The organism is Anoxybacillus suryakundensis, from assembly GCF_001418025.1.
Lineage (GTDB): Bacteria > Bacillota > Bacilli > Bacillales > Anoxybacillaceae > Anoxybacillus > Anoxybacillus tengchongensis.
Genome location: NZ_LIOK01000009.1, coordinates 57,672 through 111,154 on the forward strand (window position 1 = coordinate 57,672; position 53,483 = coordinate 111,154).

Sequence of the window (53,483 nt, forward strand, 5' to 3'; positions counted from 1 at the left end):
CGGCTCGAGTGGACGGGGAAGCGTTGCGACGTTCTCTTATTCATTCCGCTGTCCACTTAGGGGCAACATATATAAAAGGAAGTGCCACCCTTTTGCACGAAAATGGGCAAGTCATTGGTGCCATGGTAGCAAACGATCGTTATGAGGCGGATGCAGTCATTGTTGCAGCAGGTGTTTGGGCAAAATCATTACTTTTGCCACTAGGTATTGATTTTCTCATCACACCACAGCGAGCGCAAATTGTCCACCTACAGCACCCTGAACAGCATACCGATCATTGGCCTGTCGTCATGCCACCAAACAATCAATATTTACTTGCCTTTCCAAACGGAAAAATAGTTGTTGGAGCTACACATGAAGACGGTGTTGGCATTGACTGTCGTGTGACTGCCGGTGGGTTATACGAAGTGTTACATAAAGCATTAACCATCGCTCCTCACTTAGCGGATTGGACTCATGCGGAAACACGCGTTGGCTTCCGTCCTCATGCCCCAAACTTTTTGCCTGTATTCGGGGCAGTACCACAGATCGAAGGTCTTTACGTAGCAAATGGTCTTGGTGCATCCGGCTTGACTGCCGGTCCATATGTTGGGGCGGAGCTTACGAAAATTATTCTTGGACAATCTACTTCATTACAACAAAACGACTACGATGTTGCCCAAGCCATTCAATTTCTTTCATAAATGCATATAATAACAACAAAAACGGAGGTTCACTAATGAACAAATGGGCTTTTGTTTCTGATTTTGACGGAACAATCTCGAATAAAGACTTTTACTGGATTGTCATCGAGAAATATTTTCCAGAAGGTGAGCAATTATTCCAACAATGGCGTGCCGGAAAAATAAAAGATATCGACTTTCTAAGCACCGTATTTACATCCATTCATCAAGATGAAGAAAAAATCATTGAAGATATTCACCATATTCCGATTGATGAAACGGTCTTACCTTTTATCAAACGTGTCCAACAAAGCGAAGGTGATTTTTATGTATTAAGCGCGGGAACCGATTATTATATTCGCCATCTTTTAAAAAAGTACGATATACGTGGCGTTGATATTTTTTCTAACGAAGGATATTATCATGACAAAAATATTCATATGCGCATTGATCCGAATCATATTCATTATTCGGAAAGATATGGCATTGATAAATCAAGCGTCATTCGTACATTAAAACAGACGTATGAAACGGTTTATTTTATCGGCGATAGTGAACCCGATGTTCACGCAGCAAAAGTAGCCGATATAACGTTTGCGAAAGGCACTTTACAATCATTGTTGCACGAACAACATATTCCTTTTGTTCCTGTGGACACGTTTGCAGATGTTGAACGTTATTTACGAGAAAAAGGAGTATTGAAATGAACATCCCAATTCCATCCATTCTTGAAATTGGCGAAGGTGTCATTTCACGTATAGACGAAATGATGCGAACGTATCGTTTTTCGAAAGCTGTTATATTATTTGATGATTTTACTTATCAAGTGTACGAGCAAGAAATGAAACAAACGATCTCGTCCATTTCCGTTCATACCGTCTGTTTACCTCCACAGCTTGATATCGTTGACATTATGAGAAAAGCGTTTGAACTTCCTCATTGTGACGTGATGATGGCGATGGGTGGTGGCGCGGTCATTGACTGCGGCAAATATATGGCATTTTTACGACAAGTGCCGTTTATTAGCATTCCGACGTCCGCATCGAATGATGGGTTTGCAAGCACGAACTGCTCATTACTTGTTCACGGTAAAAAAACAACCGTTCCCGCCAAAGTACCGTTCGGCATTTTAGCTGACTTAAACATCATTCAGCAAGCGCCTGGGCGATTTATTTTAGCGGGCGTGGGCGATTTAATGTCGAATATTACTGCGTTGTATGACTGGGAGTTCGAACAAAGCCACGGAGTTAGTCGCGTGAACGCTTTTGCTGCGATGATTAGCAAAAAAGCAGTCAATAGCTTTATTCGAACGCCAATGCAAAATATTAAGCATCCTATTTTTCTAAAGGAACTAATTAGCTCTTTAACGATGAGCGGCATTTCAACGGTTATTAGTGGGAATAGCGCGCCAATTAGTGGATCTGAGCATTTAATCTCCCATGCGCTTGATAAAATGAGCCCATCGCCACATATGCACGGCATTCAAGTTGGGATCGCTACGTATATCATGGCTCACGTCCAACAGCATCGAGCTGAACGCATCACAAAAGTGTTTACACGGACCGGATTTTTTGACTACGTCAAAACGTTGCGTTTAAATAAGGAAGAATACCGACAAGCGATCGATATAGCACCAACGATCAAACCGAACCGCTATACGTACATTCACGACGAACAATATCGAAAACGGGCCATCGAACTGCTTGATAAAGACTCTATTTTACAAGAGATTTTTGCATAGTGCACATATTTCATTTCGAAACCGCTCACCCTACTGTTTAAGGAGGTGGTGCGGTTGAATCAAACGTTAGCGTATTTACGCGAAGCATTAGCAAACTATGCTGACCGTCATCACGCGGTAGCCATTCATTTATATAAAAAGTTGAGAAGTAAACCGTACAAAAATGAAGAACAATTCGTCCGCGACTTATCACAAAAAGAAGCAGCATTTTTAGATCGCATGTTGCGCCAAGAAATGAAATATGCAAAAGAAGAACAAGACGATGTTCGCATACATCATTTAAATGAAATATACGAGCAACTCATTTAAACAAAAAGGTCTTGCGCCCGTTTAAGCGCTAGACCTTTTTATTTGTTTCATCCATAAAAAAACGAAACAAATAGTCCATGTCAAACAAGTCATCTGGATAGTCAATCCCGACATTTTCCCCTTCATAGACGAGCGTTTGAATTAAATCATGAAGCGCTTCGACATAAAATTCATATAAAAATTCATAACTAAAAGGTTCGTCAGGCATATATGATTCGGCACATACGTTGGGCGAACCGTAATTTAAATACGTACGACATGGTATGGGTCTTACTTCGTAAATCAGACATGTATTTGTTTCTTGATGTAAAAATATACATGGCAATTGTTCTTCCATGTACATTTTTTTAAAGCGATGATCTTCTGTAAAATCTAACACGTTCACTCGCTTTATTTTATCAGCATAATGTTTACCATAACATTGTATATGTTTATCAATCCGCTCCTGTTCCTGTTTAGGTAGCTCAGCAATTTTCATCATGATCCATTTTGCTTCTGCTCTCGTTGTAATGATTGGAAAGTAACAACAGTATGCACATCCTTTTGTACAAGTTGGACGAATATTTACTTTGCGCTCAATCGTATGAATGTGCTCATCAACAAGAAAGAGCAATTTTTTAAAGGCTAATAACATAAACTCCTTCCCGTTTTCTCCTTCGTACCGTTCCAACCACGTATCGACTGCATCAACGAACGCTTGTCCATTCGGCATATGCTTTTCATTAATTTGTTTACAAACCCGTACAATTTGTTCATATGTTAAAGGCATGTTGATCCCCCTTACTGTCTCGGTGCCCAAAGCATGACTGCCACACCGACTAAACATATAACGCCTCCAATCCAATCATACAAATCTGGCGTTTTTTTGTCGATCCCCCATCCCCACAACAAAGATAAAATAATAAAAACCCCTCCATATGCCGCATACACTCGCCCGAACGATGGAAACGATTGAAACGTCGCAATGACACCGTATAATGCTAAACATATTCCGCCAGCAATTCCGTACATGGCTTGCTTTCCTTCACGCAGCCAAAGCCATATAAGATACCCTCCACCGATTTCTGCAAGACCTGCCAATAAAAATAAAACAATTGCGCTCATCCACTTTCTCCTTTCCACTGTTCGTAATCGATGTTTGAATTTTATAACCCGTGGTGCTAGTTGAGCGCTAGCGCTCAACTAGCACCACGGGTATATTAATTCTTTTACGGTATTTAAAAGTAATAAGCGAAACTCGGTAGATGAGCGCAACGAAAAATATATAGTCATAAGCAATACGTTTGAAACAAAAAAGGCAACAAAACAAGCAACATAACCTACAAGATAGTGAATGGAAACTTCTCCAACAACACCTCCGAAAACTATATAAACATAATAGCTTACAGAAATCATTATTGTGTAAACAGCAAAATTAAATACATGGTTCCACCATGACGTTTTTCTTGGATACCAAAAATACATCACAAGACTACTTATTAGGAATATAATTAAAGAAAAGTGCAATCCGTAAGTAAAAAGTAAAGCTAAATAAACAGAAGACTCTAACGTGAAAGCATTACCATTCGGTGGTAAATATATCACATATCTACTGAGCAAAACCGCTGAACCAGCAAATAACAATAACAACAACCATTGTTGTTCTACATGCACATCCGAAAATGGCCATATATTAGAGAAATAATGCACATCCAATCAAAGAGATGAGCGTCACATATAGCGTAAATAATCGTTTCATGGAATATATTCACCTATCATGTACAGTTTTGACTCTATCATTCTATTGTAGATAAAGACAATAAGCAATAAAGGATTTTTCTTCGTTCCTCTATTCAACAAAATCAATCGTACGATATAATAAGGAAAGTGACAAAGGAGTGACAACGATGATAAAACTTCCTGAGAGTCGGTCAAAACAGTGGTATGGCGTCGCCGTTTTTTTATTTTTCCTCTTGTTTTGCGTGTTGATCGCATCTCGTTTATTGCTGAATGTGGGATTGGACGATAAGCAGTTCGTTGGTTTTGGGATTATTTCCTTTATTTTATCATGTATCATCGGAATAAGTGGTTTTTTCGGTAAAAAGACGTTTGTCGTCGTATGCTCTTCTTTCTTTACTATCGGAATCGTTTATGTTTTGTTTATTTCGTTTACCCTTATGCACGATGGGTGGAGTGATCTGACAAGCATCATTTCTTTTCTCGTTATTTCAGCGTTCGGTATCGTTGTTGGAATCATTGCCGAAATGATTCGTACCCTTTTTAAAAAGAAGCCGATGTAAAAGAGCCATCTGCGTCAAGATGGCTCTTATATATGGAACATTTGCTTTTTGATTTCTGCAACAAGCGGATGATCGGATGAAAGTTGAGCGTACTTTTCAAGCGCTCCTTCTATTCCGCTTTCTTTGATCGTTTGCTGGAGCTGTACCGCTTCTGGATCTCCTTCATAGTCAAATAATAACAACGCTGCGATTCCTTTTGCTAAAGATGTAGGAACTTCTCCAAAGCATTCATAATATTTCATCGCTGGTCGAATGAGTCGATCGTTTGGTCCGAGCTTACGAATCGGTGAACGAGCTACTCGTGTTACTTCATCTGTCATGGAAGGATTCATAAATCTTTGAACAATTTTATCAATATATGCTTGATGTTCAGCTTCATCCCAACCGTATTGATGAACAAGCACTCGTCCTGATTCACGCAAAGCATTTGTGACGTCCGCGAAAATATCACGATCTGCCATCGCCTGATGAATTGTTTCATATTTTTTACGATACCCTAAGTAAGAAACAATCGCATGCCCTGTGTTAACAGTAAACAATTTTCTTTCAATGTATGGCTGCAAGTCATCAACAAAATGGGCACCGATAATGTGCGGAACATGTCCAATCACTTGTTTCGTTTCAATGACCCATTCAAAAAACGGTTCAACAACAACCGTTAACGGATCATCATGGCTTTGGTTTGGAACAATGCGATCGACCGCACAATTTAAAAAGGCACATTTGTCTTTTAAGGACGCTTGTTCTTGTTCTGATAAGTGTTCCCATACATATTTCTTTAAATGTTCGCTGCCACCAATCATGTTTTCGCAAGCGATAATATGCACAGGATGATCTGTTAATCGCTTCTTTAATCCTTCCGCAATCGTCTGTGAAATAAGCGGTAATACGTTTGGACCAACAGCTGTTGTTACTAAATCAGCGCGCGCAATATGATCAATGATTTCACTTTGCTGATGGTGACTATGCAAAGCGGATACGTTGCTAACAATTTGTTTTTCTGTCGTCTCTCCTGCGATAATAACGTCATATGTCCCTCTTTGTTGAAGCGCCTGTACGACTTTTTCGTTTACATCAACAAATACAACGTCATATCCTGACTGTGACAACAAACTGCCGATAAATCCTCGCCCTATATTCCCTGCGCCAAAATGAACCGCTAACATATTATTTCACCTCATTTAATAATTGCAAAATTTCGTCTTCCGTCGTTGCTGCAATCATTTTTTGAATATTTTCTTCCTCTGAGCACACGATTGCCACTTTCGACAAAATTTCTAAATGCTCATTATCTTTCCCCGCAATACCGATTAAAATTTTCACGATATTTCCTGCTCCAAAATCAACCCCATTCGGCACTTGCACGATCGACAAACCTGCTTGTTTCACAAGTTTTTTTGCATCTTCTGTACCATGTGGAATGGCTACAAAATTCCCCATATATGTCGATGTTAACGCTTCTCGTTCAAACATTTTATCAATATAAAACTCCTCTACATATCCCTGTTCCACTAAAATACGTCCTGCTAATCGAATCGCTTCTTCTTTCGTTTTTACGTCTGCACCTAGTACGATATTTTCCTTCTTTAATACTGTCACTGTAATTCACTCCTTGTGCTGTTGAATTTGTTCGTAAAAAAATTTCTCTAATTGTGCACTGAAAAACGTATAAATTTGTTCTTTACTTCCTTTTGAAAACAATTGTATACTTTCTTCATCTTTAATGATGAGCGAGCTAACATGACTAAGCACTTGCAACATATCATCTTGTGCATTTTTTGGCGCTAACAACAACAAAAGACGATTCAACGTCATCGGCTGTTGATCCATCCCCATGATCGTTTGTGGGTGTACTAGTGTATACATCGTAAAAGATGGTTGTAAAACATCTTCGCTCCGCGTGTGATACAGCGCTAAAGTCGTATTCGGAATTCCTAATCCACCGACTTGCTCCCGTCTTAACAATTCTTCAACCACTCGCTCTTTGCTACAAATAACACTTTGTTGTTCAAGTTTTGTACATGCATCTATTAACGCTTCTTGAAGCGAGTGAGAGGATAAATCCCGCATGGAAAAGCCGTTTAATAACTGAACAATTGTTTCACTCACGACATGAATCGAACGAATTTTTTCAATCCCTTTTTTCGATGCATTCACCTTTTGAGAACGGATAGAAAACGCTTTTGTTTTTAAAAACTGTCGAATCGCAGCAACTTCTTCTTCTGGCAACATCGGATTTACGAGAAAATATGGTTGAGACGTATGAATCGGAACCGTTGATACAATAAGGTCATATTCGTTGACATCAATGTGTCGCACATCAAAAAATGACTTTTGTTCAATATGAGAAATATCTGGTATTTCCTTTTTCAGACGGGTAGCTAATATTTTTGCTGTCCCAATCCCACTTGAACAAATAACAAGCGCTCGCACTCCTTGTTTATCACGCAACAGCGCTGATGCAAAATGAAGCACCAAATAACCAATTTCTTCTTTCGGCACAACGATGTCTGAAAATACGTGACGCACACCTTGTTGAACAATATGAAATAACTCGCTATAATCTTGCATAATTTTATGAAGCAATGGATTCGTAATTCCCATATGATGTTGAATGCGGTATAAAGCTGGTTTTAAGTGAACGATTAAATCTTCATACAATGGATAATCATCTGTTAAATCAACACCTATTTCATCGCTCACAAAACGAATAAGCTCTTGCGCTTTCATCGCAATTTCTAAACTAGCTTCTTCGAGCATATATCCGCGACGCGCTCGTAGCTTTGCCCCCATTAAATGCATAGTAATGTAACCAATTTCTTCTTTTGGAATGACGATGTGGAAAACTTCTTCTAACCTTTTAGCGATTTTTTCCGCTGTTTCGTATTCTTTCGTCATGCCAATTGTTTGGAAATGTTGCGCATCAAAATGAATCGCTTCTCCTTGCATAATGCGTTCAATTGCTAGCGCAAGATGAATGACGAGCGCAATGTACGAGCTATCGGCAATTGTAAATGGGAGATCTTCTTTCATCGCTTCAATTTGTTGTTCAATCATAAACAACTTTTTCTTATCGACAAGCCCAAGCAGTTTCTCCGTTACCGTATTTACAAGATCTGTTGATTTTTTTTGAATCGATTCTTTCATGAATGAGAAAAACTGTGACTCATCAAAATGTTCAAATAACAGTTCGCTCATCATTTTACGCTTCGCGGCTTCAGAACCGTATATTTCTACTCCGTATCCTCTTTTACGAATAAGGGAAAGGCCATGTTTCTCCACTTTTTCTTCAATTTTGTCTAAATCGTTGCTGATGGTGGCGACAGTGACGTTTAAATCGTTCGCAAGAGAGACTAATTTCACCGGCTCTCCAGATTCTAATAAAGCAATTAAAATCATCGTTTGCCGCTCTTCAGGTGTATATTCCGTATGCGATAAACGAAATACAAACATTTGTAACTGGTGCTTTTTTTCTTCCTCACCGACAATTTGAATGCCGACACCTGCTTTTTTGATTAGTTGCAAATTATACGCTTCAACAACTTGCTCGACACCTTTTAAATCACGATGAACCGTCCGCTCACTGACATCTAATTGCTTTGCCACATCTGCTACAGTAATACCTTTCCGATGAGTTAATAAAAGATCTAATATTTTTCTTTCTCTCGCTGATATATACACATTCTCACCTCCCTTAGTCAGCAACGATTGTTGACAATTTTAAAAAACATGCTTACTTTCCAAGAAAAATTCTACCGCTACTTTCTTTATATCACAACAAATAGAAAGCGCTTTTTCGTCATTTCAAATGTTGACATTTTTTAAATATGAAACAAAAAGGTAAGCAGATCACTTACCTTTTTGTTTGTTCATTCATTATTCATTTTTTAACATCTCAATGAACTCGTCATATTTTGGGCTGTTTAAAAAGTTTTCAACAGATACATGATATGCATTTGGTAATTTTTCTTTTGCACGATCTGTTAAATTTTGATGCGTAATCACAACGTCTGCATCAGCTGGCAACTGATTAATTGCTGTGTTTGTTACCTCAATATCAAGACCCGCTTTTTGTACTTTGTTTCTCATGATAGAAGCACCCATGGCACTTGAACCCATTCCTGCATCACAAGCAAAAACAATTTTCTTTACTTGCTTTGGAGCTGCTGTGCTCAATGCAGAGGCAACACTGCTTTTCTTTCCTTTTAATTGTTGCATTTGCTCTGTTGCTTGTTCTAAATCGCTCTCTTCTTGCTTTGATGTTTTTAAGAAGAATGATGCCACTAAGAAAGAGACAACAGCTGCAACGATTACCCCAGCAAGCACGCCTAAGTAATGACCACGTGGTGTCATAGCAAGTAGTGCAAAAATACTTCCTGGCGATGGCACAGCAACAAGACCTGCATTAAATACTGTGAATGTAAATACTCCGCTCACACCGCCGGCAATTGCTGCCAAAATTAATACTGGACGCATTAAAATATATGGGAAGTAAATTTCGTGAATTCCTCCAAGGAAGTGGATGATCACAGCACCTGGAGCAGATTGTTTCGCCATTCCTTTACCAAATAACCAATAAGCAAGTAAAATACCAAGACCTGGACCTGGGTTTGTTTCAAGCAAGAATAAAATCGACTTTCCTGTTTTTGCTGCTTGTTCAACACCAAGTGGACTTAAAATACCGTGGTTAATCGCATTGTTTAAAAATAATACTTTGGCTGGCTCAATAAAGATGTTGGCTAAAGGTAATAATTTTGCATGAACGATTGCTTCTACACCTGCTGCCAATGTTTTGTTTAATCCTAAAACAACCGGTCCAATTCCTTTAAAGGCAACTAGTGTAAGCAATCCGCCAATAATACCTGCCGAAAAGTTGTTCACTAACATTTCAAAACCTTGTTTGACTTTTCCGTGGAATAGCTTGTCAAACTGTTTGATCGCATATCCGCCAAGCGGTCCCATAATCATTGCACCTAAAAACATTGGGATGTCTGAACCGACAATGACCCCCATCGTTGCTGTTGCACCGACAACACCACCGCGAACATCATAAATCATTTTTCCGCCTGTATAACCAATTAATAACGGTAATAAGTACGTAATCATCGGTCCAACTAATTTAGCAAATGTTTCATTTGGTAACCAACCTGTTGGAATAAATAGCGCAGTAATAATTCCCCACGCAATAAATGCTCCGATATTTGGCATAATCATTCCGCTTAAATAACTGCCAAAACGTTGCACCTTCACACGAAAACCTGTTTGATTTTCCATGTTTTTTCCTCCTTTTAATTTGTTCTTGCTATAGCTTTATATTAAAGCGCTTACAGATTGTATTCAATTTAAAGTAAATATCATTTTGTCTGTCACAATCTTGTCATTTTTAAAAAACAAAAAGAGGAAAAAACATTTCTCAACCATTCCCATCTTTAGTTTGCCACATCATCGTAAAAACTAATGGTGCATGACCATGAAATACGCCAAGGAGGGGTGCACAAATGATAACAAAACTAACGAAGTCTATTGCCGCTTTAAGCTTGCTTGCTGTTGTTGGTTGTAACAATGCAATGGATATGAACAATCGTTCCAACATTTCTGCTTTGCATACAACGCTATCAAGCGATCAATATCCGCATACAAAGGCTATATTGATCCAAGATGCTCGTTATAAATTTGTTCCAATCGATCCAAAGGATGCTGCAAATTTACGTACGCAAATTGAACGATCGTTAATGGAACAACAAAGAATGTATATGCAGCCAAGACCTTATACGCAAGCACCAAATGCATATCAACGTCCAAATCAAGCAACGCCGACACAACCGAACAGACAAACACAACAACCAATGCAGCAACAAACAAGACAAACAACGCCGACTACAAATATTAGTCAATATGCCCAACAAGTTATTGACTTAACAAATAAAGAACGGGCGCGGGCAGGACTGCCAGCTTTACGCGCTGACGCTCAACTTAGTTCTGTTGCCCAGAAAAAATCAGAAGACATGCGAAAAAATAATTATTTCTCGCACACAAGTCCAACATACGGATCTCCGTTTGATATGATGCGCGATTTTGGCGTTTCTTATCGAACAGCTGGGGAAAACATTGCGAAAGGGCAGCGAACACCGCAAGAAGTGGTCAATGCTTGGATGAATAGCCCGGGACACCGCGCGAACATTTTAAATCGAAACTTTACACATATCGGTGTCGGATTTGACGGAAATGGAAACTATTGGACACAAATGTTTATCGGGAAGTAAAGTTTTCTTTGCCTCTGTAAAAGGAAATGGAGTTCAACACTAACCATGACAGCACAAAAAACCACCGTCCCTATACAAGACGGCGGTGGTTTTTTATGCTTACTGTTCAGACACTTTTTCTAACAACGCATCTCCTGTTTTACTCACACGTACATACGCAAAACGAGCACTTTGTTGCATATCTCCTCCTGTTTTTTCAGGGACAAAATACGTTTCAATTCCATAAATGATTGTATTTCCGTATATATGTCCGTTTACTAAGACATCCCCTTCTCGATACATAGCCGAATGTCGTAGGTTGCCGTTTAATGAATAAACACCAACAAATCGATGAACTCCAGTTTCATCTTTCCGTAAAATGACTTGTGCTTTTCCCCACTCATTCATCCCCTCGATTGTTGAAATTTCGTATTGGAGACGTACATAATCCCCTTGAATGAGTGAACGTGGGTCAATTGGTTCTAGTTGCAACTTAATTTGTTGACCATATCGAATATGTTGCTCTTTATCGAGCGTCACATAAGTGATAAAAACGACTTGTAGCATGATGACGACGAGAAGCGGTAACCATTTTTGTCCATAGGAAGATAATGAAACGGATTTTCTTTTTTGTACGACCAAAGCAACGATAAACAAACATATTCCAACAATCGCCAATGTTATGGATTTGTGCAATAAATCCCATACCCATTCATAATACTTTAATATGAGAAACAAACACATATACACCCAAGCAATTGAGCGCTCATATTCATTTGTACGAAATAAAAGAACGAACGAGGCTGCACAAAGAAATGCAATATTCCATCCGACATACATCCAATCTATAGAAAAAATATCTGCACTTGTCAATAGAAGGAGTGAAGTAAACGAAAAAACGAGAAACACAAAACGCTCATACATATGTTTGGCGAACCAATAGATGACGCTATAAAAAACAAATACAGTCAATAATGTGAGACGGATGTCGCTCCATTCATCAAGCATCATCATAGCGACATAAATGGATGCAGCGATATTTGTCATCGTTCGTACACCTGCTGGCATACGCCATGAAATAAGAAACAAGACAGCGACATATATACTGATCACGATAAAGGAAACATCTGTTACACTAAACGCACCGAGCATATATCCAATCGCAAGCAACGTATAGCGAACAACATCATTCCATCTCTTCCATAACAATCCCGGAGCAACAAATAAGAAAATAGATATACTGAACAACCAATAAGGAGAAAATACATCAAACCAAAATGATAGTAACTGCATGATACTTCCAATCGCAATGACGGAAGCAACCCCTGTGACAATGATTTGAAAAGCGACAAGGAAAAATTTTTCTACTTTTCCGTTGCTTCGCCTTTTCATCCAGCGAAGTACATAAATGCCTATATAAACGATGGTAGCAGCTAATACAAGCCCAAATATATACCAATTTCCACCAAAATGCCGCTCAACAAAGCGAAAATATTGCACGATCCAAAACATACCTGTGAACAACACAGTACATATAAAATACGGTTGTTTTTTTACATACATTAAAAACACAACAAGAATAACAGCATATGCGTATGACCAAAAATGAAACTGATCAGTGGAAATTCCTTGTACAAATATAACGAATAACCAACCGTGCATGGCTATGTAAGCTAAATTAGAAACAATCGATGGGCGCCCAAGAAACGAAATGATTCCGTTAACTACGGCAAAAAGCAGCAAAAGAAAAAACGATGTCCATTCTCCTCGTTCAATTTGATAAGAAGACGGGAAGTAGTAAAACCAAAATGTAAGCTGCAACAACCCGAAGCTAAATATCGAAAGAAATCCATAGCGAGTAAACCATGCCAAAATGGCGGTAGGAATGAACCAAATGAAAAACAATAAAAAACTATCAGCATGTGAGTTATATACTTGCCCAATTAATGCCACACAAATTCCAAACGTAATCGCTCCAAAAATAAACAACCATTTACTTAAAAAATGTCGACGAAAAACAGTTGCGCTCATCGCATAAAACAGTACCATAAACCCAGCACCAACACCGACTTTCGTCAATCTTCCTAGTTCAGGCCAATTCGAAGCAAAAAAATAAACGAGCGCGGCAGCGAAAAACAAAAGTCCTAACAAGTATGTTGTTTTCACAACACGTTGTGCCATAAAGTGGCCTCCTTAAACATCCTTTTTAACATTATACTATGACTAGAGGCCAAACGTATACATCATTCATCGACATCCAAGCCGTTCAGAAATTTGCTTGCCGATTTTTTTCATTTGTACGTGAAGTTGTTCGAGCCGTTCATCTGTCATCCGAATCGTCGGGCCAGAAACGCTGACCGCTGCAACAACTTGTTTTGTATGATCAAAAATGGGCACCGCTATGCAACGGATGCCGTACTCGTTTTCCTCTAAATCGAGCGCATAACCGGCTTCACAAACACGCTCTAACTCGCGGAGAAACATACGTTGATCTGTAATTGTATAATCAGTATGTGGTGGTAATCCTTTTCTTTTTAAAATGTCCATTACAACATGCTTGGGCAAATGTGCTAAAATCGCCTTACCGACGGCTGTGCAATGCATCGGTGCTCGCTTTCCGACTTTTGAATGCATGCGTAATGTTTCATTCCCGTCTAACTTTTCAATGTAAATGACCTCCCCTTGATCGTACACGACAAGGTGAACAACTTCGTTCGTTATTTGTTCAAGCTCACGTAAATACGGTTTTGCTTCTTTACGCAAATCGATTGAATCCAACAACTTCGAGCTCATTTCTAAAAACTTATAACCGAGCTTATAACGCTCCGTTTCTTCATCTTGTTCAACATATCCATGCTCAACAAGTGTCGCCAATAAACGATAAGCAGAGCTTTTATGAATCCCTATTTGTTTCGCGACTTCCGTTACGCCCATACCGTGACGTTCGTTACTTAAAATATCCATGATTTTCAATGCTCTGCTGACGGATTTCACAAACGAATCTTTTTCCATACTGTTTCCCACCTTTAGCACATAACGAGGGCATTCACATGGAATGCCCTCATCACATTATTGTTTTACATGCGCAAATTTTGCCTTCGCTTCTAAACGACGACGATGTAAAATCGGCTCCGTATAGCCATTTGGTTGCTCATAGCCTTTAAAAACAAGATCGCATGCTGCTTGGAAGGCAACTGAGTTATCATAATCAGTCGACATTGGTCGATATGCTGGATCATCTGCATTTTGCTCATCCACAATTTTTGCCATTCGCTTCAACGTTTCAAGCACTTGTTCTTTCGTACAAATACCATGATGCAACCAGTTTGCAATATGTTGACTTGAAATACGCAACGTTGCTCGGTCTTCCATGAGGCCAACGTTATGAATATCAGGTACCTTAGAACATCCGATCCCTTGATCAATCCAACGAACGACATAACCAAGAATACCTTGTGCATTATTATCTAACTCTTGTTGAATCTCTTCTGGCGTCCATTGTGGGTTGCTAGCGACAGGAATTTGTAAAATATCGTCACAATAGTTTTTGACACGTTTTTTCAACTCGTCTTGCACCGTAAACACATCTACTTGATGATAATGAAGCGCATGTAACGTCGCCGCTGTAGGTGACGGAACCCAAGCTGTATTTGCCCCAGCTTGCGGATGAGCAATTTTTTGCTTCAACATTTCCGCCATCATATCAGGCATCGCCCACATTCCTTTACCAATTTGGGCACGACCTTGAAAACCAGTTAGTAATCCAATCGCTACGTTCGATTTTTCATAACTTTGTAACCATACGGACGATTTCATTTCATTTTTCCGAATCATCGGGCCTGCTTCCATTGATGTATGAATTTCATCACCCGTACGATCTAAAAAGCCTGTATTAATGAAAACGATTCGATCTCTTACTTGATAAATGCAATTTTTTAAATTAAGCGTCGTACGCCGTTCTTCATCCATTACACCAATTTTAATCGTGTTGCGCTCAAGACCGAGCATATCTTCAACACGGTCAAACAATTCATTGGCAAACGCCACTTCTTCGGAACCGTGCATTTTTGGCTTCACGATGTAAATGGAACCTTTTCTTGAATTTACATATTTTCCATTACCAAGAAGCGAATGTTTCATAATTAAAGTCGTCACAACCGCATCTAAAATGCCTTCATACACTTCTTCTCCGTTTTCAAGCAAAATCGTATTATTTGTCATTAAGTGACCAACGTTGCGTACAAACATAAGCGAACGTCCAGGCAATGTGAGCGTTTCGCCACTTGGCGTTGTATATACACGATCTGGATTTAGCTCGCGTGTAACCGTTTTATTTCCTTTTGTAAAGCTCGCTGTTAAGTCACCACGAACTAAACCGAGTAAGTTGCGATATACAAGTACTTTATCTTCCGCATCGACTGCCGCAACAGAATCTTCGCAATCCATAATTGTTGTTAACGCGGCTTCTAAATAAACGTCCTTAATACCTGCTGCATCCGTCTGTCCAATCGGGTGAGTACGATCAATTTGTATTTCAATATGTAGACCGTTGTTTTTCAATAAAATCGCAGACGGTTGCTCTGGTGAACCTTGATACCCAACAAATTTTTGCCCATCTCGCAACGTTGTTGTTTGTCCATCTCTCGTTGTCACAGTTAGCACACCGTTTACAACGGCGTATTGAACGGCATCTTTGTGCGAATATCCGCGGAGTGGTACTGCTTCATCTAGAAAGGCACGAACGTAAGCGATGACCTTTTCCCCACGTATCGGATTGTATCCTTTTCCACGCTCAGCCCCATCTTCTTCACTAATCACATCTGTACCATATAAAGCGTCATACAAACTTCCCCATCGGGCATTAGCTGCATTTAGCGCATAACGCGCGTTTGTAATCGGAACAACGAGCTGTGGACCTGCTTGTTTAGCAATTTCATCATCGACGCGTTCTGTCGTAATTTCAAAATCTTCGACTTCCGGCTCTAGGTAACCGATTTCTTGTAAAAATGATTTATATTGTTCAAAATCAAACCGTCCACGATGTTGCTTATGCCATTCATTGATCTTTTCTTGTAATTCATCGCGCTTCGCAAGCAACGCTTTATTTTTCGGCGTTAATTCGACGATAAGCTGTTCAAAATCGCCCCAAAACTTATTTGTATCTATCCCACTATTCGGCAACACTTCATTTGTCATAAAATCATAAAAAATATCAGCTACCTGTAGACGACCTATTTTCACATATTCCCCCATCATCATTCCCCTTCCTTTTGTTGCGTATTATGAAACAATGTTTCATAAATTTCTAAGAAAATGATACCATAATAGGCAACATATTTTCAATCATTTTCTGACAATTCAAAAAGCAGGGTTTCCCCCGCCTTATGAACGATACACCCCATATTTGATGATATTCATATAATCTTCAAGCTCATTGATCAGCATATTCCCTTGTTGAACAAGGTCAAATGAATGGCTTCGATATAATTGCAAGTATTTATTCGATATTTGATCAACGATCATCATCGTCATGCGGACGACTGTATCGACACATATATGTTCACGTAATGGTCCATTTTGCAGCAACTGTTTTAAAAAGACATGTTGCAGTAAAAACTCTTCGCCATACGTTTCGTTATGTTTCGCAAGCAGTTGCTCTATTTCTTTTTGCACCGCTTTTGGCGGTTTTGTCACCGCATCCATGACAAGTTGCGCTTCGTTTGGATGTTGCATAAATACTCGTTGTTTGATAAGCACAATTTGTTTCATTCGCTCAAAAAAATCATCACACCGTATTTCATTAACGGCTTCCATAACCTTCTCAGTCAACAACTCCCGCGCATAATATACGACATATAAATATAAATTTTTTTTGCTTTTGAAATAATGAAAAAGCAATCCTTTCGATATCCCGGCGCGGCTTGTAATGACGTCTGTTGACGCATGCTCATACCCGTTTTGCACAAATTCTTCGATAGCCGTACGGATAATAAGCTTTTTTTTGTCTTCTTGTTGCCTTTCAAACGCTTTGTACAACCGAATCACCTAACCTATGCCACAATATCTTTCTTTTTGTAAATAGTGTATGCTAAAACGATGCTTACACTAATGATCGCTATCATTAAACTAACGTATAGTACATCGAGTTGCAACTCATAAATGATCGGTGCTGCATCAACATATTTAAACGGGCTAAAGTATTTCAAAAAAGATAAATCTTCAGAAATGCTTGACATCATGCTCATAAAATAAGTGACGAAAACAAGCCCAAGGGCAAACGATGACGCATTTCTCGTTTTACGCATCATCGTTGATAACAAAAATGCCACAGCCGCGAACGTAACGTGAAGAAATATCGTTGCTACTGTCAGTAAATAAATAGCTTTTAACGAAACGTCATATTCTTTAGCGATCTGAAAGCCGACTAAACTAACAAGGAAGGAAACCGTATTTATGATAATAATATTTACAACGACAACAAGTCCTTTACTTGTCAAAACCTCACTTCTTGTGACTGGTTTAGCAAGTAAAAATTCAATCGTTTTATCGTTTTCCTCTTTCGCGACAATATTTGCGGCTAACATAGCTGCGTAAACACTGCCAAGCAACGTCGTCATCGCATACACACGCACACCGTAATACCCTGTCAAATCACCAATACTCAATTGATCCATTCCAAATGCTTTAATCATGGCTGGTGGCAACGATTGAAGCAGCTTCGTTACTTCTTTTTGTTGCTCCGCGAACTGTGGGAAAATACTTAGCGTCAACAGTATAAGTCCGCTAAGCACAACAGTCCAAATAACTAAAGATTTTGCGTTTCGTTTCCATTCCCGTTTAAACATCATCTATCCCCTCACTTTTCGTAATAGTGCATAAACACATCTTCAAGAGACGGTTCGCTCATCGACACATCTTTAATGCGTAAATTGTGCAACTCGGCTATTAGTTCGTTCATATCCCCTCTGTATAACATCATCACTTCATTACCGCTGACTTCTTTTTTTACAACTCCCTCTAAATCAAATGTCGCATATTGTCCTTCCTCGAGCACGATCGTCACGTGTTTCAGCTGGTTTTTCGTTAAGTGTTCGATCGTCTCCACTTGAATAAGCTTGCCTTCTTTAATAATCGCTACACGATCACAGAGCTTTTGCACTTCTGATAAAATGTGCGAGGAGAAGAAAATCGTTACACCTTTTTTCCGTTCTTCTAAAAGAAGCTCAAAAAACGTATGCTGCATAAGCGGATCTAATCCACCTGTTGGCTCATCTAAAATAAGCAGTTTCGGTTCGTGCAACAACGCTTGAACGATCCCCACTTTTTTTCGATTTCCAAATGATAAATCTTCAATTTTTTTATGAACGTCTAAATCAAGACGCTCAGCCAGCTGTTTCAATCGTCGATCCGTCACGTTATAAAATGATGCCGAATAAAGCAATAAGTCGATCACTTTCATATCATCATAATAATGCACTTCAGAAGGTAAGTAGCCAACATGACGCCGGATTTCTTTCGCATCTTTTACAATATCTTTTCCGAAAATCGTCGCACTGCCGCTCGTCGGATAAATAAAGTTTAGTAACGTACGAATCGTCGTACTTTTTCCTGCTCCGTTCGGTCCGATAAACCCAAAAATTTCCCCTTCCTTAATAGAGAATGTTACCCCTTCAATTCCTCGATTGTTTTTATACCTTTTTGTTAGCTGTTTGACATCAACAATGCCCATCGTTTCGCCCCCCTTGGCGTTATACTTTATTGACCGATAAGTCAATTCCATAATACAACAGTTTGACTCAATAGTCAATAAAGAGATATTTACATATAATTCAAAAAGCGATATCATTAAAATATCTTTATGATGTTAGGAGGAAGAAATATGAAAGAAATGAAAGCTTGGTATATGAATGGTTTTTTCGCTTTGTTTCTTATCATCACATTACTTGCAGGTGCTATGTGGCGTTTTTTTATGGAGATGGAACTTATCCTTCCACTTTTCCTTGCTTTTTTCGCCTTCTTATTAATGACTGGCATGACTATGGTGCAACCTAATCAAGCAAAAGTCGTCATCTTTTTCGGAAAGTATGTCGGTACTATTCGTGATAGCGGTTTATTTTTGACTATTCCACTTAGCGTTCGCAAAACCGTTTCATTACGTGTTCGCAACTTCAACAGCGCCAAATTAAAAGTGAATGACGTTGAAGGGAATCCAATTGAAATTGCAGCGGTCGTCGTTTTTAAAGTGATTGATTCAGCGAAAGCCATGTTTGATGTAGATAACTACGAGCAATTTGTCGAAATTCAGAGTGAGACAGCCATTCGTCACGTCGCAACAAAATATCCATATGACACATTTGAAAACGAAAACATCTCGCTACGTGGAAACGCCGACGTCGTCTCAGAAGTATTAGCAAAAGAATTACAAGAACGTCTAAATGTAGCTGGTGTTGAAGTCATTGAAGCACGTTTAACACACTTAGCGTACTCTACAGAAATTGCAAGCGCCATGTTACAACGTCAGCAAGCTACGGCCATCCTAGCAGCACGAAAAAAAATTGTTGAGGGAGCAGTTTCAATGGCAAAAATGGCGATTGAACAGCTAGATCAAGAAGCCCATTTGCAGTTAGATGAGGAAAGGAAAGCAAATATGGTTAACAATTTGATGGTGGCAATTATTTCTGATCGTGGAGCCCAACCAGTCATCAACGCCGGAACGTTATACTAACGGTGAATACGAAATGACAAAGAAAAAAAACTTTCCGCTACGAATCGATCCAAAATTGTATGAAATCATCGAACGTTGGGCACAAGATGAATTTCGAAGCGTGAATGCTCATATCGAATTTCTACTGCGTGAAGCAGCAAAGCGCGAAGGACGTTTGAAAGAAAATAAAAAATAGAAAGGTGTCCCAAAAGCTTTCGAGACACCTTTTTCCGTCATCATACCTCTACGCATGGAGAAATACTATTTCGCAAATACATGGTTGCCAATAATAACTGTCACTTGACGTGAGCGGATCCATTCGCTTTTCGCCGTTTTTGGATTGTAAAAATACAATGAGCCGCTTCCTAAACCGCGAAAAGCGATGGCTTCTTCAACCGCTCGGTATGCTTCTCGGTCTGCTGGTTTGTTAATCTCTCCATTTTGTACAGGGGTAAACGCATAATATCCTCCTGAACGTTCATAAATCACTTGACGAATCGTATTTGGAAAATTCGGATGATCAACACGGTTCAAGACGACCGTTGCAACAGCTACTTTTCCTGCGAATGGCTCTCCTTTTGCTTCCGCATGAACGAGACGAGCTAATAAGTCTTTATCAGCTTGAGAGATCGGCTGTGGGATACGCAACGTTTCGCCAACGAACAAAACGTCTGATTGTTTTTGATTGATTCGTTGAAGTTCTAGCAATGAAACATTGTAACTTTTCGCAATCGTCCAAAACGTTTCCCCCGGCCTCACATGATGAACCGTCGTTTGCGCAGCTACTTCAGTTGTTGAAAAACAAAAAGCTGCTACAATAACAGAAGCAAGTTCCATCAATTTCCTCATGTTATCCCTCCTAGTCCATTGCTCGCTTATAAGACTAGCAGGGATTTAGCAATCTATCATCGTCTAATTTATGGAAAAATTTTAGATCATATGGCGTTCAACGCTCGAGAAGGTATATGGAAATTTATTCATCTATTAAAGTTAGTATTGTGTTTTATATTTCTGCAATCATTTTTAGCGTATATAACATTTTTTCAAAATCACCATACCCAAATAAAATAATCCGTATTGACAACTTACTTTTCGTAAGTTTATAATTATCTTGAAATCAAGATAAAGGTTGATGCATATGAGCCAAAACGAACAAACATTATCGTTAAAACTATTCGTTGTCCTTTCTAGGGCACATAAAGCCGTATCTGAGCATGTAAAACATGACATTCAACGTTACGGACTGAATCCGACAGAGTTTGGCGTTCTCGATTTGTTGTATCACAAAGGGGCGCAGCCGATTCAGCAAATCGGTGATAAAATTTTACTCACTAGTGGAAGCATGACATATGTCATCGACAAACTCGAAGAAAAAGGATATATCGTCCGACAACGTTGTGAAAAGGATCGGCGCATTACGTACGCTGTCATTACTGAAGAAGGAAAAGCATTAATGGATTACATTTTCCCACAGCACGCACAAAAAATGTCGGAAATTTTTCAATCTTTATCCACAGATGAAAAAGAAATGGCGATTCACTTGCTTAAAAAGATAGGTCTTTCATTAACGCCTTTTTAAAGGCCTATCGCACACCTTTATCTTGAAATCAAGATATATGAAAGGAGAAATGATCATGATGCACATTGGTATTTTACTTATTCGTCTAGCTGTCGGCTTGACTTTTGTCGGTCATGGGGCCCAAAAATTGTTTGGATGGTTCGGAGGATATGGTTTAAAAGGAACAGGTGGATGGCTCGAATCGATTGGATTAAAACCTGGAGTGACAATGGCTCTAGTTGCTGGTTTAGCAGAGTTCGTTGGCGGGCTATTGTTTGCTCTCGGACTGTTCACACCATTTGCAGCTTTGTTGATCGCTATGACAATGGTTGTAGCCATTGTAAAAGTACATGCGCCAAACGGATTTTGGGTAACACAAAATGGCTTCGAGTACAATTTTATTTTAATTGTCGTTGTGATTGGCGTTGCGCTTATCGGTGCAGGCGACTATTCACTTGATGCACTCATTAAATAAGGAAGGAGATTTTTCAATGATTCACATATATCGTGCACATGAGCGATTTGAATCGAACCACGGTTGGTTACAAAGTTATTTTAGCTTTTCATTTGCCGAATATTTTGATCGGAAAAATATGTACTTTGGTCCATTACGCGTATTTAACGATGATATTATCGCTCCACAACGTGGTTTTGGCGCTCATCCTCATCAAGAAATGGAGATTGTTACAGTCGTCTTAAAAGGACAACTCGAGCATCGCGATAATCTCGGCAATCATCGTATCATTTCATTTGGTGAAGTACAACGAATGACAGCCGGAACTGGCATCGTGCATTCAGAAATGAATCCGTCTACTACGGAAGAAGTCAATCTTCTGCAACTTTGGTTTTTACCTGAAACGTACGGTCTTACTCCATCGTACGAACAAGTTTCATATGATATTGAAAAAATGAAAAATCGCTTATTGCCTATTGTTTCGAAAAAGCAGGCAGGTGATCAAGTTGCTTACATTCATCAAGATATAACGATGTATTTATCCGATTTAGAAAATAATCAGCACATAACATTCCATCAACAAGAAGGCCGTCGAATATATGTGTTTGTTATTGAAGGAGAACTTGTGTTAAATGGTGAAACGATGTTACAACGTCGTGATGCTGCTCGTATAACAGATATAACAACATTACACATCACATCGAAAACAGATAGCCGATTTATGCTGATTGATCTACCATAGTTGCCAGCTTGCCCGCTTAAGTGGGCAAGCTAAATTTAACATTCTTCTCCATTTTAATGTTCCGCTTCCATCATGACAATCCACGTAAATAAATCCATATCGTTTTGAAAACTCACCTGTTGAAAAAATATGAAACTTTTTACAAACTCACAAAAAAAGGAGTAAAATATGACATATATGTGATCAAAAAAGCAGGTGAAAGTATGGCAAATATTCGTGAAATCGCAAAACGAGCAGGTGTTTCTGTATCAACCGTATCTCGTGTGCTCAATGGCTATCCATATGTCAAAGAAGAAAAACGAAAAGCTGTATGGGATGTCGTTCATGAATTAAACTACAAAAAAAATATTAATGCCGTTCACTTATCAAAAGGAAAAACAAATATTATCGGGGTTATGTTACCGACCATCAATCACCCCTATTTTAGCATGATTGTAGAAGGAATTGCGGAAGAAGCATTGCGATATGGATACCATCTTCTCTTTTTTCAAACAAACTATGACATACATAAAGAATTAGAAGCGCTCGAAATGTTACGTGTCAAGCAAATAGATGGCCTCATCATTTGTTCACACACCATTAGCCTTGAAACACTTGAATTATACATAAGCGACGAACCAATCGTTTTATGCGAAGATATACAAGAGTCACATATATTTTCTGTATACATTGACCATTATCAAGCTTTTATGCTTGGGATGGATTATTTAATAAAAAAAGGGCATTCAAAAATCGGATATTGTCTCGGTCGACCAACGAGCATTAATAGCCAAAAACGAAAAGCGGCTTATAAAGATGCCCTTCAAAACATACATGCTTCGATTCATGCAAATTGGATGTTCCACCATTGTCTACATATGGGCGATGGGAAGCGAATCGTATCTACGATTCTTTCGCTTGCGGAAAAACCGACCGCTTTGCTCGTTACTAGCGATCAAGTTGCTGCTGGAATTGTTTTATGGGGAAAAACATACGGATTGCACGTTCCGAACGATCTAGCTATCGTCAGCTTCGATAACCATCCTATTTCAGAAGCGTTGCACATTACAACAATCGAACTCCCTCTTTCTCTTATGGGGAAAAAAGCGTTCCAAATGATATATGACTATTTTTCAAACAACTATACACAGCCCAAAAATGAAAAACTGCCCGTTCGCCTTATTGAACGAGCATCTGTATAGTGGCAAGCGATACACTTGCCACTATGCTTCTTTCGGCAGCCAAAATGTCAACACGCCAAACAAAGGAAGAAAACTACACATGACCATAAGCGTTTTTAACGTATAAATGTCAGCAATTTTTCCAAGTGCAACTGCCCCGAGTGCTCCCATGCCAAATGCGAGGCCGACAATTAACCCTGATGCCATTCCAACGTTTCCTGGAAGCAACTCTTGCGCATAAACAACAAAGGTAGCAAAACTAGACGATAAAATAAAACCTGTGACAAAAACAATTGGCAAAACGAAATGAAGCGGAACATATGGCAAAATGAGCGCAAATGGTGCCGTACCAAGCGTTGAAGCAAAAATTAAATTTCGTCTCCCAAATCGATCAGCAAGCGGACCACCAAACACTGTCCCGATTGCCCCTGCAATCATAAAAACAAATAAATAAAGCTGCGCTTCACGAATCGAAATATGATAATATTTCGTCAAATAAAATTGATAATAATTTGAAATTCCCGCATAGTACCACGAACGCGCAAACACTAAAAGAACTAAAAGAATGAGTGCAAATATTATCCGTTTGTCTACACTCCCCTTTTCTTCTATCGTTTGTTCACGTCGCTCTTTCACCTGATACAATTGAACAGCATACCATTTCGATACCCAAAATAAAACGGACATTCCAATGGCTGCAACAATGACAAACCAACCTGCTCCTTTTTGACCAAATGGAACAAAAATCAGTGCTGTAAATAGGGGAGCAAGGGCGTTGCCTGTATTTCCGCCAAGTTGGTAAATCGATTGAGCAAATCCTCTTCTCGCTCGAGCAGCCAAATAAACAACACGCGAACCTTCCGGATGGAATACTGCTGACCCTAATCCAATGAATAAAACCGACAATAAAACAAAGAAAAAATTAGGCGCGAACGCCAATCCAATCATTCCTAACATGCTCGCTCCCATACCGAGCGGCAAAAAACTCGGTGACGGGCGCCGATCCGAAAGCAAACCGACAACCGGTTGCAAGATGGACGAAGTCATATTCAGCGTAAATGCAATCCAACCGATTTGTGTATAAGATAAATGCATCGATGATTCTAAAATGGGAAACAGCGCTGGCACCACAGCTTGCATCGCGTCGTTCAATAAATGACCGATGCTAATAGCAATTAAAATAGGATAAACAACGGTTTGCATATTTGCACGTTGCTCAATACTTGCTTGCATCTTCCTCTCTCCCTACGAAACAAATGGAATATTTACATTATAATCCGTTTTTTGCTTTACTACAAAAAAATTGCCTAAAAAAAGACAGCTCCATGAGCTGCCTTTATTTCGCTAACTTCATATGAGTGCGCTGCAACTGCGCATCGTCTACCGGATGAAACTCGTTTTCCATTTTTGAAACAACGACGGTTGCCACACCGTTGCCGATTAAGTTCGTAATCGCACGCGCCTCCGACATAAAGCGATCTACCCCAAGCAAAAGCGCCATTCCTTCTATTGGAATCATCGGAAATACAGCTAACGTAGCCGCCAATGTAATAAAGCCTGAACCTGTAACCCCTGCTGCTCCTTTAGACGTTAGCATTAATACCCCTAAAAGCGTAAGTTCCTGCCAAATAGTAAGATCAATGCCATATGCTTGCGCAATAAACATCGCTGCCATCGAAAGATAAATGGACGTTCCGTCTAAGTTGAACGAATAGCCTGTCGGAATGACTAAACCAACAACCGATTTCGAACAACCGTACTTTTCGAGCTTTTCCATCATTTTTGGCAACGCCGATTCAGATGATGATGTTCCTAATACAAGTAAAATTTCTTCCTTAATGTAGGCAATAAATTTAAAAATATTGAACCGATAAAACTTAGCGATCGCTCCTAGCACGACAACAATAAATAAGAACATTGTTATATATACAGAAGCCATTAATTTTCCAAGCGCCACTAACGACCCTAATCCAAATGTGCCGATCGTATACGCCATCGCGCCAAATGCAGCAATTGGCGACACTTTCATCACCATATTCACGATACCGAAGAAAATATCTGCTAGCTTTTCAAACAACGCCATAACCGGCTTTGCTTTTTCTCCTAAGGCAGCAGTTGCTAAGCCGAATAATACAGCGAAGAATAAGATCGGCAACAACTCTCCTTTTGCCATCGCACCGACAATGTTATCCGGGATAATGCCAAGCAAAAACTCCACGAAACCATGATTTGCTGCTTCTGCTTGTTGCGTATATTGCGAAATATCGCCGCCTTTTACAGCTTCCGTGTTGAAGCCGACACCCGGTTTGACAAAATTCACAACAACAATTCCGATCGCAAGAGCAAACGTTGTGACAATTTCAAAATAAATGAGCGCTTTTCCACCAATTCGCCCAACCTTTTTTAAATCTCCCATATTACCAATGCCGATAACAACAGTAAAGAAAATGATTGGAGCAATCACCATCTTAATAAGCTTAATAAATCCATCCGCTAATACTTTCAATTTTGTTCCGAACTCCGGAAACAAAAATCCGACAGCAATCCCTAAAAGAATCCCGGTAATAACTTGAACCGTTAAATTTTTAAACGTGATTCTCATTCTTCTCTCTCCCCTTCGTTTTTTTGGTAACGCTTTCAAATAAATCCCCTTTGCTGATTTTATCGTAACGAATATTTTTAAAAATTTGAATATTATGTTGCTATTGGTCGTTTTGTTCATTTTGGTCGTCAAAAAAAGCTGAGCATTTTACTCAGCTTTGATTTGATGCAAAAGTTCGCTTCCGAATTCCCGTTCAAACTCGTCATATAAAGGAGAAAACTTTTGTTTCCACACTTCCTGTTCCTTCTTCGTTAGTTCGTAAATATACATCTTTGGATTTTGTTTCATTTTCTCTAATTCTGCTTCATTTTGTTTTCTTGATTGGTTTAAGTTCCAAGCGGTCGTTTCTTGCATCGCTTCCGCGATGTTTTGCTGTATATCTTTCGGAAGCTTCTCCCAGAAATGCTGATTGACGATTACCGCATAGCCGAGATAACCGTGATTACTAATCGTCAAATACGGCTGAAACTGATAAAAGTTTTTTGAATAAATGTTGGAAATTGTATTTTCTTGGCCATCAAACGCATGTTTTTCTAGCGATTCATATACATGATTAAACGGAACAACAATCGGCTTTGCCCCTAAAAGTCGAAATTGCTTTTCGATTATTTCACTTGGCATGACGCGAAATTTTAATCCTGAAAAATCGCTCGGTTCGATAAGCAGGCGACGGTTGCTCGTCATTTGCTTAAAACCGTTCCCCCACAAGGCCAACCCTTTCATCTCTTTTTTCTCTAACATCGCTAATAAACGTTTCCCTACTTCCCCCGTGAACGCTCGTTCCACATCATCATAGCTCTCAAAAATAAACGGCAAATCGAGCACTTGCCATTCTGGAAGCAATTGCGTTACTTTTGAAACCGATGGTGCAATCATTTGGACGTCGCCACGCAACAGTGCATCGATTTCTTCTTCATCTGAATAAAGAGAACCGTTCGGGAATACTTCGACTTTGACGCGACCGTTTGTTTTCTCTTTGACAAGCTCTGCAAATTTTTGCGCTGCCAATCCTTTCGGCGTATTTTCCGCTACGACATGGCTGAAGTAAATAACAATTTGTTTCTGTAATCCTTTTTGTTCATCATCGTGCACAACATGTTCCATCGTCTGTTTTTTCCACATAAATACTAATATGATAAACATAAGCAATATCCCACTAACGAAATACCATTTTTTCATATCCCAACACCACTTAACAATTGTTTTAATAAAATTCTAACATACAACAAAAGAAATGTTAAAATAGTGAAAGAATGATAGATCAAGAGGGAGAAACGATGAAGCGCTTATCGATTCGCTGGAAAATTACTGCTCTTATTTTCTTTATCGTCAGCTTTTCATTATTGCTTAGCGGAACGATTGTCGTCGGAAACTTTGTGCATACAAAAGAAGAAGAGTTAAAACAACGAGCGTTGTTAACAGCTCGCACCGTTTCTGAACTACCCGAAATAAAACAAAACATTAAAGGGATAGTGAAAGAACGGCGCATGATTAATCCTATTGTAGAGCGGTTGCGCGTCATTCACGGGGCCGCGTATATTTCCGTTTTGGATATGAAAAAAGTCCGCCTTTCTCATCCGGTCAACGAAATGATTGGGAAGCGCTCCTACGGGGAAGATGAAGGCCCAGCTTTTGCTGAACATACGTATACAACAAAAGCACGCGGCGAAATCGGAACGGTGATTCGCGCCTTTGTTCCTGTGATGGATAACGACCATCACCAAATTGGCGTTGTGATTGCTGCATACGTGCTTCCTAGCTTTATGCAAGTGCTTCTATCGTTAAAAACCGAGATCTTCGTCACAGCGAGCCTTTCGTTATTGTTTGGCGGATTCGGCGCATGGCATTTAGCTTCCCATATTAAACAACAAATGTTTCAACTTGAACCTCATGAAATTGCAAAGTTATTAGTGGAACGGACGGAAACATTCAACGCGATGCACGAAGGAGTGATCGCGATTGATACAGATGAACGCATTACTATTTTTAATGATAAGGCAAAAGCGATGCTAGGTGTAACGGAAGATGTCATCGGAAAACCGATTCGTTCCGTGCTTCCTGATACTCATTTGCCGGAAATCTTACAAATCAATCGCCCAATTTATAACAAAGAACTGCAAATTCGCAATTTAACGATTTTAAGCAATCGTATCCCGATTAAAGTGAACGGGAAAACAGTAGGAGCAGTTGCAATTTTCCAAGACCAGACAGAGGTGAAAAAACTAGCAGAAGAACTGACCGGGGTCAAAGCGTTCGTTAGCGCACTTCGCGTGCAGACGCACGAATATATGAATAAACTTCATACAATCGCTGGACTTATTCAGCTCGGACATAAAGAAAAGGCGCTAGAATATGTGTTTCAAGTGACAGCCGAGCAAGAAGAATTAATTCGCTTTTTAAGCAAAAACATTAAAAATGAGAGCATTTCTGGTCTTCTCTTAAGTAAAATTAGCCGCGGAAAAGAATTGGGGATTACAGTAACGATTGATCGTCATAGCCAATTACACCGATTTCCAAAGTCTTTAGATCATCATGATTTCGTCGTCATCCTCGGCAATCTCATTGAAAATGCCTTCGATTCATTTGAGACGGTTAACGATCGTCCGAAAGAAGTATATATTAGCATTGAACAAACAGATGACATTTTATCGCTGTCTGTAGAAGATAACGGCTGCGGCATAGAAGAATCGATACAAGCCCGTATGTTTGAGGAAGGGTTTTCGACGAAAAAAACAACAGGACGTGGCATTGGCTTATATTTAATTAAACAAATCGTTGAAAAAGGAAAAGGGCATATTCACGTTGAGTCGGAAAAAGGAAAAGGAACGATTTTTACAATTACATTCGAGATGTGAGGGGATGGGAAATGTACAAAGTGATATTAATCGAAGACGATCCAATGGTACAAGAAGTAAATCGGCAATTTATCGAACAAGTTCCGCCATTTCGTGTCGTCGGCATCGCCGGCAATGGCGTCGACGGAACGGAAATGGTTCGCAACCTTCAGCCCGACTTGGTAATTATTGATATTTACATACCTCTAAAAGACGGGATTGAAACGATCCAAACAATTCGGAGCGAAAAACTTGAAGTAGATGTCATCGCCATTACCGCTGCAAATGATATAGAAACCGTTCGACGGATGTTGCAAAACGGTGTGTTTGACTATATTATGAAACCGTTTAAGTTTGAACGGCTTAAACAAGCGCTTGAGCATTATCACACTTTCCGTCAAACGTTAAAAACAAAAGAAAAGGTTACACAAAAAGAGTTAGATTCGCTTTTCCAACTGGAAACGGACGTGCGTACAGAACTTCCGAAAGGGCTAAATGACATCACATTAAAAAAAATTGTCGACTTTCTGCAGCAACAAACCGTTCCGGTGTCGGCAGAAGAAGTAGCTGAAGGAGTCGGCATTGCTCGCGTGACGGCTCGAAGGTATTTAGAGTATTTAGAAAAAGAGCGAAAAGTTCAACTAGACGTTCAATACGGCGGAATTGGCCGGCCAGTAAACCGCTATATCAAGCGCCCATAATTCGATGTAGTTTCTCCGATCCCTTCTCCATCGCTCATAAGTCAAAGGGGCTGACCCAAAACGCTAATGCGCTTTGGGTCAGCCCCATCCTTTTAACACAAACTCATTTCCGTCTTCATCTTTAAACTGAACGAACGTTCCCCACTGCATTTGTTGCGGTTCTCTTAAAAACTCAACGCCTTTTGCTTTCATCGCTTCGTATGCAGCAAAAACATCGTCACATTCAAATACGATCGATGGTTTTTTTTCACCTGCATCTTTCATCATCGCTTTCGGATAAAGGACAAGCGCTGTTTGCGCCCCTTTTGGAGCGACTTCAAGCCAAAATGCGTTCGGTCCCATCGGATGTTCTGCTACAACATCAAACCCTACTTTCTCGGTCCAAAACTGTTTTGCCTTTTGTTGGTCTTCAACATAAACCGCTACTGTAGCTATTCGACGAATCATTCTTCATCTTCCTCTCTTCATTATAGTGAAACCAGAACACACATTCTTATTTTATCATAACAAAAACACTATAGCACTTATATTTTTCGAAAAGCCCACACGCGTTTCCGTATTCATCAACATCTATCTGAAGCGTTACTGGTTGTTTTGGCAGCCCTGCCATTGTCATAACATCGCCGATTAAGAAAGTTTGTTGTACCAACGATGAGTTGCGTGTTTGCTAGATGGCCCCAAAATCCAAGCGACGACAATCGCTGACTTGGTTGCTTCTTTTGATTGTTTAAAAACCCCTAATCTTTGGAGACTAGGGGTTATGGCAGGTAGCTTAGTCCGTTTTTTGTTTTCCACATAAAATATTTTTCAAAAAGTCGCTTGCCAATATCATACAATGGATTAGGTAATAACAGCGCAAATTTTCTCGGTTTTAATAATGAGTTCGTTACAATAAATACTTCTTTTTTACCGGCATCCATAATGCAAAGTCCTGGAATTTTTCCCATTGGTTTTTCTTTTAACACCTTTTCACCACGAATTAAACGGACAATATTTTCAGCTGCCGTTTTTGCCGATTCATCGGCAGGATATCCTGTTTTCGGCATACCTAAGGGTACTTTTGTATTAAAGGAAACTGGATAGTCTGCCGCAATACCTACCGCAAAAATATTTGGGTAAACTTTATGTTGATACGTGTCATGAACCGGAATAAATCCACGATGATTTCCTAACCCAGGAGAATTACGCACTACTTTTGCCCCATAAAAAGCAGGCATAATCATGGAAAACTTATAAGGTAAATGTCTTCCATCATCTAAAATGACTTCATTTTCTGTCACTTTTTTAATCGCAGCATTTGTAATATAGCGAATATTAAACATTTTCATAAATCCTTTAAGCATCGCCTCTCCACCAGCAATCCCTTCAATGCCAAAATGCCCTAAAAACGGCTCTGGTGTAACCCATGTAATATCAACTCGATCGCGAATCCCCGCTGCCCGACATTGTTGCTCGAAGTTAAACAAAAATTCATATGCTGCTCCAGAACATCCCGCTGCAGGAGCTGCACCAATGACTACAGGGCCTGGATCTTTAACAAATTCTCTCCATTTTCCTCTCGTTTCCATTGCTCCTTTTGGATTACAAATACACGAAACGTTGCTATTTTCCCCCAATCCTTCTACTTCATCGAATGCTAAATCAGGACCAGTGGCCATAACAAGATAGTCATATGAATAAATTCCCTTTGTTGTTTCAACTTTTTGTTGTTCTGGATCTACTTTTAATGCTTCTGCATGAATAAAATTTATATTTGCTTTAGATAAGATTGGTTCGACAGGTAACGTAATATCTTTTATTTCCCTCTCCGAAAACGGTACCCAAATAAGAGAAGGAATAAAAACAAAAACAGGCGATTTTGAAATGACGGTTACTTGATGATCATTTCCTAACTTCCTCTTCAATTCAAGCGCTGCAGTTAATCCGGCAAAATTTCCTCCAACAACAATAATATTTGCCATTTGCAACCACCTTCCTTTTTTGAAATACTTTCTACATCTTTATTGTACTATTTAACAACATATACAGGTATATGTATAAAAAGAGTTCAAATAATCTTCGTAAATTTCCCTTAATTTATTCACAGAAAAGTAACAATGATGTAACATCTCGTATTCTTGTTCTATTTTGAAAACGATCACTAATACGCCAACATAATAAAACATCTCCCTCGGAAATAAATGAGGGAGATGTTTTTAAATTCAATGATTTTTTCTCATTTCATTTGCTAAAAATTCCACATCTGTTCCAACGACTACTTGCAAATCCGATTGGTTGAGGCGAACGACGCCTTTTGCTCCTAAGCGTTTTAATTCCGCTTCATTTACTTTTGACATATCATTTATTCTTAATCGCAGACGTGTGACGCAGTTATCAAGATGCGCAATATTCGCTTTGCCACCTAACGCTTCCATATATTTTACTGCGAGTTCTTCGTACTTCGTACCAGACGGAATTCCGCTTTCCGCAAATTCTCCTTCTACTTCATCTTCCCGGCCTGGTGTCTTTAAATCTAGCTTTCTAATAAGAAAATAAAACACAACAAAATAAATGACTCCGTAAACAATCCCTTGCCCGAGTAATAGTAGCGGCTTTTGGGCAATTCCGTAGTTTAAGAAATAATCGATGGCACCAGCGGAAAATCCAAATCCGTGATGAACGCCTAATAGCGTAGCAATCGATAGCGATAAACCAGTGAGTGCAGCATGAACGAAATAAAGTAATGGCGATAAAAACATGAATAAAAACTCAATCGGTTCTGTAATCCCTGTTAAAAACGATGTGAACGCAACCCCAATAAGTGCGCCAGCAACCGCTTTGCGCCGTTCTTTTTTCGCTGCTGCAATCATCGCAAATGCAGCAGCCGGAAGGCCAAACATCATCACGGGGAAAAATCCTGCCATAAAAATTCCCGCATCAGGGTCTCCTGCAAAGAAGCGGTGTAAATCCCCCGTTTTTCCATGAAACTCTCCAAAGACAAACCATACCAAACTATTAAGAACATGATGCAATCCAACTGGAATTAATAACCGGTTCAAGAAGCCGAAAATGCCGACTCCAATCGCTCCTGCCCCGACAATCCATTCCCCTACCGAATTAATGCCGTGTTGAATAGGTGGCCATATATACCCAAACACTAACGCAAGCACAAGCATTGCAAACGACGTAACAATCGGTACAAACCGTTTACCACCAAAAAATCCGAGCCAATCTGGAAGTTTTTTGTCATGGTAGCGATTGTACAACATCCCTGCGATAGCACCAGAAACAATTCCTCCTAACACAGCCATATTCACTTCTTCGTTAATTGCCGCTGTTCCTTTCGTTAATACGAAATACCCAACTGCTCCTGCTAATGCTGCGGCACCGTTACCGTCTTTCGCTATTCCTACCGCCACACCGATAGCAAATAACAACGCTAAATTAGAGAAAACGGCATCTCCTGCTGCAGCGATAAACGGAATGTTTAATAAATCTGGCTGACCTAAACGAAGCAATAACGCTGCGGCAGGCAACACAGCAATCGGAAGCATTAATGCTTTTCCGATTCGTTGTAAAAACCCTAACATGGAAATTCCCCCTTTGTAATATATAGAAAAGCAAATGATTTGCTCTTCTTCCGCACTAACGTTCCATCTCAATCATAAATTTATAGCGGTCCGCTCGATAGACAGACTTAACGATTTCAAGCGGCTGGCCTGTCTGCAAATAGCTGTTGCGTTGAATGAGTAACACGGGAGCACCTTCTTTCATTTGCAGCAACTCTGCCTCCAATTTTCGCGCGACAGATGCTTCTAATGTTTGCGTCGCTGAGCGAATTGTTAGCCCTAATTTTTTTTCAATAAATTCATAAATAGAACCGCTTACATTTTGCTCCGTAAGTCCAGGAACGAGTGCATAAGGAACATACGCCGTTTCTAACGCCATTGGCAATCCGTCCGCAAGACGAATGCGGCGAATTTCATAAATCTCCTCTCCTTCACCGATTCCAAGCTGTTTGGCAAAAGATAGGGAGGCTGGAATAGTATGAAAAGCTAATAATTTCGTTCCCGGCACCATTCCTCGCGCGCGCATATCTTCGGAAAAACTTGTTAACCCTTTTAATGGTTGCTCGATTTTCTTCGTTGCGACAAACGTTCCTTTTCCTCTTTTTCTTACTAAATAACCGTCATTCACTAAGTTGTTGATCGCCTGGCGAACAGTCATCCGGCTAATTTCATACGTTTCTGCCCATTCTCTTTCGGACGGAATCATTTCGCCTGGTTGGAGCTGTCCTTTTTCAATCATTTCTTTAATTCCTTGTTCGAGTTGATAGTAAATAGGTAGCGGTGAATGTTTATTAATCATGGACGATACACCTTTCTTTTCTCTTGGCTTACAAGCGATAATGCTTCGTCATCAGCAATCATAATGACGTTCGGATGCGTCTTTAGGATGGAAGCTGGAACATCTGTCGTGACTTCTCCTTCGAGCAAGCGAGAAATTGCCCATGCTTTCCTTTCACCTGACGCTAATAAAAGAATTTGTTTGCTTTTCATAATCGTCGCAATCCCCATCGTAATCGCGTGCGTTGGTACTTCGTCCGCTGAAGAGAAGAAACGGGCATTTGCTTTTCTTGTCGACTCTGAAAGGCGAACGACATGCGTCGTTGAAGCAAACAACGTACCAGGTTCGTTAAACCCGATATGGCCATTTTGCCCAATTCCTAACAGCTGTAAATCAATCCCCCCACATTGCTCAATCAGTTGTTCATAGCGAGCGCATTCCTCTTCTAAGAGGGGAGCACACCCATTCGGGATATGCGTTTGTGATAAGGGGATATCGAGAAAACGAAACAACTGCTCATGCATGTAATGGCGATAACTATTTGGGTGAGTGGCGTCTAAGCCAATATATTCGTCTAAATTAAACGTTCGAACCTCTCGGTAAGACGTGTTGTTTTGTTGATATTCTTTTACAAGCGCGGCGTACGTCCCGAGCATCGTTTCTCCTGTCGCCAATCCTAATACACTATCTCGCTTTTTTCTTACTTGGTCACTAATAAGCTCCGCTGCCTTTTGGCTCATGTCTGCATAGTCGTTTACTTGTATAATCCTCATCTGTCCTCCCTCCTGTCATACGCCAATTTCCCGCGGCAAATCGTCATGACGACTTCATGTTTTTCATTCAGCACGACAAGATCCGCATCTTTCCCTACACGAATGCTTCCTTTTCGGTCAAATATCCCGAGTTGTTTTGCTGGGGTTGTGCTTGCCATATATATCGCATCTTCTAGCGTACAGTCGGTGAAGTCGATGACATTTTGCACCGCTTGTTTCAATGTCAGCACACTCCCCGCTAACGTCCCGTCCGATAACATCGCTTTTCCATCGCGAACGATGACCCGCTGTCCGCCTAGTTCATATTCCCCTTCTCCAAGGCATTTCGCACGCATCGCGTCCGTAATAATTATTAGCCCCTCTTTTCCTTTGTTTCGGTAAGCAAACCGAACCATTTCTGGAGCAACATGCACCCCATCAGCAATCAGTTCGCAAACAATCTCCTCGTGCATCAACGCTGCTAAAGCAACCCCTGGCTTTCGATGATGAATGCCACTCATCCCGTTAAACAAATGGGTCGCATGCGTCACTCCTGCACGAATCGCTTCCATCACTTGTTCATATCCTGCATTTGAATGACCAATCGACGCGATAACGCCATGTTCTTTTAAATACGAAACAAGTGCGAGCCCATAATTTTCCTCTGGCGCGAGCGTAACAAGCCGAATCGCCCCGTTTGCTTTTTGTTGCCAACGCTGAAATAACGAAATATTTGGCTCAATAATATTGCTCGGATGCTGTGCTCCTGCCCGTTTTGGAGAAAGGAATGGTCCTTCCAAGTGAATGCCTAAAAATTCTGATTGCCCCGGTACATTATACGTCTGCATGTAATTTGCAACGTTTTCTATCGCCTGCTCAATTCGTTCGGCAGGCGCCGTCATCGTTGTCGCTAGAAAGCTAGTTGTTCCTTCCTCTGGCAAACGTGAAGCAATCGTTTGCAGTGCCTCCACTGTTGCATCCATAACATCTGCACCGAAAGCACCATGAATGTGGAGATCAATAAATCCAGGGACAAGGTAGTAGCGCGAATTTAATTCAATCGTCTGAGCATCCGGAAAAGATGCATTTGGACCGACGTATGCAATTTTCTCGTTTTCTATCAATATACATCCATTCTCTAGCCACCCTTCTTCTGTGTATACTGTGGCGTGGTTGAAAAGCAATCGATTCACTTTTTACACCATCCTTCTTTATTATATATAATATAATATTATATCATCTAGTTGTCTATACCACTTAATTTATTTTTTAAAAATGAATACGTCCTTGATATTTTCCCATCCATTTTTCGTTATGCTCCTTCCCGCCTGGAAGATGGTTGCTAAGAAAAACAGGCGGAACGTTGCCTTCGTTAGCTAATCGGATCGTTGCTTCCGCAAAAATTGCATGTAACATGCTTGCCCCAATGACCGTAGACGTTGGAGCAAACGAAACCGGAACAGCCGGATGAGATAAAATCGCATCCCCTTCTACTGAATGATTATCTAAGACGAGATCGACACATTCTGCTAATCGTTTTCCACTGGAATGCCGCGCTGGAAGAGATGTTGAGTATGCTAACGATGTTAACCCAATGACGTACGCCCCTTTTCCTTTCGCCAATAACGCAACATCAATCGGCACTGGGTTGCACCCAGAAGTGGAAATAACAAAAACAACGTCGTTTGTTCCAAACGCTTCTTCCGATAAAAACATTTGTACGTATCCTTCTTGTTTTTCTAACTGCGAAGAACGCACCGCCCCTTCGTGAAGCATTAATGGTTCGATAAGTATCGGTTTTACCGGCACAAGCCCACCTGCCCGATAAAAAACTTCTTCCGCTAGCAAATGTGAATGTCCACAGCCGAAAATGTGAACAAGTCCGTTTTGTTTAATGCATTCTGCAACTTTTTCTGCCGCAAGCAAAATCTTTTCTTTTTCCTTTTGTTCTACTACGGTAAGCAATTGATGAATACGCTCAAAATATTTAAACAACATTACACCCTCTCCTTTTCTTGATTTAATGTAAAATCAAACATACACAAGAGCTTCCTCGCTCTTGTGTATGTTGTAGCTAATGAAAAATCTTTGTTACATCAAGCTGAAACGCAGGGACAACAGATGATTTTTTCGTAATTACTTCTTTTTTGAAGCAGCTTCTATGGCAAACTGTGCCCCCATTAACTCAACGGCGCATAAAATGAAAATAAAAAAGATCCCCATTGTTTTCCCTCCCTTATGCTTTTGACGCAAGCATAAGGTATGAAACGCGTTTCGATGCAACATGTTTTTGCAATTTTTTAATGAAACTTTTCATTCATGCGTCGAATAAAAACAAACGAAGCAATGGCAATCAAAGCAAGGATACTTTCTACAACCCAAATATTTGAAATAACTTTCACTTGATATAACGCAGGGACAACATCAATCAACGCATGGGTCAACATTGCATACACTACATAACGAAATTGACCGTTCCTAACTCCGTATAAAACAAGAAGGGAGAGGGCTACGTGAATGGCGATCGCAAATATTCGCTCGATACCACCTAATACATACATCCAATCTGGCTGATTCAACATCGATTGAATCATGTCGACTTGTGTAGCCGGAAGAGAGGAAGCAACTTGCTCAAACTGACCTGTTTGCATGAGATGAGAAATGACCATCATATTGACAGCGCTAAAAGCACCGATGAGCACAGCTTCTATTCCTCCATGCCCTAGACCAAATGATAATCCGTCTCCGTATGTCCGATGGTTTTTTAACATGAAACGAAATCCGATATATCTACCAATTTCCTCAAATACTCCAGCTGCTAACGCCCCGTAAGCAACAAACGCCCAAACATTATTGGTTCCTTTTAACGATGTACCGCTTGGATCAATCACAAGAAAGTGAAGGGTTTTCTCAAGCACTTGCGAAAATAAAATAAAAATAAGCAAGCCGACACCGAACGCCTTCCAAGAAAGCCAGCCTTTTTTTCGTCCATATATGATCAGTGCTAAAGGAACAAATAAAGAAATAAGTAATTGAATAGACATCCCAAACAAATTGATCTCTCCCTTCATTTACGCGAAAATATATACGACTGGACAAACAGATAAATCGTGCCACTAAGAACAATGATTAAGAGAAAAATAAAGCGCCATATACTTTCTGCAAATACCGTCAGCATAATCAACACACCCATGATGACAAACACTTTTCCTCCGACACGATGCGTTTTTTGCCAAACTACTTCATTGTCTAACGTCCAAGGGGTACGGATGCCGAAAAAATAATTCGGTTTAATTTTCGGCATATAATTGCCAAGGACAATAAACAATAATCCAACTCCAAGCGGCACAACAACGTCAACTTGTACAGAAATTCCTATATTGTATGCAAGCGTCACCACATGTAGACTCACGAAAAAGATGACAAGCACATGTAAAAAAATACGATATACTTTTTCAAATTTCTCGTAATTTTCTTTTCGTGGATCGATCTTTGGCAAATAAATAAGCAAAAAAGTCATGCCAGTTAAAAGAAGCGGAAGTAAAAGCGCCCCCCACCATTTATTCATAAAATTATCCGGTTCCCCTGCAGCGTTCCAATGAATTGCCACTTCATTTGGTAAATATGGGATAGCAATAAAACTCAATACGTAGCTGCACAAAACGAGAATGATAATCATCCAATATTTTTTCATGATTTTTCACCTTCTTTTTGCAATATATCGTAAAACCAACTCATTAAATCTTGAAAAACAGTGGTGTTCAATGAGTAATAAATATGCTGACCAACGCGACGATCTTCGACTAAGTCGGCTTGTTTTAATATTTTTAAATGATGGGAAACGCTCGGCTTTTGCATATCAAAATGCTCAGCAATTTCCCCTGCAGTTAAGTCTCCTTTTTTTAATAAAGAAAGAATTTTCCTCCGGTTCGGGTCAGCAATCGCCTTAAACGCCTCGTTAAACGACATCTTTTTCACCAACTTCCTTTTAGATATTTAGACAATCTTCTAAATACTAATCAAAAAAATTAGATATTTAGATAAACTTCTAATTACATTATATCCCTTTTTACACATAAGTCAATATCAAAAAAGAAGAAGCCCCACGAGCTTCTTCTCTAATTCCCTTACTCTTTCACCTTTACGGCTGTACCTGTCGCAATGCACATCATCATTCCATCGCGCAACGTTTCAAAGTCCAGATCGACACCAATGACTGCATTCGCGCCCATATTGCGTGCTTTTTTTACCATTTCTTCTACTGCCATATCCCGTCCTTCAGCTAGCTTGCTTTCGTATGTTCCACTTCGTCCGCCAATAATATCAGTAATGCTCGCTAAAAAATCGCGGACAACGTTGGCACCTAAAATGACCTCCCCAGACACTAAGCCGAGATATTGTTCAATTTGCTTTCCTTCAATGCTATTTGTTGTTGTGACGATCATATAAACCCACCGCTTTCTTTAATTTAATTTATTTTTAATAAAACGACGCCTATAATAACAAATGCAATTCCTACGATCTTTTTGACACTTATCATTTCATGAAACAAAAACAAACCGATGAACGTAATGCATACGATACCTAGTCCTGACCAAATGGCGTATGCAATGGAAACATCAATTCCTTTTAAAGCCATAGCAAGTGATGTAAAACTGATTAAGTAACAAACAAACATGAAAATTGTCGCCCATATGTTCGTAAGTCCATTCGACCATTTCATCGAAGTTGTTCCGATGACTTCGAAGATAATTGCTACAGATAAATATAACCAATGCATATTTTTATTCATCCCCTAAGCATACGATTAGGAAAATCAGTCATGAGCGCTTTTACATCTCGTTGAATCAACTCAGTAAGCAAAAGCGGATCATTCATAGTGTATACGCAAATGTCCATCTTTTTACTGATTTTCTCTCCTTCCCGAGAAATTAAAAAGTTCCAATCACCATGAATTTCTCTTGCATGACATACACGAGCCATATCCAATGTACCACATTGAGAACCTTCTACTAGCATCGCTTTATCAACATTTGGATCAAGCTGATACAATCGATATAAGCTCCGAATAGAAAAGGAAGAGCAAACAATACGATGCGACCACGAACGATATGAATACAACAAAGTGAGCAATTTTTCCTCCATGCCATCATAGTGAATTATACCATTTTTTAACTCAATATTCAAAATGATTGATCTTTTTTGATCAGATAGCCAATCCAAAACTTCTGCTAACGCTGGAATTCGTTCTCCTGCAAAACGAGGATGAAACCAGCTTCCGGCATCTAATTGGCGAAGCTGACGAAATGAAAAGTCTTTTACATACCCTATCCCATCTGTTGTTCGTTCTATACACTCATCGTGAATAACAACTAGTTCCCCATCTTTGGTCATTTGGACATCTAATTCTATACCATCTACCCCTAGCTCATACGCTCGTTGAAAAGCAATCATTGTATTTTCGGGATATTCTCCGCTAAATCCTCGATGAGCATAAATATACATGATTGTTCTACTCCTCTCATAATGAAAGGATGCCCTAGTGGACACCCTGCTTATTTATCGTTTTTTCTCCATTTCTAATTCGTGATTGACCTCATTAGCTGCTTGCTCAAGCGCTTGTTTTGGATCAACACCTTGATATAAACTTTCCATAGCGCTAACAATACGCTGACGCGCTTGTGGAAAAACAGAAATTAGTGCTCCTTGAGTCGCTGGTGTGGCCTTCGTTTCTTTCAGTTGGTTTACTGCTACTTTAAGTTGTGGGTACTTTTCCCATTGTTCTTTCACAAGTGGCAAATCATAAGCAGCCGGATTGACTGCAAAATACCCTGTATAAACATGCCATTTTGCTTGTACTTCCGGAGTCGTCACGTATTTCATAAATTTCCATGCTGCTTTTTTCTTTGCATCATCCACATCTTTCATTAACCATAATGATGCTCCGCCAATAATGACACCTTGTCTTTCGACACCATCTGGAACTGGCAAATAAGATACTCCTACTTCAAACGGTGCATGATCAACAATCGTCCTTACTCCTGCTGAAGAATCTAAATACATGGCCATTTTTCCAGATTGGAAAGCTGCACGCATATCATCCCAGTTTTGACCAACATTATAAAATGTTCCTTCCTTATACATATCATAAATGAGTTGGAATACACGTAATCCTTCTTCTCCATTAAACTTGACTGCTGTTGCTTCTCCTTTTCGCCCATTGTCTTCATTTACATAAAAACCACCTTGTACAGCTAACATTTGTTCAAAAAACCAACCATAATTTAATATTGAGAAACCATATTTCCCATCTTTCGTTAACGCTTTCGCTGCTGATTTTAATTCACTATATGTCATTGGAGGTTTTTCTGGATCTAAACCAGCTTCCTTAAAAGCATCTTTATTGTAAATAAGTACAGGTGTCGATGAATTAAACGGCATGGAGTAAATTTTTCCATTTACCGTATAGTAATTTACAATATTTTTTTCCCATTGTGATACGTCATACCCTTCTTGATCAATTAACGTTTGAACAGGTTCAATTTTCCCGCTTTCAATCATATATTTTGTCCCAATTTCAAATGTTTGCATAATAGTCGGTGAATCTTTTGTTCCAGCTACGGCATTAAACTTTGTCAACGCCTCTTCATACGTTCCTTGAAATACGGGTTTAACCTCAATTTCTGTTTGTGAAGCATTGAAATCACTCACAATTTCATTTAACGCTTTTTCTAAATCTCCACTCATCGCATGCCAAAAAATCACTTCCGTTCTTGGCGATGATTCCTCCTCTTTTACTTGTGATGTTACCTCTTCATTGCTATCGCTACATCCTGCTAGAGTTGACGCTAACACACACGCATATATCCATTTTTTCACAATTAATTCCCCCTAACTATTTAATTGCTCCTTGCATCAAACCTTTTTGCAATTGCTTTTGCCCAACAAATAATAAAAGTAACGTTGGTAAAATAACAATCATTACCGCAGCCATCACCACCCCCCATTCTGTCGCCATTTCTTGCGTTTGCATTTGTTTTAAACCAATTTGAACCGTTCGTACACGTTCATCATTCGTTACAAGGAGCGGCCATAAATACATATTCCATGTTGTTAGAAAGCTATAAATTCCTAATGTAGTTAAACTTGTTTTTGAAAGAGGCAAAACGACATACCAGAAAAAACGAAAATGTTTTATGCCTGATACTTGAGCCGCTTCGTATAGCTCAAATGGAATGGTTTTAAAATGTTGACGCAACAAAAATATGCCAAAAGCCAAAGCGAAAAACGGAACCGTTAAACCGAAGTAATTATTCGTCCATCCTAAAGCTTGAACGGTTAAATAGTTTGGAATGACTGTTGCCTCCCAAGGAATAAGCATCGTTGTAATTGTTAAAAAAAACAATACATTTCTCCCAGGAAAACGAAGAAAAACAAAAGCATATGCCGCCAAACTAGAGACAATTAGCTGTCCAATCATCACAACGAATGAAACAAAAAAACTATTCCACAAATATCTCGCCAGCGGAACTTTTTCAAATGCAGCTGCATAGTTTCGAAAAGACCAATCATTTGGCCACCACCTTCCTTGTAAAAGCTCAGCACCGCTTAGAAAGCTAATAAGAAATGCATACATCATCGGAAACATCAAAATGATTGCACAAACAACTAACATGGCATACAACACGATTTTTTTTAGAAGGTTCATTGATAATGCACCTTCCTTTCAACAAGCACAAATTGTAAAAATGTCACAATTAGCACGATCAAAAACAATACCACTGCTTGAGCACTTGCAAACCCGAAATTATAATTGATAAACGCTTCCCGATAAATAGAGTAAACAAGTACAGTTGTCACATTCATAGGACCGCCCTTCGTTAAAATATCGATTTGTCCAAATGTTTGAAAAGAATGGATAAGTGAAACAGTCACAATGAAAAATAAAGTCGGTGATAATAATGGAATAGTAATGCGCCATAGTTGATACATGCGGCTGAGTCCTAGAACACTTGCATTTTCATATAATGTAACGTCAATATTTTGAAGCCCGCCTAGTAAAATTAAAAAAGAGAATCCAATATTCATCCAAACTGTTGCAATGGAAACCGCAATTAAAGCTGTATCAGGATGGAGGAGCCATTGGCGTTCCTCTCCACCAAATGCAAAAATAAGTTTGTTTATTATTCCTACGGCAGGATTGTACATAAACATCCAGATGACAGAAGATGCCGCTACACTCATTCCTAACGTCGAAGAAAAACATGTACGAAATAACTGTATTCCTTTTAGTTTTTCATTTGCTAAAAGGGCTAAAAAGAAAGAAATGATTACTGTTGGTGGAACAGTGTATAACACGAACAAAAACGTTGCTTTCATGCTCTCTTTAAAATTTCGATCTTCTAGCAAGTAAAGAAAATGTTCTAATCCAACATATGTCGTTGGGTTTCCTTGGAAATCAGTCATGTATAAGCTTAAATAGCCTGTGCGAACCATTGGGTAAAAAACAAAGATTGAAAATAAGAGGAAAGAAGGAAAAATATATAAAACTCCTTCAATAGCTCGTTTCATCGTATGTGACATACTTATCTCCCCCTTTCACTATTCTTTTCCCTTCTTCATCAAAAAAGAGAACGTGCTCGTCATGAATTGAAATACGTACTTGTTGTCCTATTTCAATTGAATGCTGCCCATGCCACCGAGCAATCCATTCGTCTTGTTCTGTTAGTTTTAATGTCACAAGTGTTTCTGTACCTAGCCGTTCAACATGTGTAACTGTTAGCCATACATGTGGCTCGTGTTCATGTGCAAGTCTAATGTGTTCTGGTCGAACACCAATCGTTCCATATTTATTGTCCATTTGCGCGTGATGAGCAATCTTTACAATCCATTCTTGTTGTAATAAAAATAAATCGTTTAACTTATGTACTTTAGCCATATTCATTGGAGGAGAACCAATAAATGAAGCAACAAATGTATTGTTCGGATTGTTATATACATACAACGGTTCGCCAATTTGCTGAATTCGTCCATCATATAATATCATCATCCGATCAGCCATCGTCATTGCTTCTACTTGGTCGTGTGTCACATAGATGATTGTCATACCAAGTTGGCGTTGCAGTTGCCGAACATATGAACGCATATGTGTACGCAATTTTGCATCTAAATTCGATAGTGGTTCATCCATTAAGCAAATCGGTTTTTGAGAAACGATAGCTCGTGCAAGTGCTACTCGTTGTCTTTGCCCTCCCGAAAGGTGACGCGGTTTCTTTTGAAGATAATCCGTTAAGCCTAACATTTCAGCTACATCCTTACAACGTCTTCGCTTCTCTTCCTTTGACAGTTCCGCATTATATAATCCTAGCATTATATTATTTTCAACAGTTAAATGTGGGTATAACGCATAGTTTTGAAATACCATGGATATATATCGTTCGCTCGGTGGCGTATTGTTCATTTCTTTCCCTGCTATTTTTAATTGTCCATCGGTAATGTACTCTAAACCAGCAATCATGCGTAACAACGTACTTTTCCCGCATCCTGACGGACCAACAAGAACAAAAAATTCCCCCTCTTGAATTTGTACACTTATATCATGAAGAACAAATGTTTTTCCATCGTAAGACTTACTTACATTCCTCAATTCAATCATTGTAATCCCTCTTTCTCAGCTATTTTCCATAATAACGGATTTCCCGTCGATACAGCTTGTGCTCCTTTTCGTAATGCTTGAACCATTTGACCACGATTTTGAATTAATCCTCCTGTAATAACTGGAATTTTTATTTGCTTCACTAAATGCTCAACCATGTCAGGCACGATGCCAGGCATAACTTCAAGCGCATCTGGCATGACTTGTTGAACGGCTTGTAGCCCGTTTTCAACAGCGTCTGTATCTACTAAAAATAAACGTTGAATTGTCCATAGCCTTTCCTTTTTCGCTAACTGAATCAACGTGCTTTTTGTCGAAACAATTCCGTGTGGTTGAACAAATTTTGCTAAAAATTGTAGTCCTTCTTTGTCATAGCTAATGCCCGGTATTTTTTCGATATGCACAAATACATAGCGATCATGAGCTTTTAACAACTCAACGTACCTTTTGATGACGCTGATTGTACCGGTTTGTAGTAGCGCTGTTCTCCACTTCGTTTGTAAAAATAGCTCAATATGCTTTGGCTGCTTAATTGTCGCAATAAATTGATCTTGTAAAAACATTACAAACGCCCCCTTGTAAACAAAAAGAAACCGAAAACAACGGCAGAATGACACATCCACGCTGTTGTTACGGTTTCTCCTTTTCTCCACCTTTTTTATTCACTTTTCTGATTTTGATTTTATCTTTCTTTTATTAAGACCATATTATATTCATTTGAATATTTTGTTAATTATATGTTAAGAAAATCGGCTTCCCCAATGGAAAGCCGATTTTCTTAATCATAAAAGTTCGTTCCGTCTGTCACTTCTTTTACGATACATGCGCGAATGACGAAGTCGCCAAAACGTTCGCCAGCGAAGCGTTCTTTCGCATAGCGAGAAAGAAGCATACGAAGTTCAGATAAAATTTCTTTTTCTCCGATATTTTCCCGATACAATTTTCCGAGGCGACTGCCGTCAAACGCTGCTCCAAGGTACATATTGTATTTACCAACGGATTTGCCGATAAATGCAATTTCCCCAAGCACATGGCGGGCACAGCCGTTCGGACAGCCCGTCATACGAATCGTAATTTCTTCATCGCGAAGGCCGTTTTCCTCAACAATTTCCTCAATTTTATCGATGAGTGTCGGCAAGTATCTTTCCGCTTCTGCCATCGCTAATCCACATGTTGGTAGCGCCACACAGGCAAGAGAATTGCGGCGAAGCGCACTATAATGTTTGCCATCGGTCAATTTGTATTGTTGAATGAGCGCATCAATTTCTTCTTTTTTCTCGCTTGGCACGTTCGCAATGACTAAGTTTTGATTAGCTGTTAAACGGAAGTCACCTGTATGCACTTTCGCAATTTCTCGCAAGCCTGTCATTAACGGATAATCATCCGCATCTTTCACCCGACCGCCTTCGACAAATAACGTAAAATGCCACGTCCCGTTTACCCCTTCAACCCAGCCGTAGCGATCGCCATTATGTTCAAAATGATACGGACGCGCTTCTTCTAGCTCCCAACCAAGCCGACGCTCTAATTCTGCTTTGACAGCTTCAAGCCCTAGTCGGTCGATCGTATATTTAAAGCGGGCGTGTTTGCGTACGGAGCGATTGCCGTAATCGCGCTGAATCGTGACGACTTTTTCTGCCACGTCAATGACTTGTTCTGGCTTACAAAAGCCAATCACTTTCGCGAGCTGCGGATATGTCGTACGGTCGCCGTGCGTCATTCCCATTCCGCCGCCGATTGCTACATTAAAGCCTACAAGTTTCCCTTGTTCGACAATCGCAATAAACCCGAGGTCTTGCGAAAATACATCGACATCGTTTGACGGTGGGACGGCAATGCCGATTTTAAATTTCCGCGGCAAGTACAGTGCTCCATAAATCGGCTCTTGCTCTACTTCTGGTGTACCGGCTACTTTTTCTTCATCCAACCAAATTTCGTAATACGCCCTTGTTTGTGGCAATAAATGGTCACTTAACATTTTCGCCCATTCATACACTTCCGCATGCACTTCTGACTGGTACGGATTCGGATTGCACATAACGTTTCGGTTGACGTCGCCACATGCGGCTAACGTCGTAAATAGGGCATCGTTAATGGCTTGCAGCGTTTTTTTCATGTTCCATTTTAATACGCCATGAAACTGAAACGCTTGCCGTGTCGTAAGCTTCAATGTCCCGTTCGCATATGTCCGCGCCAACTCGTCCATCGCAAGCCATTGTTCTGGTGTCGCTACACCGCCTGGCGTGCGAACTCGGATCATAAATTGATACGCTGGTTCTAATTTTTGTTTTTGCCGCTCGGATCGCAAATCGCGATCATCTTGCAAATAGCTGCCATGAAATTTCATCAACCGATTATCATCTTCTGGGATACCTGCTGTGATGCGATCTTCCATCGTTTCTTTTAACGTGCCGCGCAAATAGTTGCTTTCTCGTTTAATTCGCTCGACGTCGCTTGGCGGTCCATCTGGCGCGGTTAATAAAAATTTTTCCACAATGATCCCCCCTAATATACATCGCGTTGGTACCGCTTTTGTTTTTGCATCTCAGCTATATAAGCTTCTGCTTGTTCGCTACTCATTTGTCCTTCTTTTTCGATAATATGAATAAGCGTCTGATGAACGTCGCGCGCCATACGCTGCTTATCACCGCAAACGTAAATAGCTGCTCCTTCTTCTAACCATCGGAACAACTCTTTCCTTTGTTCGAGCATCCGGTGTTGGACGTACACTTTTTCTTTTGTATCGCGCGAAAATGCGACGTCCATTTTCGTTAACACACCGTTTTTCAACCACGTTTGCCATTCCGTTTGGTAAAGGAAATCGGTCACAAAATGTTGATCGCCAAAAAATAGCCACGATTTTCCTTTTGCTCCCATCGCCTCCCGCTCTTGCAAAAAGCTGCGAAACGGTGCCACTCCCGTACCTGGTCCAATCATAATAATTGGCGTATTTGTGTCTTTCGGCAGTTTAAAGTTCGGATTGTGATGAACAAACACCGGAAGTTTGTCACCGATTTGCAGGCGCTCTGCACAAAACGTCGAGCAAACGCCCTTTCGCAACCGCCCGTGCGCTTCGTAACGAACCGCACCAACGGTAATATGCACTTCCTCTGGATATGCTAATAAGCTGCTTGCGATCGAATAAAAGCGTGGCTGCAGCTTCCGCAAAGAAGACACAAACTGCTCTGGCACCATTTCCCACGGGCCAAACTCGCGAAGGACATCGAGCACATCACGCCCTTTCATATATTCTTTTCGCTTCGCTTCTTGTTCAACAGAAAGAAACGCATGAAACGCTTGATTATGCGAAAATGAAGCAAATGCTTGCAATAATTGCTCGGTTAATACGGTAATTTCTAAACGGGAGAGCAACGCTTCGCGTAACGGTTCTTCCTTCCCTTCCACAGAAACCGGTGTGGCTGGATTCCATTTCATTTCTTGAATAATAAGACCGACAAGTTCTGGGTCGTTTTTCGGAAAAACACCGAGCGCATCGCCTGGTTCAAATGCAAGCCCTGAGCCTTCAAGCGATAATTCGATATGGCGCGTTTCTTTATTTGAGCCGCGTCCATTTAAGTTGATGTTTTCTAATACTTCTGCTTGAAACGGATGCTTTCGTGAATAAAGCGCAGTTGGCTGTACTTGTGCAGAGGGCGCTGCTACGGAAACCGCTCCTTGCTTATCTAGCTCGTTCAGCACCCCTTCAAGCCATTTCGCTGCCGCTTCTTCGTAATCGACGTCACAATCGACGCGCTCGTACAACCGCTCTCCGCCTAGCTCTTCTAACCGTTTATCAAAATCTTTTCCCGTCTTGCAAAAATGCTCATACGACGTATCGCCGAGCGCCAATACCGAAAAACGAAGATGATTGAGCTTCGGTGCGCGCTTGCTGTGAAGAAATTCGTAAAACGATAACGCATTGTCCGGCGGTTCCCCTTCTCCGTAAGTGCTAACGACAATAAGCAATGTATTGATTTTTTTCAAATCGTTCGGCTTCCAATCAAGCATCGAGGAAACAGTGACGTGAAACCCGCGATGTTTAAGTGTTTCTCCTGCTTTCTCCGCCAATTTTTGTGCGTTTCCTGTTTGTGACCCGTAAAGGACAGTCACTTCTTTCGATACAGGGGCTTCTTGTTGTACCGCTACACCGACCGACTCTGTGGCAGCTAAATAGCCGCTCAGCCAAAGCTTTTGCGCTGACGTTAATGTCGGCCAAAGCCGGTTGAGCAGTTCAACTTGCTGTTCGCTAAATGGACTGTTTGTTACTTGAAATGGCAACTTTGTTCACCTCTTTTTTCTACTATTCCTATAAATCAAGTATGTTTTATTTGACTTTACCGCAAAAAATAAAATTAGTAAAATAAATATAAATTATCAGAACTATTTATTTTCTTAATAATTAAGGGGCGATCGTCGTGTACGAAGAATTAAAAACATTTATTACTCTAGTCGAGGTGAAAAATTTCACAAAAACAGCAGACATTCTTCATTTATCCCAACCGAGTGTAAGCTTGCACATTAAAAACTTAGAAAAAGAATTCCAAACGAAACTATTTATTCGCTCCCCGAAAAAATTACAAATGACACCAACGGGAGAATTGCTTTACGATCGGGCGAAAAAGATGATTGCCTTGTACGAGCAAACAAAACAAGACATTTTACAACATCACGATTGTGTGAAAGGGACATTAAAAATTGGAGCTAGTTTTACAATTGGAGAATACGTGCTACCTTCTTTTTTATTTGCCTTACAAAACGATTACCCAGACTTGCATCTCGAAGTCATCATCGGCAACACGAAAGAAATTGTGGAGCTCGTCCGCACGTATCAAACGGATATCGGTTTAATTGAGGGACAAACGAATGAAAAAGAGCTTACGGTATACCCGTTTATGCAAGATGAGCTAGTTATCGTTGCTTCGAATGACCATCCGCTCGTTCGCCAACAAGCCGTATCGATAAACGATCTACAAAATCAAATATGGATTACACGTGAATTAGGATCAGGCACACGTGAATATTTTCATCATTTCATTCGCTCAAACGGGATAAAAGTGAAATCGCTCATGATCATTAGCAGCAATCAAGGAATTAAAGAAACATTAATGCGTGGAAACGGATTAGCCTTTCTTTCACGCCATGTAATTGAGCGCGAATTAAAACAAGGTCATTTATCGATTGTCTGCTTAAATCATCCGCCTTTTTACCGAACGTTTTCTTATCTTTATGCACCAACGATGAAAAACAACAAACTTGTACATTTATTGATTGATTTGCTCGAACAAAAAAGGATGTGACAAACAAGTTGCTTTGTCACATCCTCACCGCTTAATGTTCCTCTAGCTGTGTCACAGGCACGCGCTGTTGTCTTTCGGGGTTGTCCAAAAAGTGAATCGTCGCCATTTCGGTTTGTGCATCGACATGTTCAATGTACACCGATTTTCCGTTATACGTCACATTTTTCATATCAGGTGACTCGGCAATTTGTTGTGCACGTATGATGTTCATCCCGCTTTCCTCCTTTCAAACAATGATTATCGTCTACGTTTTGTAGCAAAATATACAAAAAAGAGCGCCAAAAGGCACTCTTATAACAGTTCAAGTAGCTTCTCTTTATTTTGTTGTACTTTTTCTTCTAACGTCTTTACTTTTTCTTTCAACGCTTGTATGTTGGCGTCATCCGCAGGCAATTTCTTTTCTAACGCACGAATTTCATTTTTTACTGCTTTTAACTGGTTAGAAGTAGAAATAAGTTTTCCAATCCATTTGTCTAGTTCTTCTTGCTTTTCCGCTTCATCTTCTTCATCCACTTGTACAACGGTGGATTGTTCAGTTGTCGTCACAGCAGCGCTATTTTGCTCATTAACTACTTCTGTTGTTTGTTCATTTTCGTCTGTTTTTTCATTTGGAATTAGTTGTTCGTTTGGCATGCTAAGCGCTGCAAGTGCCGCTGTTACCTCATCCAAACGCAATTCAATCTTACCGAGTTTTTTATTTAATTCTACTAATTTGTTTTTCAACATTTGTTGTTCTTTCTTCTGTTTGGCTAGTTCTTGTTTTTTCTTTTCTTCTTTTTTCTTTTCTTCTTTTTTCTTTTGCGCTAACAGTTGTTTTTTATTCGCTTCTTCTTTTTTCACAATAACATGACTCTTCTCTACATGTTTTCCGTCATGCTTTGCTGCGAAAGTAGGAGAAGCAACAAGCATCCCTGCTAATAAAATCGGTAAGCCTTTTTTCAACATTACCTTTCTCCTCCATTTCATATGTATTCTTTTTGGTAATGGCAGCTGGCTGGCATAGGTTCTTCCCTTAGCCCCTATAGCTTTGCGACGCTAAGTTTCCTTAGCTGTGCCCTTACTTTTATTATACTGCTCTTATTTTTATACACATGAATCGAAAGTCCTTATTCTTCTCATAAACATATGTGAAAATAAAGGAAGAAAAGGGCGAACATAGAAGTAAGTATTGGTAGATAAAAAGGAGGTATACAGGATGCTAGAAAAGTGGTTGAAAGAGTCTTCGTATACAGTCGTATTTACTGGGGCGGGAATGTCTACAGAGAGCGGGCTTCCCGATTTTCGTTCGGCAAAATCAGGACTTTGGCGTACGAAAAACCTACAACAATTAGCGAGTACGTATGCTCTGCAACATAACCGCGAGGAATTTATCGCGTTTTACCAATATCGCATTCGCGCGCTTCTTGAATGCCAACCACATATCGGACATACAATTTTAGCCAATTGGCAAACACGAGGGATTATTCATCAAATCGTCACACAAAATGTTGACGGCTTTCACCAACAAGCAGGCAGTACAAATGTCATTGAATTACATGGGACGTTGCGAACAGTTCGTTGCTTACGCTGTAAGCAAACGTACGATGCGAAACGATATGTAGAAGAACAGTTTGAGTGCACATGCGGCGGATTTTTGCGCCCTTCCGTTGTCTTATTTGGCGAATCGTTGCCATATGATGCAATTGAACAAGCATGGAAAGCAGCCGAACGGGCGGACTTATGGATTGTGCTCGGCTCTTCTTTGCAAGTATCGCCGGCGAACGAACTTCCCGTCATCGCCAAACGAAATGGAGCAAAATTAGTCATCGTGAACATGGAACCGACGCCATTCGATGATTGGGCAGATTTAATTGTACATGGCCGTAAAATCGGAGAAGTGTTGCAGGAAATTGACGAATTCCTTTGATTGTGTCCCAAAATATGTTCTTTTGGGACACAATCATCGCTTATTCTTTATTTTCCAAAAACCATTCGTATATTGCTTTTGCCTCACGTTCGTCCACATCAACGACTTTTTTGCGTATGCCTGGCATGACCGTCGCATGTACGGTACATAATCGAGCGCGTTGTTGCATACGACTCTGTGATATGGTAAACGACTGAATGCGCTGTTTTAGCATATATACCGTTTTTATCGTCAGCCATCCACTTCGGAGTGCTAGCTGTTCACGCTCAAGCGCTACTCCCGCTCGTTTATAACTTCGATAGCCGACATGTACTGCGGGTAAAAGGAGAAGGAGCGTTTCAAATCGCTGAAAAAATACGATTGTGATGACCGGAATTAGCATAACCTTATAGAGCGATCTCAACATATAGCGCCAACGGGCACGTGTACATAGCGATCGGAACGAATTGTGCAAACGATATTCAGGAAAACACGTCGCAACAAGAGAAGTGACTTCGTTTTTACGAACAAGCGGAAACAGCACGAGACTGCCATGTTTTCCATCATCAAGTGCTCCTCCGGCATGAATAAGGTGCACAGAAACATAACCGAACAAGTAACGAATCGGACTTTCCTTCACTGCAATGGCTTGAACGCGCTCAATCGATGTAGAAATGCTCTTTTTTTGCAGCAATCCTGTTGTTATCGTTATCGTTTTGTTTTGTTTGACAACCGTAAAGTTCATATAGCGAAAAAGATGACCGATCACAGACAACACATAAGCGATCATAAGAACGACAAGTAAAAAGACAAGTGTAGAAGCTGTATCGTCAACGCGAAAAAATATGTTTAGCCGTTCAAACGGAATGAAATTATCAAAATCAGAAAGAAATGCACCAATCGCTGCAATGACTCCAAAAACACCACCACTTGTGATGGATAAAAACAATACGTCACGAAAGCGAAGTGTAAATACGATATCCGTCTTATATTCTATTTCTATAAACATGTTTTCTCGTTTTTGGTGATGCACCGCTCGCTCTATTTGCTTTGCTTCTTCTATGGAAACCGCTGAAAGTATTACTTCTGGCTCATCAATTTGCCTGCCAGCTGTTTCAATATGTACTTGTACAACACCTACAAGCCGCTGCAACAACCCTGACGAATGTGAGATACCTTGAATACGATCAAATGGAATATACCGTTTCTTTTTTACAACTATCCCTTGTTCAATATACATGTTGTGCTCTTCTAAACGATATGTAAATCGCCGCCACGACATATACCCAGCAAACATAGCGTATAAAAGAAATAAAAACAACGGTGACCAATCAACAAAAGGGTCTCCTGTTTTCTCTTTTATCGCAATAAGTAAGACAAGGGCAAGAAAAGGTCCTTGTTTCAACCGCTTCACCATGTGAATGACAATCGCAATCGGATGCAACCGCTTCTTTTCATGCATCATTTTCATCTTCCTTTACTAAAGAAACCCGTGGTGCTAGTTGAGCGCTAGCGCTCAACTAGCCCGAGTGTGACAAGCGAATACACCAACAATATGCCATCTAGTGCCACTTCAAATC

Annotated in this window: 55 protein-coding genes and 1 riboswitch (1 of these 56 only partly in view); of the genes, 16 read left to right on the plus strand and 39 right to left on the minus strand. The window is 40.0% G+C overall.

Annotation, left to right across the window (positions count from 1 at the left end; genetic code table 11):
• The 4 genes in view from ASC42_RS08350 to ASC42_RS08365 are tightly spaced (at most 54 nt apart) and all read left to right on the plus strand, a layout consistent with a single transcriptional unit that may run on beyond the window.
• A protein-coding gene (locus ASC42_RS08350) for an NAD(P)/FAD-dependent oxidoreductase (protein WP_055441372.1) crosses the window boundary here: on the plus strand, nucleotides 1-683 show its 3' portion. Its footprint begins 439 nt before the window's first position; only the last 683 of its 1,122 coding nucleotides appear in the window; the start codon falls outside the window, past its left edge; it ends in the stop codon at nucleotides 681-683.
• Between the two features lie 35 nt (nucleotides 684-718).
• On the plus strand, nucleotides 719-1,369 hold the full coding sequence (locus ASC42_RS08355) for an MtnX-like HAD-IB family phosphatase (RefSeq protein WP_055441373.1): 651 nt from the start codon (nucleotides 719-721) through the stop codon (nucleotides 1,367-1,369).
• On the plus strand, nucleotides 1,366-2,403 hold the full coding sequence (locus ASC42_RS08360; protein ID WP_055441374.1) for an iron-containing alcohol dehydrogenase family protein: 1,038 nt from the start codon (nucleotides 1,366-1,368) through the stop codon (nucleotides 2,401-2,403). Before ASC42_RS08355 ends, ASC42_RS08360 begins: the two co-directional genes overlap by 4 nt.
• Before the next feature lie 54 nt (nucleotides 2,404-2,457).
• Nucleotides 2,458-2,712, plus strand: coding sequence for a sigma-G-dependent sporulation-specific acid-soluble spore protein CsgA (locus ASC42_RS08365; RefSeq protein WP_055441375.1), 255 nt, complete (start codon nucleotides 2,458-2,460; stop codon nucleotides 2,710-2,712).
• Between the two features lie 28 nt (nucleotides 2,713-2,740).
• On the opposite strand, the gene ASC42_RS08370 is transcribed toward ASC42_RS08365, so the two are convergent.
• Entirely contained in the window at nucleotides 2,741-3,481 is a 741-nt protein-coding gene (locus ASC42_RS08370) for a YkgJ family cysteine cluster protein (RefSeq protein ID WP_055441376.1), read from the minus strand.
• Between the two features lie 11 nt (nucleotides 3,482-3,492).
• Nucleotides 3,493-3,816, minus strand: a complete 324-nt coding sequence (locus ASC42_RS08375) for a YnfA family protein (protein WP_055441377.1) — start codon at nucleotides 3,814-3,816, stop codon at nucleotides 3,493-3,495.
• A gap of 782 nt (nucleotides 3,817-4,598) precedes the next feature.
• On the opposite strand from ASC42_RS08375, the gene ASC42_RS08380 reads away from it, so the two are divergent.
• A complete protein-coding gene (locus tag ASC42_RS08380) occupies nucleotides 4,599-4,991 on the plus strand; it encodes a hypothetical protein (protein WP_055441378.1) in 393 nt (130 codons plus the stop codon).
• 26 nt (nucleotides 4,992-5,017) lie between these two features.
• Here ASC42_RS08380 and ASC42_RS08385 read toward each other — a convergent pair whose 3' ends face one another.
• The 4 genes from ASC42_RS08385 to ASC42_RS08400 all read right to left on the minus strand — a co-directional run bounded on the left by ASC42_RS08385 (nucleotide 5,018) and on the right by ASC42_RS08400 (nucleotide 10,265).
• On the minus strand, nucleotides 5,018-6,157 hold the full coding sequence (locus tag ASC42_RS08385) for a mannitol-1-phosphate 5-dehydrogenase (protein WP_055441379.1): 1,140 nt from the start codon (nucleotides 6,155-6,157) through the stop codon (nucleotides 5,018-5,020).
• A gap of 1 nt (nucleotide 6,158) precedes the next feature.
• Complete coding sequence (locus ASC42_RS08390) at nucleotides 6,159-6,596, minus strand: PTS mannitol transporter subunit IIA (protein ID WP_032099591.1); 438 nt, start codon at nucleotides 6,594-6,596, stop codon at nucleotides 6,159-6,161.
• Nucleotides 6,597-8,672 (minus strand): BglG family transcription antiterminator, encoded by a 2,076-nt coding sequence (locus ASC42_RS08395; RefSeq protein ID WP_055441380.1) that lies wholly within the window; start codon nucleotides 8,670-8,672, stop codon nucleotides 6,597-6,599.
• A gap of 195 nt (nucleotides 8,673-8,867) precedes the next feature.
• The gene (locus tag ASC42_RS08400) at nucleotides 8,868-10,265 is read right to left on the minus strand and encodes a PTS mannitol transporter subunit IIBC (RefSeq protein ID WP_055441381.1); all 1,398 of its coding nucleotides are present in this window, start codon (nucleotides 10,263-10,265) and stop codon (nucleotides 8,868-8,870) included.
• Between the two features lie 224 nt (nucleotides 10,266-10,489).
• On the opposite strand from ASC42_RS08400, the gene ASC42_RS08405 reads away from it, so the two are divergent.
• Nucleotides 10,490-11,254 carry a CAP domain-containing protein gene (locus ASC42_RS08405; RefSeq protein WP_055441382.1) on the plus strand — a complete coding sequence of 255 codons (765 nt, stop codon included), beginning with the start codon at nucleotides 10,490-10,492 and terminating at the stop codon, nucleotides 11,252-11,254.
• Between the two features lie 99 nt (nucleotides 11,255-11,353).
• Here the strand turns inward: ASC42_RS08405 and ASC42_RS08410 are convergent, their stop codons facing one another.
• From ASC42_RS08410 to ASC42_RS08435, 6 genes are all read right to left on the minus strand, one after another.
• Nucleotides 11,354-13,414 (minus strand): GDYXXLXY domain-containing protein, encoded by a 2,061-nt coding sequence (locus tag ASC42_RS08410; RefSeq protein ID WP_055441383.1) that lies wholly within the window; start codon nucleotides 13,412-13,414, stop codon nucleotides 11,354-11,356.
• 66 nt (nucleotides 13,415-13,480) lie between these two features.
• Nucleotides 13,481-14,245 (minus strand): IclR family transcriptional regulator, encoded by a 765-nt coding sequence (locus ASC42_RS08415; protein ID WP_055441384.1) that lies wholly within the window; start codon nucleotides 14,243-14,245, stop codon nucleotides 13,481-13,483.
• A gap of 57 nt (nucleotides 14,246-14,302) precedes the next feature.
• Nucleotides 14,303-16,486, minus strand: a complete 2,184-nt coding sequence (locus ASC42_RS08420; RefSeq protein ID WP_055441385.1) for a malate synthase G — start codon at nucleotides 16,484-16,486, stop codon at nucleotides 14,303-14,305.
• Between the two features lie 129 nt (nucleotides 16,487-16,615).
• Nucleotides 16,616-17,269: a TetR/AcrR family transcriptional regulator gene (locus ASC42_RS08425; RefSeq protein WP_055441386.1), complete on the minus strand. Its 654-nt coding sequence runs from the start codon at nucleotides 17,267-17,269 to the stop codon at nucleotides 16,616-16,618.
• Nucleotides 17,270-17,283: 14 nt separating this feature from the next.
• Nucleotides 17,284-18,078 carry an ABC transporter permease gene (locus tag ASC42_RS08430; RefSeq protein ID WP_209424234.1) on the minus strand — a complete coding sequence of 265 codons (795 nt, stop codon included), beginning with the start codon at nucleotides 18,076-18,078 and terminating at the stop codon, nucleotides 17,284-17,286.
• A gap of 11 nt (nucleotides 18,079-18,089) precedes the next feature.
• The gene (locus tag ASC42_RS08435) at nucleotides 18,090-18,962 is read right to left on the minus strand and encodes an ABC transporter ATP-binding protein (protein ID WP_003397419.1); all 873 of its coding nucleotides are present in this window, start codon (nucleotides 18,960-18,962) and stop codon (nucleotides 18,090-18,092) included.
• A gap of 150 nt (nucleotides 18,963-19,112) precedes the next feature.
• Here ASC42_RS08435 and ASC42_RS08440 point away from each other — a divergent pair, with 150 nt between their 5' ends.
• Entirely contained in the window at nucleotides 19,113-19,958 is an 846-nt protein-coding gene (locus tag ASC42_RS08440) for an SPFH domain-containing protein (RefSeq protein ID WP_055441388.1), read from the plus strand.
• Between the two features lie 13 nt (nucleotides 19,959-19,971).
• Nucleotides 19,972-20,133 carry a type II toxin-antitoxin system antitoxin gene (locus tag ASC42_RS13720; RefSeq protein WP_003397421.1) on the plus strand — a complete coding sequence of 54 codons (162 nt, stop codon included), beginning with the start codon at nucleotides 19,972-19,974 and terminating at the stop codon, nucleotides 20,131-20,133.
• A gap of 65 nt (nucleotides 20,134-20,198) precedes the next feature.
• Here ASC42_RS13720 and ASC42_RS08445 read toward each other — a convergent pair whose 3' ends face one another.
• Entirely contained in the window at nucleotides 20,199-20,786 is a 588-nt protein-coding gene (locus ASC42_RS08445) for a cell wall hydrolase (protein ID WP_055441389.1), read from the minus strand.
• Nucleotides 20,787-21,075: 289 nt separating this feature from the next.
• Between ASC42_RS08445 and ASC42_RS08450 the strand changes: the two genes are divergently transcribed.
• The 4 genes from ASC42_RS08450 to ASC42_RS08465 all read left to right on the plus strand — a co-directional run bounded on the left by ASC42_RS08450 (nucleotide 21,076) and on the right by ASC42_RS08465 (nucleotide 23,872).
• Nucleotides 21,076-21,516 (plus strand): MarR family winged helix-turn-helix transcriptional regulator, encoded by a 441-nt coding sequence (locus ASC42_RS08450; protein WP_055441390.1) that lies wholly within the window; start codon nucleotides 21,076-21,078, stop codon nucleotides 21,514-21,516.
• 55 nt (nucleotides 21,517-21,571) lie between these two features.
• Nucleotides 21,572-21,970, plus strand: a complete 399-nt coding sequence (locus ASC42_RS08455) for a DoxX family protein (RefSeq protein ID WP_055441391.1) — start codon at nucleotides 21,572-21,574, stop codon at nucleotides 21,968-21,970.
• Nucleotides 21,971-21,986: 16 nt separating this feature from the next.
• Nucleotides 21,987-22,691, plus strand: a complete 705-nt coding sequence (locus tag ASC42_RS08460) for a pirin family protein (protein ID WP_055441392.1) — start codon at nucleotides 21,987-21,989, stop codon at nucleotides 22,689-22,691.
• Nucleotides 22,692-22,894: 203 nt separating this feature from the next.
• Nucleotides 22,895-23,872: a LacI family DNA-binding transcriptional regulator gene (locus ASC42_RS08465; RefSeq protein WP_055441421.1), complete on the plus strand. Its 978-nt coding sequence runs from the start codon at nucleotides 22,895-22,897 to the stop codon at nucleotides 23,870-23,872.
• Between the two features lie 21 nt (nucleotides 23,873-23,893).
• On the opposite strand, the gene ASC42_RS08470 is transcribed toward ASC42_RS08465, so the two are convergent.
• The 3 genes from ASC42_RS08470 to ASC42_RS08480 all read right to left on the minus strand — a co-directional run bounded on the left by ASC42_RS08470 (nucleotide 23,894) and on the right by ASC42_RS08480 (nucleotide 27,632).
• Nucleotides 23,894-25,084: an MFS transporter gene (locus tag ASC42_RS08470; protein WP_055441393.1), complete on the minus strand. Its 1,191-nt coding sequence runs from the start codon at nucleotides 25,082-25,084 to the stop codon at nucleotides 23,894-23,896.
• 103 nt (nucleotides 25,085-25,187) lie between these two features.
• Complete coding sequence (locus ASC42_RS08475) at nucleotides 25,188-26,453, minus strand: dicarboxylate/amino acid:cation symporter (protein WP_055441394.1); 1,266 nt, start codon at nucleotides 26,451-26,453, stop codon at nucleotides 25,188-25,190.
• A gap of 147 nt (nucleotides 26,454-26,600) precedes the next feature.
• Nucleotides 26,601-27,632, minus strand: a complete 1,032-nt coding sequence (locus ASC42_RS08480) for a TRAP transporter substrate-binding protein (RefSeq protein WP_055441395.1) — start codon at nucleotides 27,630-27,632, stop codon at nucleotides 26,601-26,603.
• A gap of 98 nt (nucleotides 27,633-27,730) precedes the next feature.
• Here ASC42_RS08480 and ASC42_RS08485 point away from each other — a divergent pair, with 98 nt between their 5' ends.
• The gene (locus tag ASC42_RS08485; protein WP_055441396.1) at nucleotides 27,731-29,308 is read left to right on the plus strand and encodes an ATP-binding protein; all 1,578 of its coding nucleotides are present in this window, start codon (nucleotides 27,731-27,733) and stop codon (nucleotides 29,306-29,308) included.
• Between the two features lie 11 nt (nucleotides 29,309-29,319).
• Nucleotides 29,320-29,988 (plus strand): response regulator, encoded by a 669-nt coding sequence (locus ASC42_RS08490; RefSeq protein ID WP_055441397.1) that lies wholly within the window; start codon nucleotides 29,320-29,322, stop codon nucleotides 29,986-29,988.
• 78 nt (nucleotides 29,989-30,066) lie between these two features.
• On the opposite strand, the gene ASC42_RS08495 is transcribed toward ASC42_RS08490, so the two are convergent.
• The 20 genes from ASC42_RS08495 to ASC42_RS08590 form a co-directional block, all read right to left on the minus strand.
• Nucleotides 30,067-30,435 (minus strand): VOC family protein, encoded by a 369-nt coding sequence (locus ASC42_RS08495; protein ID WP_055441398.1) that lies wholly within the window; start codon nucleotides 30,433-30,435, stop codon nucleotides 30,067-30,069.
• Between the two features lie 311 nt (nucleotides 30,436-30,746).
• Nucleotides 30,747-31,949, minus strand: a complete 1,203-nt coding sequence (locus ASC42_RS08500) for an NAD(P)/FAD-dependent oxidoreductase (protein WP_055441399.1) — start codon at nucleotides 31,947-31,949, stop codon at nucleotides 30,747-30,749.
• A 240-nt stretch (nucleotides 31,950-32,189) separates the two neighbouring features.
• Nucleotides 32,190-33,557, minus strand: a complete 1,368-nt coding sequence (nagE, locus tag ASC42_RS08505; protein WP_055441400.1) for an N-acetylglucosamine-specific PTS transporter subunit IIBC — start codon at nucleotides 33,555-33,557, stop codon at nucleotides 32,190-32,192.
• Between the two features lie 55 nt (nucleotides 33,558-33,612).
• Complete coding sequence (locus tag ASC42_RS08510) at nucleotides 33,613-34,335, minus strand: GntR family transcriptional regulator (protein ID WP_032099607.1); 723 nt, start codon at nucleotides 34,333-34,335, stop codon at nucleotides 33,613-33,615.
• Complete coding sequence (nagB, locus tag ASC42_RS08515; protein WP_055441401.1) at nucleotides 34,332-35,087, minus strand: glucosamine-6-phosphate deaminase; 756 nt, start codon at nucleotides 35,085-35,087, stop codon at nucleotides 34,332-34,334. The genes ASC42_RS08510 and nagB overlap by 4 nt, the downstream gene beginning before the upstream one ends.
• Nucleotides 35,084-36,259: an N-acetylglucosamine-6-phosphate deacetylase gene (gene nagA, locus ASC42_RS08520; RefSeq protein ID WP_055441402.1), complete on the minus strand. Its 1,176-nt coding sequence runs from the start codon at nucleotides 36,257-36,259 to the stop codon at nucleotides 35,084-35,086. Before nagA ends, nagB begins: the two co-directional genes overlap by 4 nt.
• A gap of 76 nt (nucleotides 36,260-36,335) precedes the next feature.
• Entirely contained in the window at nucleotides 36,336-37,064 is a 729-nt protein-coding gene (locus ASC42_RS08525) for an SIS domain-containing protein (protein ID WP_032099610.1), read from the minus strand.
• Between the two features lie 302 nt (nucleotides 37,065-37,366).
• Complete coding sequence (locus tag ASC42_RS08530; protein ID WP_055441403.1) at nucleotides 37,367-38,137, minus strand: YhfC family intramembrane metalloprotease; 771 nt, start codon at nucleotides 38,135-38,137, stop codon at nucleotides 37,367-37,369.
• A complete protein-coding gene (locus ASC42_RS08535) occupies nucleotides 38,134-38,760 on the minus strand; it encodes an SdpI family protein (RefSeq protein ID WP_055441404.1) in 627 nt (208 codons plus the stop codon). The genes ASC42_RS08530 and ASC42_RS08535 overlap by 4 nt, the downstream gene beginning before the upstream one ends.
• Nucleotides 38,757-39,035 carry an autorepressor SdpR family transcription factor gene (locus ASC42_RS08540; RefSeq protein WP_055441405.1) on the minus strand — a complete coding sequence of 93 codons (279 nt, stop codon included), beginning with the start codon at nucleotides 39,033-39,035 and terminating at the stop codon, nucleotides 38,757-38,759. The genes ASC42_RS08535 and ASC42_RS08540 overlap by 4 nt, the downstream gene beginning before the upstream one ends.
• Before the next feature lie 158 nt (nucleotides 39,036-39,193).
• The gene (locus ASC42_RS08545; protein WP_004890869.1) at nucleotides 39,194-39,511 is read right to left on the minus strand and encodes a YbjQ family protein; all 318 of its coding nucleotides are present in this window, start codon (nucleotides 39,509-39,511) and stop codon (nucleotides 39,194-39,196) included.
• A gap of 23 nt (nucleotides 39,512-39,534) precedes the next feature.
• The gene (locus tag ASC42_RS08550; RefSeq protein ID WP_055441406.1) at nucleotides 39,535-39,846 is read right to left on the minus strand and encodes a DMT family transporter; all 312 of its coding nucleotides are present in this window, start codon (nucleotides 39,844-39,846) and stop codon (nucleotides 39,535-39,537) included.
• A gap of 8 nt (nucleotides 39,847-39,854) precedes the next feature.
• Complete coding sequence (locus ASC42_RS08555) at nucleotides 39,855-40,571, minus strand: glycerophosphodiester phosphodiesterase (protein WP_032099614.1); 717 nt, start codon at nucleotides 40,569-40,571, stop codon at nucleotides 39,855-39,857.
• Nucleotides 40,572-40,625: 54 nt separating this feature from the next.
• Nucleotides 40,626-41,945 carry an ABC transporter substrate-binding protein gene (locus tag ASC42_RS08560; RefSeq protein WP_055441407.1) on the minus strand — a complete coding sequence of 440 codons (1,320 nt, stop codon included), beginning with the start codon at nucleotides 41,943-41,945 and terminating at the stop codon, nucleotides 40,626-40,628.
• Between the two features lie 16 nt (nucleotides 41,946-41,961).
• The gene (locus ASC42_RS08565) at nucleotides 41,962-42,774 is read right to left on the minus strand and encodes a carbohydrate ABC transporter permease (protein WP_055441408.1); all 813 of its coding nucleotides are present in this window, start codon (nucleotides 42,772-42,774) and stop codon (nucleotides 41,962-41,964) included.
• Nucleotides 42,771-43,649 carry a carbohydrate ABC transporter permease gene (locus ASC42_RS08570; RefSeq protein WP_055441409.1) on the minus strand — a complete coding sequence of 293 codons (879 nt, stop codon included), beginning with the start codon at nucleotides 43,647-43,649 and terminating at the stop codon, nucleotides 42,771-42,773. Before ASC42_RS08570 ends, ASC42_RS08565 begins: the two co-directional genes overlap by 4 nt.
• The gene (locus ASC42_RS08575) at nucleotides 43,621-44,721 is read right to left on the minus strand and encodes an ABC transporter ATP-binding protein (protein WP_055441410.1); all 1,101 of its coding nucleotides are present in this window, start codon (nucleotides 44,719-44,721) and stop codon (nucleotides 43,621-43,623) included. Before ASC42_RS08575 ends, ASC42_RS08570 begins: the two co-directional genes overlap by 29 nt.
• Nucleotides 44,718-45,284 carry a glycerol-3-phosphate responsive antiterminator gene (locus ASC42_RS08580; protein WP_055441411.1) on the minus strand — a complete coding sequence of 189 codons (567 nt, stop codon included), beginning with the start codon at nucleotides 45,282-45,284 and terminating at the stop codon, nucleotides 44,718-44,720. Before ASC42_RS08580 ends, ASC42_RS08575 begins: the two co-directional genes overlap by 4 nt.
• A gap of 215 nt (nucleotides 45,285-45,499) precedes the next feature.
• Nucleotides 45,500-47,218 carry an assimilatory sulfite reductase (NADPH) hemoprotein subunit gene (gene cysI / locus ASC42_RS08585; protein ID WP_141653508.1) on the minus strand — a complete coding sequence of 573 codons (1,719 nt, stop codon included), beginning with the start codon at nucleotides 47,216-47,218 and terminating at the stop codon, nucleotides 45,500-45,502.
• Between the two features lie 8 nt (nucleotides 47,219-47,226).
• On the minus strand, nucleotides 47,227-48,999 hold the full coding sequence (locus tag ASC42_RS08590; protein WP_055441413.1) for an assimilatory sulfite reductase (NADPH) flavoprotein subunit: 1,773 nt from the start codon (nucleotides 48,997-48,999) through the stop codon (nucleotides 47,227-47,229).
• 137 nt (nucleotides 49,000-49,136) lie between these two features.
• On the opposite strand from ASC42_RS08590, the gene ASC42_RS08595 reads away from it, so the two are divergent.
• Nucleotides 49,137-50,018 carry a LysR family transcriptional regulator gene (locus ASC42_RS08595; RefSeq protein WP_055441414.1) on the plus strand — a complete coding sequence of 294 codons (882 nt, stop codon included), beginning with the start codon at nucleotides 49,137-49,139 and terminating at the stop codon, nucleotides 50,016-50,018.
• A gap of 31 nt (nucleotides 50,019-50,049) precedes the next feature.
• Here the strand turns inward: ASC42_RS08595 and ASC42_RS08600 are convergent, their stop codons facing one another.
• Together ASC42_RS08600 and ASC42_RS08605 are read right to left on the minus strand one after the other, a co-directional pair.
• Nucleotides 50,050-50,229, minus strand: a complete 180-nt coding sequence (locus tag ASC42_RS08600; RefSeq protein WP_055441415.1) for a small acid-soluble spore protein H — start codon at nucleotides 50,227-50,229, stop codon at nucleotides 50,050-50,052.
• Nucleotides 50,230-50,309: 80 nt separating this feature from the next.
• Nucleotides 50,310-50,963 (minus strand): hypothetical protein, encoded by a 654-nt coding sequence (locus ASC42_RS08605; RefSeq protein WP_055441416.1) that lies wholly within the window; start codon nucleotides 50,961-50,963, stop codon nucleotides 50,310-50,312.
• 37 nt (nucleotides 50,964-51,000) lie between these two features.
• Nucleotides 51,001-51,084, minus strand: a riboswitch (cyclic di-GMP riboswitch).
• Nucleotides 51,085-51,213: 129 nt separating this feature from the next.
• On the opposite strand from ASC42_RS08605, the gene ASC42_RS08610 reads away from it, so the two are divergent.
• Nucleotides 51,214-51,924 carry an NAD-dependent deacylase gene (locus ASC42_RS08610; protein WP_055441417.1) on the plus strand — a complete coding sequence of 237 codons (711 nt, stop codon included), beginning with the start codon at nucleotides 51,214-51,216 and terminating at the stop codon, nucleotides 51,922-51,924.
• Between the two features lie 40 nt (nucleotides 51,925-51,964).
• Here ASC42_RS08610 and ASC42_RS08615 read toward each other — a convergent pair whose 3' ends face one another.
• Nucleotides 51,965-53,368, minus strand: coding sequence for a PH domain-containing protein (locus ASC42_RS08615; protein ID WP_055441418.1), 1,404 nt, complete (start codon nucleotides 53,366-53,368; stop codon nucleotides 51,965-51,967).
• Nucleotides 53,369-53,483 lie beyond the last annotated feature (115 nt).

Excerpts from the sequence above, each read along its gene's own strand:
- ASC42_RS08355 (WP_055441373.1), top strand. The coding sequence starts at position 719 with ATGAACAAATGGGCTTTTGTTTCTGATTTTGACGGAACAATCTCGAAT.
- ASC42_RS08360 (WP_055441374.1), top strand. The coding sequence starts at position 1,366 with ATGAACATCCCAATTCCATCCATTCTTGAAATTGGCGAAGGTGTCATT.
- ASC42_RS08370 (WP_055441376.1), bottom strand. The coding sequence starts at position 3,481 with ATGCCTTTAACATATGAACAAATTGTACGGGTTTGTAAACAAATTAAT.
- ASC42_RS08375 (WP_055441377.1), bottom strand. The coding sequence starts at position 3,816 with ATGAGCGCAATTGTTTTATTTTTATTGGCAGGTCTTGCAGAAATCGGT.
- ASC42_RS08380 (WP_055441378.1), top strand. The coding sequence starts at position 4,599 with ATGATAAAACTTCCTGAGAGTCGGTCAAAACAGTGGTATGGCGTCGCC.
- ASC42_RS08385 (WP_055441379.1), bottom strand. The coding sequence starts at position 6,157 with ATGTTAGCGGTTCATTTTGGCGCAGGGAATATAGGGCGAGGATTTATC.
- ASC42_RS08400 (WP_055441381.1), bottom strand. The coding sequence starts at position 10,265 with ATGGAAAATCAAACAGGTTTTCGTGTGAAGGTGCAACGTTTTGGCAGT.
- ASC42_RS08405 (WP_055441382.1), top strand. The coding sequence starts at position 10,490 with ATGATAACAAAACTAACGAAGTCTATTGCCGCTTTAAGCTTGCTTGCT.
- ASC42_RS08410 (WP_055441383.1), bottom strand. The coding sequence starts at position 13,414 with ATGGCACAACGTGTTGTGAAAACAACATACTTGTTAGGACTTTTGTTT.
- ASC42_RS08415 (WP_055441384.1), bottom strand. The coding sequence starts at position 14,245 with ATGGAAAAAGATTCGTTTGTGAAATCCGTCAGCAGAGCATTGAAAATC.
- ASC42_RS08420 (WP_055441385.1), bottom strand. The coding sequence starts at position 16,486 with ATGGGGGAATATGTGAAAATAGGTCGTCTACAGGTAGCTGATATTTTT.
- ASC42_RS08430 (WP_209424234.1), bottom strand. The coding sequence starts at position 18,078 with ATGTTTAAACGGGAATGGAAACGAAACGCAAAATCTTTAGTTATTTGG.
- ASC42_RS08435 (WP_003397419.1), bottom strand. The coding sequence starts at position 18,962 with ATGGGCATTGTTGATGTCAAACAGCTAACAAAAAGGTATAAAAACAAT.
- ASC42_RS08440 (WP_055441388.1), top strand. The coding sequence starts at position 19,113 with ATGAAAGAAATGAAAGCTTGGTATATGAATGGTTTTTTCGCTTTGTTT.
- ASC42_RS13720 (WP_003397421.1), top strand. The coding sequence starts at position 19,972 with ATGACAAAGAAAAAAAACTTTCCGCTACGAATCGATCCAAAATTGTAT.
- ASC42_RS08445 (WP_055441389.1), bottom strand. The coding sequence starts at position 20,786 with ATGAGGAAATTGATGGAACTTGCTTCTGTTATTGTAGCAGCTTTTTGT.
- ASC42_RS08450 (WP_055441390.1), top strand. The coding sequence starts at position 21,076 with ATGAGCCAAAACGAACAAACATTATCGTTAAAACTATTCGTTGTCCTT.
- ASC42_RS08455 (WP_055441391.1), top strand. The coding sequence starts at position 21,572 with ATGATGCACATTGGTATTTTACTTATTCGTCTAGCTGTCGGCTTGACT.
- ASC42_RS08460 (WP_055441392.1), top strand. The coding sequence starts at position 21,987 with ATGATTCACATATATCGTGCACATGAGCGATTTGAATCGAACCACGGT.
- ASC42_RS08465 (WP_055441421.1), top strand. The coding sequence starts at position 22,895 with ATGGCAAATATTCGTGAAATCGCAAAACGAGCAGGTGTTTCTGTATCA.
- ASC42_RS08470 (WP_055441393.1), bottom strand. The coding sequence starts at position 25,084 with ATGCAAGCAAGTATTGAGCAACGTGCAAATATGCAAACCGTTGTTTAT.
- ASC42_RS08475 (WP_055441394.1), bottom strand. The coding sequence starts at position 26,453 with ATGAGAATCACGTTTAAAAATTTAACGGTTCAAGTTATTACCGGGATT.
- ASC42_RS08480 (WP_055441395.1), bottom strand. The coding sequence starts at position 27,632 with ATGAAAAAATGGTATTTCGTTAGTGGGATATTGCTTATGTTTATCATA.
- ASC42_RS08485 (WP_055441396.1), top strand. The coding sequence starts at position 27,731 with ATGAAGCGCTTATCGATTCGCTGGAAAATTACTGCTCTTATTTTCTTT.
- ASC42_RS08490 (WP_055441397.1), top strand. The coding sequence starts at position 29,320 with ATGTACAAAGTGATATTAATCGAAGACGATCCAATGGTACAAGAAGTA.
- ASC42_RS08495 (WP_055441398.1), bottom strand. The coding sequence starts at position 30,435 with ATGATTCGTCGAATAGCTACAGTAGCGGTTTATGTTGAAGACCAACAA.
- ASC42_RS08500 (WP_055441399.1), bottom strand. The coding sequence starts at position 31,949 with ATGGCAAATATTATTGTTGTTGGAGGAAATTTTGCCGGATTAACTGCA.
- nagE (WP_055441400.1), bottom strand. The coding sequence starts at position 33,557 with ATGTTAGGGTTTTTACAACGAATCGGAAAAGCATTAATGCTTCCGATT.
- ASC42_RS08510 (WP_032099607.1), bottom strand. The coding sequence starts at position 34,335 with ATGATTAATAAACATTCACCGCTACCTATTTACTATCAACTCGAACAA.
- nagB (WP_055441401.1), bottom strand. The coding sequence starts at position 35,087 with ATGAGGATTATACAAGTAAACGACTATGCAGACATGAGCCAAAAGGCA.
- ASC42_RS08525 (WP_032099610.1), bottom strand. The coding sequence starts at position 37,064 with ATGTTGTTTAAATATTTTGAGCGTATTCATCAATTGCTTACCGTAGTA.
- ASC42_RS08530 (WP_055441403.1), bottom strand. The coding sequence starts at position 38,137 with ATGAAGGGAGAGATCAATTTGTTTGGGATGTCTATTCAATTACTTATT.
- ASC42_RS08535 (WP_055441404.1), bottom strand. The coding sequence starts at position 38,760 with ATGAAAAAATATTGGATGATTATCATTCTCGTTTTGTGCAGCTACGTA.
- ASC42_RS08540 (WP_055441405.1), bottom strand. The coding sequence starts at position 39,035 with ATGTCGTTTAACGAGGCGTTTAAGGCGATTGCTGACCCGAACCGGAGG.
- ASC42_RS08545 (WP_004890869.1), bottom strand. The coding sequence starts at position 39,511 with ATGATCGTCACAACAACAAATAGCATTGAAGGAAAGCAAATTGAACAA.
- ASC42_RS08550 (WP_055441406.1), bottom strand. The coding sequence starts at position 39,846 with ATGCATTGGTTATATTTATCTGTAGCAATTATCTTCGAAGTCATCGGA.
- ASC42_RS08555 (WP_032099614.1), bottom strand. The coding sequence starts at position 40,571 with ATGTATATTTATGCTCATCGAGGATTTAGCGGAGAATATCCCGAAAAT.
- ASC42_RS08565 (WP_055441408.1), bottom strand. The coding sequence starts at position 42,774 with ATGAACCTTCTAAAAAAAATCGTGTTGTATGCCATGTTAGTTGTTTGT.
- ASC42_RS08570 (WP_055441409.1), bottom strand. The coding sequence starts at position 43,649 with ATGTCACATACGATGAAACGAGCTATTGAAGGAGTTTTATATATTTTT.
- ASC42_RS08575 (WP_055441410.1), bottom strand. The coding sequence starts at position 44,721 with ATGATTGAATTGAGGAATGTAAGTAAGTCTTACGATGGAAAAACATTT.
- ASC42_RS08580 (WP_055441411.1), bottom strand. The coding sequence starts at position 45,284 with ATGTTTTTACAAGATCAATTTATTGCGACAATTAAGCAGCCAAAGCAT.
- ASC42_RS08600 (WP_055441415.1), bottom strand. The coding sequence starts at position 50,229 with ATGAACATCATACGTGCACAACAAATTGCCGAGTCACCTGATATGAAA.
- ASC42_RS08605 (WP_055441416.1), bottom strand. The coding sequence starts at position 50,963 with ATGTTGAAAAAAGGCTTACCGATTTTATTAGCAGGGATGCTTGTTGCT.
- ASC42_RS08610 (WP_055441417.1), top strand. The coding sequence starts at position 51,214 with ATGCTAGAAAAGTGGTTGAAAGAGTCTTCGTATACAGTCGTATTTACT.
- ASC42_RS08615 (WP_055441418.1), bottom strand. The coding sequence starts at position 53,368 with ATGATGCATGAAAAGAAGCGGTTGCATCCGATTGCGATTGTCATTCAC.